At 65.2% G+C, this 55,180-nt stretch carries 53 protein-coding genes and 1 tRNA gene; 37 read left to right on the top strand and 17 right to left on the bottom strand.

Going from position 1 to position 55,180, the window contains the following annotated elements:
* Positions 1–536 precede the first annotated feature (536 nt).
* From rimP to typA, 6 genes are all read left to right on the top strand, one after another.
* The gene (gene rimP, locus AC27VE_RS18965; protein WP_427958778.1) at positions 537–1,040 is read left to right on the top strand and encodes a ribosome maturation factor RimP; all 504 of its coding nucleotides are present in this window, start codon (positions 537–539) and stop codon (positions 1,038–1,040) included.
* The gene (gene nusA / locus AC27VE_RS18970) at positions 1,037–2,515 is read left to right on the top strand and encodes a transcription termination factor NusA (protein ID WP_006225085.1); all 1,479 of its coding nucleotides are present in this window, start codon (positions 1,037–1,039) and stop codon (positions 2,513–2,515) included. Before rimP ends, nusA begins: the two co-directional genes overlap by 4 nt.
* Positions 2,516–2,610: 95 nt before the next feature.
* The gene (gene infB / locus AC27VE_RS18975; RefSeq protein WP_488704695.1) at positions 2,611–5,679 is read left to right on the top strand and encodes a translation initiation factor IF-2; all 3,069 of its coding nucleotides are present in this window, start codon (positions 2,611–2,613) and stop codon (positions 5,677–5,679) included.
* A gap of 24 nt (positions 5,680–5,703) precedes the next feature.
* Positions 5,704–6,105, top strand: a complete 402-nt coding sequence (gene rbfA / locus AC27VE_RS18980) for a 30S ribosome-binding factor RbfA (RefSeq protein WP_006225083.1) — start codon at positions 5,704–5,706, stop codon at positions 6,103–6,105.
* A gap of 38 nt (positions 6,106–6,143) precedes the next feature.
* Complete coding sequence (gene truB / locus AC27VE_RS18985; RefSeq protein WP_035213208.1) at positions 6,144–6,896, top strand: tRNA pseudouridine(55) synthase TruB; 753 nt, start codon at positions 6,144–6,146, stop codon at positions 6,894–6,896.
* Positions 6,893–8,716: a translational GTPase TypA gene (gene typA / locus AC27VE_RS18990; protein ID WP_006225081.1), complete on the top strand. Its 1,824-nt coding sequence runs from the start codon at positions 6,893–6,895 to the stop codon at positions 8,714–8,716. The genes truB and typA overlap by 4 nt, the downstream gene beginning before the upstream one ends.
* 92 nt (positions 8,717–8,808) lie before the next feature.
* On the opposite strand, the gene AC27VE_RS18995 is transcribed toward typA, so the two are convergent.
* Complete coding sequence (locus AC27VE_RS18995) at positions 8,809–9,207, bottom strand: tautomerase family protein (RefSeq protein WP_488704696.1); 399 nt, start codon at positions 9,205–9,207, stop codon at positions 8,809–8,811.
* Positions 9,208–9,313: 106 nt separating this feature from the next.
* On the opposite strand from AC27VE_RS18995, the gene AC27VE_RS19000 reads away from it, so the two are divergent.
* Positions 9,314–10,177 (top strand): LysR substrate-binding domain-containing protein, encoded by an 864-nt coding sequence (locus tag AC27VE_RS19000; protein ID WP_315135125.1) that lies wholly within the window; start codon positions 9,314–9,316, stop codon positions 10,175–10,177.
* Positions 10,178–10,185: 8 nt separating this feature from the next.
* Here AC27VE_RS19000 and AC27VE_RS19005 read toward each other — a convergent pair whose 3' ends face one another.
* Positions 10,186–11,109 carry a LysR family transcriptional regulator gene (locus tag AC27VE_RS19005; RefSeq protein WP_488704697.1) on the bottom strand — a complete coding sequence of 308 codons (924 nt, stop codon included), beginning with the start codon at positions 11,107–11,109 and terminating at the stop codon, positions 10,186–10,188.
* Between the two features lie 122 nt (positions 11,110–11,231).
* On the opposite strand from AC27VE_RS19005, the gene AC27VE_RS19010 reads away from it, so the two are divergent.
* Entirely contained in the window at positions 11,232–12,215 is a 984-nt protein-coding gene (locus AC27VE_RS19010) for a Bug family tripartite tricarboxylate transporter substrate binding protein (protein ID WP_488704698.1), read from the top strand.
* A 47-nt stretch (positions 12,216–12,262) separates the two neighbouring features.
* A complete protein-coding gene (locus AC27VE_RS19015; RefSeq protein ID WP_315135123.1) occupies positions 12,263–13,687 on the top strand; it encodes a M20 family metallopeptidase in 1,425 nt (474 codons plus the stop codon).
* A gap of 46 nt (positions 13,688–13,733) precedes the next feature.
* On the opposite strand, the gene AC27VE_RS19020 is transcribed toward AC27VE_RS19015, so the two are convergent.
* The gene (locus tag AC27VE_RS19020) at positions 13,734–14,426 is read right to left on the bottom strand and encodes an LOG family protein (RefSeq protein WP_446678354.1); all 693 of its coding nucleotides are present in this window, start codon (positions 14,424–14,426) and stop codon (positions 13,734–13,736) included.
* Here AC27VE_RS19020 and polA point away from each other — a divergent pair.
* The 3 genes from polA to AC27VE_RS19035 all read left to right on the top strand — a co-directional run bounded on the left by polA (position 14,425) and on the right by AC27VE_RS19035 (position 18,938).
* Positions 14,425–17,142 (top strand): DNA polymerase I, encoded by a 2,718-nt coding sequence (gene polA, locus AC27VE_RS19025; protein ID WP_088590216.1) that lies wholly within the window; start codon positions 14,425–14,427, stop codon positions 17,140–17,142. The two genes, AC27VE_RS19020 and polA, sit on opposite strands and share 2 nt — an antisense overlap.
* Before the next feature lie 114 nt (positions 17,143–17,256).
* Entirely contained in the window at positions 17,257–18,093 is an 837-nt protein-coding gene (locus tag AC27VE_RS19030) for a ZIP family metal transporter (RefSeq protein WP_035213206.1), read from the top strand.
* 56 nt (positions 18,094–18,149) lie between these two features.
* A complete protein-coding gene (locus tag AC27VE_RS19035; RefSeq protein WP_006225072.1) occupies positions 18,150–18,938 on the top strand; it encodes a dienelactone hydrolase family protein in 789 nt (262 codons plus the stop codon).
* A gap of 224 nt (positions 18,939–19,162) precedes the next feature.
* Here AC27VE_RS19035 and AC27VE_RS19040 read toward each other — a convergent pair whose 3' ends face one another.
* Positions 19,163–20,824, bottom strand: coding sequence for a Na/Pi cotransporter family protein (locus AC27VE_RS19040; protein ID WP_006225071.1), 1,662 nt, complete (start codon positions 20,822–20,824; stop codon positions 19,163–19,165).
* A 175-nt stretch (positions 20,825–20,999) separates the two neighbouring features.
* On the opposite strand from AC27VE_RS19040, the gene AC27VE_RS19045 reads away from it, so the two are divergent.
* Complete coding sequence (locus AC27VE_RS19045) at positions 21,000–22,391, top strand: L-serine ammonia-lyase (protein WP_088590219.1); 1,392 nt, start codon at positions 21,000–21,002, stop codon at positions 22,389–22,391.
* Between the two features lie 81 nt (positions 22,392–22,472).
* On the opposite strand, the gene htpX is transcribed toward AC27VE_RS19045, so the two are convergent.
* The gene (htpX, locus tag AC27VE_RS19050) at positions 22,473–23,354 is read right to left on the bottom strand and encodes a protease HtpX (protein ID WP_006225069.1); all 882 of its coding nucleotides are present in this window, start codon (positions 23,352–23,354) and stop codon (positions 22,473–22,475) included.
* Positions 23,355–23,507: 153 nt separating this feature from the next.
* Here htpX and AC27VE_RS19055 point away from each other — a divergent pair, with 153 nt between their 5' ends.
* Entirely contained in the window at positions 23,508–24,362 is an 855-nt protein-coding gene (locus tag AC27VE_RS19055; RefSeq protein WP_035213204.1) for a DMT family transporter, read from the top strand.
* A gap of 31 nt (positions 24,363–24,393) precedes the next feature.
* Positions 24,394–25,245 (top strand): sulfurtransferase, encoded by an 852-nt coding sequence (locus tag AC27VE_RS19060; RefSeq protein ID WP_488704699.1) that lies wholly within the window; start codon positions 24,394–24,396, stop codon positions 25,243–25,245.
* Between the two features lie 97 nt (positions 25,246–25,342).
* Here AC27VE_RS19060 and AC27VE_RS19065 read toward each other — a convergent pair whose 3' ends face one another.
* Both AC27VE_RS19065 and AC27VE_RS19070 read right to left on the bottom strand, forming a co-directional pair.
* Positions 25,343–25,912 (bottom strand): phosphonate degradation HD-domain oxygenase, encoded by a 570-nt coding sequence (locus AC27VE_RS19065; protein ID WP_054423586.1) that lies wholly within the window; start codon positions 25,910–25,912, stop codon positions 25,343–25,345.
* Positions 25,913–25,964: 52 nt separating this feature from the next.
* Complete coding sequence (locus AC27VE_RS19070) at positions 25,965–26,828, bottom strand: LysR family transcriptional regulator (RefSeq protein ID WP_315135248.1); 864 nt, start codon at positions 26,826–26,828, stop codon at positions 25,965–25,967.
* A gap of 270 nt (positions 26,829–27,098) precedes the next feature.
* Between AC27VE_RS19070 and AC27VE_RS19075 the strand changes: the two genes are divergently transcribed.
* The 5 genes from AC27VE_RS19075 (at position 27,099) to AC27VE_RS19095 (ending at position 33,141) form a co-directional block, all read left to right on the top strand.
* Positions 27,099–28,130, top strand: a complete 1,032-nt coding sequence (locus AC27VE_RS19075; protein ID WP_088590221.1) for a putative 2-aminoethylphosphonate ABC transporter ATP-binding protein — start codon at positions 27,099–27,101, stop codon at positions 28,128–28,130.
* Positions 28,131–28,137: 7 nt separating this feature from the next.
* A complete protein-coding gene (locus AC27VE_RS19080; RefSeq protein ID WP_427960523.1) occupies positions 28,138–29,910 on the top strand; it encodes a putative 2-aminoethylphosphonate ABC transporter permease subunit in 1,773 nt (590 codons plus the stop codon).
* A 15-nt stretch (positions 29,911–29,925) separates the two neighbouring features.
* Positions 29,926–30,759 carry a phosphonoacetaldehyde hydrolase gene (gene phnX, locus AC27VE_RS19085; RefSeq protein WP_488704700.1) on the top strand — a complete coding sequence of 278 codons (834 nt, stop codon included), beginning with the start codon at positions 29,926–29,928 and terminating at the stop codon, positions 30,757–30,759.
* Between the two features lie 127 nt (positions 30,760–30,886).
* A complete protein-coding gene (locus tag AC27VE_RS19090; RefSeq protein WP_088590223.1) occupies positions 30,887–31,909 on the top strand; it encodes a putative 2-aminoethylphosphonate ABC transporter substrate-binding protein in 1,023 nt (340 codons plus the stop codon).
* Positions 31,910–32,013: 104 nt separating this feature from the next.
* On the top strand, positions 32,014–33,141 hold the full coding sequence (locus tag AC27VE_RS19095) for a TIGR03364 family FAD-dependent oxidoreductase (protein ID WP_424625708.1): 1,128 nt from the start codon (positions 32,014–32,016) through the stop codon (positions 33,139–33,141).
* Between the two features lie 93 nt (positions 33,142–33,234).
* Here the strand turns inward: AC27VE_RS19095 and AC27VE_RS19100 are convergent, their stop codons facing one another.
* From AC27VE_RS19100 to AC27VE_RS19110, 3 genes are all read right to left on the bottom strand, one after another.
* On the bottom strand, positions 33,235–34,380 hold the full coding sequence (locus AC27VE_RS19100; RefSeq protein WP_488704701.1) for an aromatic ring-hydroxylating oxygenase subunit alpha: 1,146 nt from the start codon (positions 34,378–34,380) through the stop codon (positions 33,235–33,237).
* 294 nt (positions 34,381–34,674) lie between these two features.
* Positions 34,675–35,685, bottom strand: a complete 1,011-nt coding sequence (locus tag AC27VE_RS19105; RefSeq protein ID WP_280025331.1) for an acyltransferase — start codon at positions 35,683–35,685, stop codon at positions 34,675–34,677.
* A 212-nt stretch (positions 35,686–35,897) separates the two neighbouring features.
* On the bottom strand, positions 35,898–36,866 hold the full coding sequence (locus AC27VE_RS19110) for a Bug family tripartite tricarboxylate transporter substrate binding protein (RefSeq protein ID WP_424625710.1): 969 nt from the start codon (positions 36,864–36,866) through the stop codon (positions 35,898–35,900).
* 171 nt (positions 36,867–37,037) lie between these two features.
* Between AC27VE_RS19110 and AC27VE_RS19115 the strand changes: the two genes are divergently transcribed.
* The 12 genes from AC27VE_RS19115 to AC27VE_RS19170 all read left to right on the top strand — a co-directional run bounded on the left by AC27VE_RS19115 (position 37,038) and on the right by AC27VE_RS19170 (position 47,166).
* Positions 37,038–37,892 (top strand): IclR family transcriptional regulator, encoded by an 855-nt coding sequence (locus AC27VE_RS19115; protein ID WP_315135114.1) that lies wholly within the window; start codon positions 37,038–37,040, stop codon positions 37,890–37,892.
* A gap of 82 nt (positions 37,893–37,974) precedes the next feature.
* Positions 37,975–38,241, top strand: coding sequence for an exodeoxyribonuclease VII small subunit (locus AC27VE_RS19120; RefSeq protein ID WP_006225055.1), 267 nt, complete (start codon positions 37,975–37,977; stop codon positions 38,239–38,241).
* Positions 38,242–38,248: 7 nt separating this feature from the next.
* Positions 38,249–39,160 carry a polyprenyl synthetase family protein gene (locus AC27VE_RS19125; protein ID WP_006225054.1) on the top strand — a complete coding sequence of 304 codons (912 nt, stop codon included), beginning with the start codon at positions 38,249–38,251 and terminating at the stop codon, positions 39,158–39,160.
* A 53-nt stretch (positions 39,161–39,213) separates the two neighbouring features.
* Positions 39,214–41,076, top strand: coding sequence for a 1-deoxy-D-xylulose-5-phosphate synthase (dxs, locus tag AC27VE_RS19130; protein ID WP_488704702.1), 1,863 nt, complete (start codon positions 39,214–39,216; stop codon positions 41,074–41,076).
* A gap of 187 nt (positions 41,077–41,263) precedes the next feature.
* A complete protein-coding gene (gene folE2, locus AC27VE_RS19135) occupies positions 41,264–42,061 on the top strand; it encodes a GTP cyclohydrolase FolE2 (RefSeq protein ID WP_006225052.1) in 798 nt (265 codons plus the stop codon).
* Between the two features lie 7 nt (positions 42,062–42,068).
* Complete coding sequence (locus AC27VE_RS19140; protein ID WP_427960511.1) at positions 42,069–42,992, top strand: DUF817 domain-containing protein; 924 nt, start codon at positions 42,069–42,071, stop codon at positions 42,990–42,992.
* A gap of 226 nt (positions 42,993–43,218) precedes the next feature.
* The gene (gene rpsF / locus AC27VE_RS19145; RefSeq protein ID WP_006225050.1) at positions 43,219–43,593 is read left to right on the top strand and encodes a 30S ribosomal protein S6; all 375 of its coding nucleotides are present in this window, start codon (positions 43,219–43,221) and stop codon (positions 43,591–43,593) included.
* Between the two features lie 50 nt (positions 43,594–43,643).
* Positions 43,644–43,967 carry a primosomal replication protein N gene (gene priB / locus AC27VE_RS19150; RefSeq protein ID WP_006225049.1) on the top strand — a complete coding sequence of 108 codons (324 nt, stop codon included), beginning with the start codon at positions 43,644–43,646 and terminating at the stop codon, positions 43,965–43,967.
* Between the two features lie 110 nt (positions 43,968–44,077).
* Positions 44,078–44,350, top strand: a complete 273-nt coding sequence (gene rpsR / locus AC27VE_RS19155; RefSeq protein WP_006218308.1) for a 30S ribosomal protein S18 — start codon at positions 44,078–44,080, stop codon at positions 44,348–44,350.
* 14 nt (positions 44,351–44,364) lie between these two features.
* Positions 44,365–44,820, top strand: coding sequence for a 50S ribosomal protein L9 (rplI, locus tag AC27VE_RS19160; RefSeq protein WP_427960508.1), 456 nt, complete (start codon positions 44,365–44,367; stop codon positions 44,818–44,820).
* Between the two features lie 127 nt (positions 44,821–44,947).
* Positions 44,948–45,787, top strand: coding sequence for a BUD32 family EKC/KEOPS complex subunit (locus tag AC27VE_RS19165; RefSeq protein WP_006225047.1), 840 nt, complete (start codon positions 44,948–44,950; stop codon positions 45,785–45,787).
* Positions 45,784–47,166 (top strand): replicative DNA helicase, encoded by a 1,383-nt coding sequence (locus tag AC27VE_RS19170; protein WP_006218311.1) that lies wholly within the window; start codon positions 45,784–45,786, stop codon positions 47,164–47,166. Before AC27VE_RS19165 ends, AC27VE_RS19170 begins: the two co-directional genes overlap by 4 nt.
* 64 nt (positions 47,167–47,230) lie before the next feature.
* Here AC27VE_RS19170 and AC27VE_RS19175 read toward each other — a convergent pair whose 3' ends face one another.
* From AC27VE_RS19175 to AC27VE_RS19195, 5 genes are all read right to left on the bottom strand, one after another.
* Entirely contained in the window at positions 47,231–48,208 is a 978-nt protein-coding gene (locus tag AC27VE_RS19175; RefSeq protein WP_006225046.1) for a bile acid:sodium symporter family protein, read from the bottom strand.
* Between the two features lie 115 nt (positions 48,209–48,323).
* Positions 48,324–49,316 (bottom strand): 4-hydroxythreonine-4-phosphate dehydrogenase PdxA, encoded by a 993-nt coding sequence (gene pdxA, locus AC27VE_RS19180; protein ID WP_488704703.1) that lies wholly within the window; start codon positions 49,314–49,316, stop codon positions 48,324–48,326.
* A complete protein-coding gene (locus AC27VE_RS19185) occupies positions 49,313–49,621 on the bottom strand; it encodes a hypothetical protein (RefSeq protein ID WP_006225044.1) in 309 nt (102 codons plus the stop codon). Before AC27VE_RS19185 ends, pdxA begins: the two co-directional genes overlap by 4 nt.
* A gap of 81 nt (positions 49,622–49,702) precedes the next feature.
* Entirely contained in the window at positions 49,703–50,161 is a 459-nt protein-coding gene (locus AC27VE_RS19190; protein ID WP_006225043.1) for an Lrp/AsnC family transcriptional regulator, read from the bottom strand.
* A 97-nt stretch (positions 50,162–50,258) separates the two neighbouring features.
* Complete coding sequence (locus AC27VE_RS19195; protein WP_488704704.1) at positions 50,259–50,864, bottom strand: hypothetical protein; 606 nt, start codon at positions 50,862–50,864, stop codon at positions 50,259–50,261.
* Between the two features lie 171 nt (positions 50,865–51,035).
* On the opposite strand from AC27VE_RS19195, the gene AC27VE_RS19200 reads away from it, so the two are divergent.
* On the top strand, positions 51,036–51,281 hold the full coding sequence (locus AC27VE_RS19200) for a hypothetical protein (protein ID WP_054423536.1): 246 nt from the start codon (positions 51,036–51,038) through the stop codon (positions 51,279–51,281).
* 228 nt (positions 51,282–51,509) lie between these two features.
* On the top strand, positions 51,510–51,743 hold the full coding sequence (locus AC27VE_RS19205; RefSeq protein WP_006225040.1) for a hypothetical protein: 234 nt from the start codon (positions 51,510–51,512) through the stop codon (positions 51,741–51,743).
* 7 nt (positions 51,744–51,750) lie between these two features.
* Here AC27VE_RS19205 and AC27VE_RS19210 read toward each other — a convergent pair whose 3' ends face one another.
* Both AC27VE_RS19210 and AC27VE_RS19215 read right to left on the bottom strand, forming a co-directional pair.
* Positions 51,751–52,314, bottom strand: a complete 564-nt coding sequence (locus AC27VE_RS19210) for a DedA family protein (protein WP_488704705.1) — start codon at positions 52,312–52,314, stop codon at positions 51,751–51,753.
* Positions 52,311–53,750 (bottom strand): aminotransferase-like domain-containing protein, encoded by a 1,440-nt coding sequence (locus AC27VE_RS19215; protein WP_488704706.1) that lies wholly within the window; start codon positions 53,748–53,750, stop codon positions 52,311–52,313. Before AC27VE_RS19215 ends, AC27VE_RS19210 begins: the two co-directional genes overlap by 4 nt.
* Positions 53,751–53,919: 169 nt before the next feature.
* Between AC27VE_RS19215 and AC27VE_RS19220 the strand changes: the two genes are divergently transcribed.
* The 3 genes from AC27VE_RS19220 (at position 53,920) to AC27VE_RS19230 (ending at position 54,926) form a co-directional block, all read left to right on the top strand.
* Positions 53,920–54,300: a hypothetical protein gene (locus tag AC27VE_RS19220; RefSeq protein ID WP_488704707.1), complete on the top strand. Its 381-nt coding sequence runs from the start codon at positions 53,920–53,922 to the stop codon at positions 54,298–54,300.
* A gap of 20 nt (positions 54,301–54,320) precedes the next feature.
* Positions 54,321–54,397 (top strand) — tRNA-Met (locus AC27VE_RS19225).
* 184 nt (positions 54,398–54,581) lie between these two features.
* Positions 54,582–54,926, top strand: coding sequence for a hypothetical protein (locus AC27VE_RS19230; RefSeq protein ID WP_006225036.1), 345 nt, complete (start codon positions 54,582–54,584; stop codon positions 54,924–54,926).
* Positions 54,927–55,180 lie beyond the last annotated feature (254 nt).

Raw genomic sequence — 55,180 nt, forward strand, 5'->3', positions numbered from 1 at the left:
GGGGGGGGGGTTGGGGGGGTATGGGGTGTGGGGGGGGGCGGGGGGGGCCCGCCCCCGGGTCCGATGTGTCCCATATAAACGTAAGCCCGTGACGAATCAGGCGTTTTTCCGGTTTATCTGGTAAAATCAATGGTTTTCATGGCTTCGCGTCATTGCTTTTTGTGTGGCAATGGCGTTTGGCGTGGCTGCAAGCAGGCTATAGAGCAAGCGATGTAGTCAGGCAGCAGCCAGCGTTGTGCCGCAATGAGTGTGCGCTGTAAGAGTGTGCGCTTTAAGTCAGGTGCCGATATAGGGCCGATAGGCTGGGCGCAGTAGGCGGTAGGCAAGAGCAGTTGGCATCGGCGTTGCGCCAAGTGCCGTCGGGCCCGGATTGACGGGTTGAGGCGGGACTGTGTGGGGGAAACCCATGGCGCAATCCACAAATTAGGTCGCAATATAGGGCGCTGCCCAGCATTGCTCCTTACGTGCAGTAGGGAAGCGGCTGGGCTCTGCGCAATATCGGTGGGCTGGGCGTGCAGCCCATTTTTTTTGAGTATATGGCTGATTTATTCGCATTGACCGAAGAGGCTTTGGCCGGCATGGACGTCGAACTCGTGGACGTCGAGCGTGCCGCCCTGGGCCTTTTGCGCGTGACGATCGATCGGGTCGGCGGTGTGCGCATCGAAGACTGTGAGCAGGTGTCTCGCCAATTGTCGCGGGTGTTTGAAGTCGAGAACATCGACTACAAGCGGCTGGAAGTCGGCTCGCCGGGCATTGACCGCCCGTTGCGCAACGAGAACGAGTTCCGCCGTTTCGCTGGCGAGCGCATCGAAATCAAGCTGCGCGAGGCATTAGACGGACGTAAGGTCTTCTCCGGCACGTTGACCGTGCCCGAAGACGACGCCGCCGCCTCCGACGCCGCTGCTGGCATGCACAAGACCGTGTTCGGTCTCGAATTTGAGGCAAAAAAGAACGATGTCCAGGTTTTGAATTTCACGGTCGATGACATCGAACGTGCAAAACTGGATCCCGTTCTGGATTTCAAGGGCAAAAAGCGATGAGTCGCGAAATTCTTCTGTTGGTCGATGCCTTGGCGCGTGAAAAGAACGTCACGCGCGACGTCGTGTTCGGTGCACTGGAAAGTGCGCTGGCCTCGGCCATGAAAAAGCGCTTCAAGGATGATGCGGACATTCGTGTCGCCATCGATAGGGAAACCGGCGATCACGAAGGCTTCCGCCGTTGGCTGGTGGTGCCGGACGAAGCCGGGCTGCAAGAACCCGACAAGCAGGAAATGCTGTCGGATGCAGTGGAAATCGTCCCTGGCATCCAGGAAGGCGAATACATCGAAGAGCCGCTCGAGCCCATCGAATTCGGCCGTATCGGCGCGCAGGCGGCCAAGCAGGCCATTCTGCAAAAGATCCGTGACGCCGAACGCGAACAGGTGCTGAACGACTTCCTGGACCGTGGCGAAACCATCGTGTCCGGTACGATCAAGCGCATGGACAAGGGCGACGCCATTGTCGAAACGGGCAAGATCGAAGCGCGCCTGCCGCGTTCCGAAATGATCCCGAAGGAAAACCTCCGGGTTGCCGACCGCGTCCGCGCTTTCGTGTTGCGTGTTGACCACGCCGCGCGTGGCCAGCAAGTGATCCTGTCACGCACCTCGCCCGAGTTCATCCGCCAGCTGTTCGAGAACGAAGTTCCGGAAATCGAACAGGGCCTGCTGGAGATCAAGGCAGCTGCCCGCGATGCCGGCGTGCGTGCGAAGATCGCCGTGGTGGCTTACGATAAGCGTATCGACCCCATCGGCACGTGTGTGGGCATGCGCGGTTCGCGTGTGACCGCGGTTCGCAACGAGCTGGGCGGCGAGCAGGTCGATATCGTGCTGTGGTCGGAAGACCCCGCGCAGTTTGTCATTGGCGCTCTGGCGCCGGCCAACGTCGAATCGATCGTCGTTGATGAAGACAAGCATGCGATGGACGTTGTCGTCGACGAAGAAAACCTGCCCAAGGCCATCGGCGCCAAGGGTCAGAACGTGCGCCTGGCGTCCGAACTGACTGGCTGGCAGATCAACATCATGACGCCGGAAGAAAGCCTGAACCGCCAGGAAGTCGAGCGGTCGGGTCTGCGCGCCACGTTCATGAGCAAGCTGGACGTCGACGAAGAAGTTGCCGACATCCTGATCGACGAAGGTTTCACCGGTATCGAGGAAATCGCTTACGTGCCCATGCAGGAACTGCTGGAAATCGAAGCGTTTGACGAAGACACCATCAATGAATTGCGCGCCCGTGCCCGCAATGCGCTGCTGACTGAGGCAATTGCCCAGGAAGAGCGTCTTGAGACCGCACAGGATTTGCTTGAACTTGAAGGCATGACGCAAGAACTGGCTGGCAAGCTGGCCGAGCGTCAAGTGCATACGCGTGATGATCTGGCCGAACTGGCAACGGACGAACTGGCGGAAATCGCCGGCTTGACCGAGCAGGAAGCCAGCGACCTCATCATGCGTGCCCGCGCCCATTGGTTCGACGAAGAATAACCAAAAGGACACGGGTCTGCGGTGGGTAGTGCTGGTTTCATCCACCGCAAGTTCACGTTGTTTGTAATAGCTGCATATAGGGAAGAGAGAGCCTAATGTCGAGTAACACCGTCGCCCAGTTCGCTACCGAGCTGAAAATGCCTGCCAATGTGCTGCTGGATCAGCTGCGCTCGGCTGGCGTTGACCTCAAATCGGTTGACGATTCCGTCACCGACAGCGACAAGGCGAAATTGCTCGAATCGCTGCGTCGCGCCCATGGCGCGACCGAAGGCAAGAAGATCACCCTGACGCGCCGCCAAACGTCCGAAATCCGGCAGGCTGACGCCACCGGCCGTTCGCGCACGATTCAGGTCGAAGTGCGCAAGAAGCGCGTGTTCGTCAAGCGTGATCCCTCCGAAATCGCCCTGGAACAGGCCGCGTCCGCGCGTGCCGAAGATGAAGCCTCCGTCGAAGACGAGCAGCAGGTGTCCGCGCCGGCTGCACCCGAGGCTCCTGCCGTGGTCGAGCCCCGCGAGGCCACTCCCGTCCAGGCGGAGGCTCCGGCCCCCGTCCAGGCGGAAGAGCCCGTTGCTGTAGAAGCGCCCGCGCCGGTTGAAGCGCCCGCGCCTGTTGAATCCGTCGCGGCCGAAGTGCCCGCCCCCGTCGAGGCGCAAGCCCCCGAGGTCCAGGCCCAGCCTGAACCCGAACCGACGCCGGCGCCTGCTCCTGCCGAGCCCGTGGCCGAAGAGGCCAAGCCCGAAGTTAAGACTGAATCCACCGAGCCCCTGGCTGAAGAAGCCAAGCCGGAACCCGTTGTGCTAGCTAATAAGTCAGAAACATCTTCCTCCCAGGCCAACGCGCCTGTCGCCCAGGCTCAGCCTGCTGCGAAGTCCGAACCCGTCAAATCCGCCGCGCCCGCGCCGGCCGCGCCTACGCCCGCAGCTCCTGCTGCCCGGGTAGGCAACCGTGCCGACAACCGCCGCGCCGGCCCGCCGCTTGCTGCCTCCGCCACGTCGGCAGGCCGCGATGAGGCCCGCCGTGCCGCCGAGGCTGAAGCCGCCGCGCTGCGTGAAATGCTGAACCGTCCCCGCAAGGTGCTGCGCGCTCCCGAACCGGAAGCGCCTGCCGCCCCCGCGGCTGCGCCGATTTCGGGCACGCTGCACAAGCCGGCCGGCAAGCCGGGCGCCACGCCTGGCGCCAAGAAGGACGCCAAGCCCGCCGCTCCCGGCGCGAAGAAGACCATCAAGACCGCCGAAGTCGCTTCGACCTGGTCGGATGACGCATCGCGCAAGAAGCCCGCCGACAAGCCGGCAGCCCCGGCCAGCCGTGATGGCTGGCGCGCAGGCGGCAAGGGTGGTGGCAAGGGCGGCGGCCGTGGTGGCCGCAACCAGCAGAACGACCGCCGCAACGAGCCGGCACCCGCAGAATTCATCGCACGTGAAGTCCACGTGCCGGAAACCATCAGCGTGGCCGACCTGGCCCACAAGATGTCCGTCAAGGCCGCTGAGGTCATCAAGCAATTGATGAAGCTGGGCCAGATGGTCACCATCAACCAGGTGCTGGACCAGGAAACGGCCATGATCGTGGTCGAGGAACTGGGCCACGTGGCGATCGCCGCCAAGCTGGATGACCCGGAAGCGTTCCTGGACGAAACCGCCACCGTTTCCGAAGCCGAGCAACTGCCGCGCGCACCGGTCGTGACCGTCATGGGCCACGTCGACCACGGCAAGACCTCGCTGCTGGACTACATCCGCCGCGCCAAGGTTGCCGCGGGCGAAGCCGGCGGCATTACGCAGCACATCGGCGCCTACCACGTTCAGACCGAGCGCGGCATGGTGACCTTCCTTGACACCCCGGGCCACGAGGCGTTCACCGCCATGCGTGCCCGCGGCGCCAAGGCGACCGACATCGTGATCCTGGTGGTCGCTTCCGACGACGGCGTGATGCCGCAAACGCGTGAAGCCATCCACCATGCCAAGGCTGCGGGCGTGCCCATGGTCGTGGCCGTGACCAAGATCGACAAGCCGTCGGCCAACCCGGAACGCGTCAAGCAGGAACTGGTTGCCGAACAGGTCGTGCCGGAAGAATACGGTGGCGACGTGCCGTTCGTGGGCGTGTCCGCCAAGACCGGCGAAGGCATCGACGATCTGCTCGAAAACGTGCTGCTGCAAGCCGAAGTGCTGGAATTGAAGGCACCGGTCGAAGCACCCGCCAAGGGCCTGGTCATCGAAGCCCGTCTGGACAAGGGCCGTGGCCCGGTCGCGACGATCCTGGTGCAGAGCGGAACGCTCAAGCGCGGTGACGTGGTGCTGGCCGGCGCAAGCTTCGGCCGCGTCCGCGCCATGCTGGACGAGAACGGCAAGCCGATCCAATCGGCCGGCCCGTCGATCCCGGTGGAAATCCAGGGCCTGACCGAAGTGCCCGCCGCCGGCGACGAGCTGATGGCGCTGTCCGACGAGCGCAAGGCGCGCGAAATCGCGCTGTTCCGCCAAGGCAAGTTCCGCGACGTCAAGCTGGCCCGCCAACAGGCCGCCAAGCTGGAATCGATGTTCGACAACCTGGGCGAGGGCACGCAAACGCTCACGCTTATCGTCAAGACCGACGTGCAGGGTTCGCAGGAAGCGCTGGTGCAGTCGCTGGTCAAGCTGTCGACCGACGAAGTCCGTGTGCAAGTGGTGCACGCGGCCGTGGGCGGCATCTCGGAAACCGACATCAACCTGGCCATCGCCTCGAACGCGGTCGTTATCGGCTTCAACGTGCGTGCGGAAGCAAGCGCCAAGAAGCTGGCCGAGAACAACGGCATCGACGTGCGCTACTACAACATCATCTATGACGCCGTGGATGAAGTGAAGGCAGCCATGTCGGGCATGCTGGCGCCCGAGAAGAAAGAAGAAATCATCGGCCTGGTCGAGATCCGCGAGGTCTACAGCATCTCGCGTCTCGGCAACATCGCGGGTTGTATGGTGCTTGACGGCATCGTGCGTCGCGACTCCCAGGTACGCCTGCTGCGCAACAACGTGGTTCACTGGACGGGGCATCTGGAATCGCTGCGCCGCTTCAAGGACGACGTCAAGGAAGTCAAGTCGGGCTTCGATTGCGGTCTTACGCTGCGCGGCAACAACGACATCCAGGTGGGCGACCAGCTGGAAGTCTTTGAAATCAAGGAAATCGCGCGTACGCTGTAAAGCGTCCGCGAGGCATTATTGCTAATGAGCCGTCACAAGTCCAAAGCCATCCCCGGCCGCAATTTGCGGTTGGCCGACCAGATCCAGAAGGATCTGGCCGGGATCATCCAGCGCGAGATCGACATGACTCGCGCGGGACTGATCACGCTCTCTGGTGTGGAACTGTCGACCGACTACGCGCATGCCAAGGTGTGGTTCACGGTTTTGGGCGCCGAGCCCGAAGCCGCCACCGCCTTGCTGAACGAGAAAGCCGGTTGGCTGCACTCGCAGCTCTACAAGCTGCTGCACATTCACACTGTCCCCACTTTGCGTTTCTTCCACGACGAGCAGATTGCCCGTGGTATCGAAATGTCGATCCTGATCGACCGCGCAAACCGGCCCGGCCCGCACTCGGGCGTGCCCGACGAACCTGAAGACCAGTCCTGATCGGGCTGTCGTCACTGCTCTAAACACGGATTCCGACGATGGCTAAACGACGCGGGCTTGCGCTCGACGGTGTGCTGTTGCTCGACAAACCCGTAGGGTTGTCGAGCAACCACGCTTTACAACGCGCCAAGCGTGCCATGGACGCGGCGAAAGCCGGCCATACGGGCACGCTGGACCCCTTTGCCACCGGCTTGCTGGTGTGCTGCATGGGACGCGCGACCAAGATTTCCGGCGCGATGCTTAACGCCGACAAGGCATATCGCGCTACGCTGCAATTTGGCAGTGAAACCGATTCTGGCGACCTGACCGGCAATGTCGTGTCGACCGCCGAACCGGGGTTTGTCGTAGAGGAACAGGCACTGCGCGACGCGCTGTCACGTTTCTCGGGCACGATCGAGCAGATTCCGCCGATGTACTCCGCGCTCAAGCGCGACGGCAAGCCGTTGTACGAGTATGCGCGCGCCGGCATCGAGCTGGAACGCGCGCCGCGCCAGATCACGATTCACCGCATCGAGCTGCTGTCCCTGTCGGGGACGCAGGCAGAGATCGATGTGGCTTGCAGTAAAGGCACATACATCCGGACACTGGCCCAGGACATCGGGCGCGTGCTGGGCTGTTACGCCCACCTGACGGCGCTGCGGCGCACGCATGTCGGGCCATTTTCTCTGGAACGCGCCGTTGAGCTGGAAGCCTTGCAGGCCATGCCAGACCCCAAGCAGGCATTGCTTGCACTGAACGAATTGCCGGAGGGCTTGCTGCCCTCCACCCTGACCTTAAAGGACTCGCTATGACTCGCGCCTTGCGCAACGTCGCCATCATCGCCCACGTGGACCACGGTAAAACAACCCTGGTCGACCAGCTGCTGCGCCAATCCGGCACCTTCCGCGAAAACCAGGCGCTGACCGAACGGGTCATGGACTCGAACGATCTGGAAAAAGAACGCGGCATCACGATTCTGGCCAAGAACTGTGCCGTTGAATACGAAGGCACGCACATCAACATCGTCGACACCCCGGGACACGCGGACTTCGGTGGCGAAGTCGAACGCGTGCTGTCCATGGTTGACGGCGTGCTGCTGCTGGTGGACGCCGTTGAAGGCCCGATGCCGCAGACCATTTTCGTGACCCGCAAGGCGCTGGCCCTGGGCCTGAAGCCGATCGTCGTGGTCAACAAGGTGGACCGTCCGGGCGCCCGTACCGACTTCGTCATCAACGCCACGTTCGACCTGTTCGACAAGCTGGGCGCGACCGAAGAGCAGCTGGACTTCCCGGTGGTGTACGCCTCGGGTCTGTCGGGCTACGCCGGCCTGACGCCGGACGTGCGCGAAGGCAACATGCGTCCCCTGTTCGAAGCCATCCTGCAGCACGTGCCGCAGCGCGACGACGACCCCAACGGTCCGCTGCAGATGCAGATCATCTCGCTGGACTACAACAGCTACGTCGGCAAGATCGGCGTGGGCCGCATCAACCGTGGCCGTATGCGCCCCGGCATGGAAGTGGCTTACAAGTTCGGTCCGGAAGGCCAGGGCGGCCGCGGCCGCATCAACCAGGTGCTGAAGTTCCATGGCCTGGAACGCATCGTGGTGGATGAAGCCGAAGCCGGCGACATCGTGCTGATCAACGGTATCGAAGAACTGGGTATCGGCTGCACCGTCACCGACGCGGCCACGCAGGAAGCCCTGCCGATGCTGCGCATCGACGAACCGACGCTGACCATGAACTTCATGGTGAACACGTCGCCGCTGGCCGGCCGCGAAGGCAAGTTCGTGACCAGTCGCCAAGTGCGCGACCGCCTGGACCGCGAACTGAAGTCCAACGTGGCGCTGCGTGTGCGTGACACGGGCGACGATACGGTGTTCGAAGTGTCGGGCCGCGGTGAACTGCACCTGACGATTCTGCTGGAAACGATGCGCCGCGAAGGCTACGAGCTGGCCGTGTCGCGCCCGCGCGTGGTGTTCAAGGACATCGACGGCGTGAAGTGCGAGCCGTTCGAATCGCTGACGGTTGACGTCGAAGACGCCCACCAGGGCGGCGTGATGGAAGAACTGGGCCGCCGCAAGGGCGACCTGCAGGACATGCAGCCGGACGGCCGTGGCCGTACCCGCCTGGAATACCTGATCCCGGCCCGTGGCCTGATCGGCTTCCAGAACGAGTTCCTGACGCTGACGCGCGGCACGGGGTTGATGAGCCACATCTTCCATGAATACGCTCCGGTCAAGGAAGGTTCGATCGGTGAGCGCCGCAACGGCGTGCTGATCAGCCAGGACAACGGCGACGCCGTGGCCTACGCCCTGTGGAAGCTGCAGGATCGCGGCCGCATGTTCGTGAGCCCGGGCGATGCGCTGTACGAAGGCATGATCATCGGCATCCACAGCCGCGACAACGACCTGGTCGTGAACCCGATCAAGGGCAAGCAGCTGACCAACGTGCGCGCGTCGGGCACCGACGAAGCCGTGCGCCTGGTTCCGCCGATCCAGATGTCGCTGGAATACGCCGTGGAATTCATCGACGACGACGAACTCGTGGAAATCACGCCGAAGTCGATCCGTCTGCGCAAGCGCTACCTGCTGGAAAACGAACGCAAGCGCGCTGCGCGCGACGCAGCCGTCTAAGCGGAGCGGGGGGGGCAAGCCCCCTTCGCGTTTCGGTAGTACGCGAAAAAGCCGCACACCTTCGGGTGTGCGGCTTTTTCATTGCCGGCCGCCTAGACGCCGTTTTGCTGATGCCGGTATTCCTGTGTTGCGCCGCCGTAGCCGTAGGCCGCCGCCCGCGCATCGATTACGTGCACATAAGAGCATTCGTGCAGTTCGCCCAGGATCTCCTGGAACGACGCATAGATCTCCTTGATGAAGCGCGCCTTCTCGGCCTTGGTATTGGTCTCGTCGGTGACGCTGATGTCCAGGTGGAAGGCGTTCTTGCCCAGCTCGGACAACGGGCGGCCGCCGATGTACCACAGGTCATGCGGGATGTGCTGCAGCGTAATGGCGATCACGGGCAGCTTTTTGCCCAGTACGGACTGGGTCAGGCCGGCCACGGAATCCACGACGCGACGGTTCACGGCGGGATCGGATTGGCCGGAGAGATGGACGACGATGTGAGGCATGAGAGGCTCCTGATTGGGTAAGTGTGAAGCCAGTGTAGAAATCTTGTTGACATCGGAAAAGCGGGAATTTACGATTTTATCCATCGTGTATTCCGTTGGATGAGCCATGTCGGGATTTGATCTGGACCAGTTGCGCACGCTGGTCGCCGTGCTGGATTCCGGCAGCCTGACGGCGGCGGCGCCGAAGGTGTTCCTGTCCCAATCGTCCGTCAGTGAGCAGATGCGCAAGCTGGAAGACCGCGCGGGGCAGCCTTTGCTGGTGCGGGGCAAGGCGGGCGTGGCGGCGACGCCCGCCGGCGAACGCCTGTTGGCGCATGCGCGCGCCATCCTGGCGCTGAGCGACGAGGCCTATCGCGATTTGCGAGGCGTGGCGTTGCGGGGCGAATTGCGCCTGTGCATCACGGACTATTTCCGTCCCGGCGACGTGGCGCGGATGCTGCGACGCCTGAACGAGCAGTATCCGCAGGTGCGCCTGCACGTCACGATCATGAAAAGCGGCGCCATCGAGGCCGCCTATGAGCGGGGCGAGATCGACGTCGGCATATCGATGTCGATCCAGGAGCGCGGCGCGCCGCGGGCGCGGGCGCAGGGCGCCTTGCTGCGCCGCGAACCGTTGCTATGGATGGCTGCGGAAGGGGCGGGCCCACAAGCGGGCGAGTCCTTGCCGCTGCTGGTGTTGCCGGAGACGTGCGCCTTGCGCCAGTACGTTGAACGGCTGTTGTCGCGCCGGGGCGTGCCCTATGCGGTGGCGCATGTGGCCTCTGGCGTGGCGGGTTTGCAGTTGGCCATTTCGGCCGGCCTGGGTGTCGCCTGCCTGAACGAATCCGCGCTGGCGCCGGGCATTGCGCGCCTGCACGCTCCCGGACTGCCGGCCTTGCCGGCCGTGGAGTTTCGGCTGTTGCCCGCCCGGGCTGGTGAAAGCGAATTCATGGGACTGGCGCGCGAGGCCATCATCAAGACGATGAGCTGATTCCCGCGTCAGCGGCGCAGCCACTCCAGGAAATCGCGGCCCGGGCCTAGCGTGCGCACGATGGCGCCGATGGGCGCGAACGAGCCCGGCGATTCGATCGCCACGCGCTGAAAATGGCCGTGCTGCACATACCAGTTGGCCAGCGTCAGCGGCACCATCGCCAGCGCCTGCTGCGCGTGCATGACGGCGATCAGCAAGGGCATGGGCGGCGCGGCGCTGGCCAGCCGGCAACGGCGGGGGACGACTCCGGCACGCTCGAAGAACGCCGTGAACACGGCATGGATGGCCAGTTCGGGGCGGGGCTCGATCCATAGCTGCGCCGCGACCTGTTCCAACGTGGGAACGGATCCGGGCGACAGCAAAGGGTGCCCGGCCGTGGCGACGATCACCGCGGCATCCTGCTGCAGGGGCACGAAATCCAGTCCGGCCGGCACGGCATCCGGCCGCCGGCACAACAGCATGTCGAGGCTGCCGCTGGCGGCAAGCGGCAGCAGTTGTTCCCGGCTGCCTTCCACCACTTCCACATGTAGGTCAGGATGTGCCGTCATGAAGGCGGGCAGGCGCTCGGCCAGCAGGCCGCCGCTGGCAGCCGGAATCGCCCCCAGGCGCAGACTGCCAGCGGCCCCCTCGCGCAACGCGGCTACCGAGTCGGTGGAGGCGCGCAGGGTCGTCAGCATGCCTCGCGCACACTCCGCCATCAACTGACCGCTGCGGGTGGTGCGCATGCCGCGGGCGTGGCGTTCGAACAGGCGCACGCCCAGCAGGTCTTCGATGTCGGCCAGGGCATGGGTGGCGGCAGGCTGGCTCAAGCCGATGTGGTTGGCGGCCTGCTGGATGCTACCCAGGTCAGCGATGCTGGCCAGCAATTGCAGATGGCGCAGCCGGCCCTTGGCAAGCAGGCGGGAAAGCAGGGTGGCAGGCGCGACGTCCATGACTCGTTCAGATATTCAAAATGCGAATATATCAACGCATTAATGTATTTGAAATAAGGATATGCCCTGGCCACAATGCAGCGATTCCGTTCTTCGCTTGCGTCCCTAGGAGAGGCTGGTTCATGAAGTCCCATCTGCTGCATGCCGTAGTTTGCGCTGTTGCCCTCAGCGCGCCTGTCTTGGCCACCGCCCAGGGCGCGTATCCCTCGCAGCCGGTGCGGCTGATCGTGCCGTTCGCGCCCGGCGGATCCACGGACGTGCTGGCGCGTGCCGTGGCCGACGGCCTGCGCAAGGAATTGGGCCAGAGCGTGGTCGTGGAGAACCGCGCCGGGGCGGGCGGGTTGATCGGCACCGAGGCCGTGGCGCGCGCCGAACCGGACGGCTACACCCTGGGCATGGCGACGGTCAGCACCATGGCCGTCAACCCCTTGCTGTATGGCACGCAGCGGGTGGACCCCGCCCGACAACTGGCGCCCGTGGCCTCGGTGGCGACGGTGCCGGTGGTGTGGATGGTCAACCCGGCCTTTCCCGCCCAGGATTTTCCGCAGTTCCTGGCTGAGCTGCGTGCGCACCCCGGCAAGTATTCCTTCGGGTCGCCCGGCGTCGGTTCGCTGGGCCATCTGAATCTGGCCGCGATGAACGCGGACCTGAAGGTCGACGTGCTGCATGTGCCGTACCGCGGCATGGGGCCGGCGCTGACCGCCGCCGTCGGGGGCGAGGTGCAGGTGCAGCAGGACCAGTATGCGTCGGCGCAATCGCTGATCAAGGCGGGCAAGTTGCGCGCCATCGCGGTGTCGGCGCCTGGCCGGTTGGCGGGCATGCCGGAATTGCCGACGCTGGCGGAATTGGGCTACCCGCAGTTGAATGCGCTGGGCCAGACCTGGTTCGGCCTGGTCGCGCCCACCGGTACGCCGGACGCCGTGGTGCAGACGTTGAACCAGGCCGTGAGCCGTGCGCTGGCCGATCCCGCGCTGGTGCAACGGCTGGCGTCGCTGGGCGCGCAGCCGGACAGCGGCACGCCGGAAGCGTTCGCGCAGCGCATTTCGCAGACGCTGGCCGCGAACCGGAAAATCATTGAAACTGCCGGGATCAAGCTCGACGAATGACAGGCTTTTTTCAAAGAGACAGGATCAGCCCTTTCACTGGAGAAGCAATGGGTGCCATCGACAAACTTGCGCCGTTCATCGACGCGCGCAGCGACCGTTACGCCGACCTGAGCGACCGCATCTGGAGCCTGGCCGAACTGCGTTACGCCGAGCACAAATCGGCCGAGCTGCACATCGCGATGCTGGAGGAGGCGGGCTTTCGCATTACGCGGGACGCCGCCGGCATCCCAACCGCGTTCGTGGCCGAAGCGGGCCAGGGAGGCCCCGTCATCGGCATTCTGGGCGAGTACGACGCGCTGTCCGGCCTGAGCCAGGAAAGCGGCGCATTCGCCTGCCAGCCGTCGCCCGAGACGCCCAACGGCAACGGCCACGGTTGCGGCCATCACCTGCTGGGCACGGCCGCGCATTTCGCCGCGGTGGCGGTCAAGGAATTCCTGGAAGCCAACCAGTTGCCGGGCACGATCCGCTTCTATGGCTGTCCGGCCGAAGAGGGCGGATCGGGCAAGACCTTCATGGCGCGCGCGGGCCTGTTCGACGACGTCGATGCAGCCCTGACGTGGCACCCGGCCTCGCATACGGGGATCTTCCACCAGTCGTCGCTGGCCAATATCCAGGCCTATTTCCGTTTCCGCGGGATTGCCGCGCATGCCGCGAATTCGCCGCATCTGGGCCGTAGCGCGCTGGACGCGGTGGAACTGATGAATGTGGGCGTGAACTATCTGCGCGAACACATGGTGCCGGATGCGCGCGTGCATTACGCCGTGACCAATAGCGGCGGCATCTCGCCGAACGTGGTGCAGGCCCGCGCCGAAGTCCTGTACCTGGTGCGCGCGCCGGTCAATTCGCAAGCGTCCGAGCTGTATGAACGCGTTAAGAACGTGGCGCGTGGCGCGGCGTTGATGACGGGTTGCGAGCTGGACATCGTGTTCGACAAGGCATGTTCGAACTACATGCCGAACCGCGTGCTCAACGAGGTGATGTACGCCAACATGCAGGCGCTGCAGGGGCCGGCCTACACGCCGGGCGAAGAGCAGACCGCGCGCCGCATGTGGGATTCCATCACGGAAGACGACATCGACAACGCGGGCAAGAACCTGGGTGCGGTGCTGCGCAACCCCACACCGCTGTTCTCCGGCGTGGCGCCGTTTGATCCCGCCAAGACCGAGATCACCTACGGTTCCACGGACGTCGGCGATGTCAGCTGGGTGACGCCCACGGCGCAGTGCTGGGGCGCCTGCTATGCCTACGGCACGCCTTTCCATTCCTGGCAGATGGTGGCGCAGGGCAAGCTGTCCATGGCGCACAAGGGCATGGTGCACGCGGCCAAGATCATTGCGGCCACCGCCGCCGATCTGTACACGCAGCCCGAGGCGCTGGCCCGGGCCAAGGAAGAACTGCTGGACGCGCGCCGTGGCCAGCCTTACGTGTGTCCCATCCCGGCCGAGGTCGTGCCGGCGTTCATGCGGAAGTGAAAAATGCCCCCTCGGGGGCATTTTTCATGGGGGTGGCGAAGAACGTTCAGGCCGGCAGGGACGGTGCGTATTGCGCGTCCGAGTTGACCTTTTCGTGGAACTCGACCACCCGGCGCACCACCTTGACGGGATCGTCTTCGATGATGAAGAGGTCCAGGTCGTGTGCGCCGATCATGCCATTGGCCAGCACCTGGCCGCCCAGCCATTCGACCAGGCCCGACCAATATTCGCTGCCCACCAGGACGATGGGCGCGGGCGGGACCTTGCCCGTCTGGATCAGCGTCAACGCTTCGAAGAGCTCATCCAGGGTGCCGAAGCCGCCAGGCATCGCCACGTAGGCGAAGCTGTGCATGAAGAACGTGGCCTTGCGCGAAAAGAAATATTCGAACGACAGGCTGATGGTCTGGTATTCGTTGTTGTGCGCTTCGTGCGGCAGGCTGATGTTCAGCCCGATGCTGGTGCCGCCCGCCTCGAATGCACCTTTGTTGGCTGCCTCCATGATGCCGGGGCCGCCCCCGGCGATGACCGCGAACCCGGCGCCGGCGAGGGCGGCCGAGATGGCGACGGTGGTTTCATAGTGGGGGGAATTGCGACTGACTCGTGCACTGCCGAAGACGCTGACTGCGGGCCCGATGTTTGCGAGCTTGTCTGCCGCCGTCCGTATCTCTGACATAATCAGCGGAATTTGTTTGTTGGCGGGTGTTTCCGCAGTTATTGCCATATCTGCCTTTGTAACCATGAAAAAAACCTTATTACTGGTCGACGGTTCAAGTTACTTGTACCGCGCTTTCCACGCTATGCCTGATTTGCGCAATGCGCAAGGCGAACCTACGGGTGCGCTCTACGGCGTGGTGAACATGTTGCGCAAGCTTGTATCTGACCACAAGGCAGAGTATGCCGCATGTATTTTCGATGCACGCGGCAAGACCTTCCGGGACGATTTGTATCCCGAGTACAAGTCGCACCGTCCTCCCATGCCGGAGGACCTGGCCGCGCAGATCGAACCCATCCACCGCGCGGTGCGTGCGCTGGGTTGGCCGGTGCTGGCCATCGAGGGCGTGGAAGCGGACGACGTGATCGGCACGCTGGCCAAGCGCGCGGCCGAGCACGATGTGCACACCATCGTCTCCACCGGCGACAAGGACCTGGCGCAACTGGTCAACAGCCACGTCACGCTCGTCAACACCATGACCGGCGAAGTGCTGGACGAGCCCGGCGTGGTCAACAAGTTCGGCGTGCCGCCCGACCGCATCGTCGACTACCTGATGCTGGTGGGCGACACGGTGGACAACGTGCCGGGCGTGACCAAGGTCGGCCCCAAGACCGCGGTCAAGTGGCTGACGGAGTTCGGTTCCATCGACAAACTGGTCGAAGGCGCCGACGGGATCAAGGGCGTGGCCGGCAGCAACCTGCGCGAAGCCATCCCGAATTTCCCGTTGACGCGCCAGTTGCTGACCGTGAAGTACGACTGCGACCTGACCGGCCACGTCGAGAGCGTGGACGACCTGACGCCGCGTGAACGCGACGAGGCCACGCTGACCGAACTGTACGAACGCTACGGTTTCCGCACCTGGCTGCGCGACCTGACGGGCGACGCCGAGCGCGTGCCCACGGGTGATGCGCGCATTGCGGCGGAGGTGCCCGCGGCGCCCACCGAATTGGACTACCGCATCATCTCCGACTGGGCCGAATTCGACGCCTGGTTCGACAAGCTGCAGAACGCGTCCCTGGTGGCGCTGGACACCGAAACCACGTCGCTGGACCAGATGCAGGCCAAGCTTGTCGGCTTGTCCCTGGCGGTGGAGCCGGGCGTGGCCTGCTACATCCCCGTGGCGCATCGCGGCCCCGACGGCGCGACGCAATTGCCCAAGGCCGAGGTGCTGGCGCGCTTGAAGCCGTGGCTTGAAGACGCCTCGCGCGCCAAGCTGCTGCATCACGCCAAGTACGACGCGCATGTGTTCGCCAACGAAGGCATCAAGCTGGCAGGCATTGCCGAAGACACGATGCTCGAGGCGTATGTGCTGGAGTCCCATCGTGGCGTGGGCTTGAACGACCTGGCCCAGCGCTATCTGGGCCGCAGCGGCGTGTCCTACGAGGACCTCTGCGGCAAGGGCGCCAAGCAGATCGGCTTTGATGAAGTGGCCGTCGACAAGGCGGGCCACTACGCCGCCGAAGACGCGGATTTCACCTTGCAGCTGCATCAGGTGCTGCGCCCGATGGTGGCGGCCGACGAAGGGCTGAACCGCGTTTATCAGCTTGAGATCCAGGTGTCGGCGGTGCTGACCACGATCGAGCGCAACGGCGTGAAGGTGGACGCCGCCGAGCTTGGCCGCCAAAGCCACAAGCTGGGCCAGGAAATGCTGCGGCTGGAGCAAAAGGCCTATGAACTGGCCGGCCAGCCTTTCAACCTGAATTCCCCCAAGCAGTTGGGCGAGATCCTGTTCGACCGTATGCAGCTGCCGGTGGTGCGCAAGACCGCGGGCGGCGCGCCGTCCACGGACGAAGACGTGCTGACCAAGCTGGCGCAGGACTATCCGCTGCCGCAGGTGCTGCTGGAATACCGCGGCCTGTCCAAGCTGAAGTCGACCTACACCGACAAGCTGCCCCGCATGATCAACCCGGACACGGGGCGCGTGCATACGCGCTACGCGCAGGCCGCGGTGATCACGGGCCGCCTGGCGTCGTCCGATCCCAACCTGCAGAACATCCCGGTGCGCACCGAGGCCGGCCGCCGCGTGCGCGAAGCCTTCATTGCCGAGCAGGGCCTGCTGCTGTCGGCCGACTATTCGCAGATCGAGCTGCGCATCATGGCGCACGTCTCCGATGACGCCAACCTGCAGCGCGCCTTCGCCGCGGGCGAGGACATTCACCGCGCCACGGCGTCGGAAGTGTTCGGCGTGCCGCTGGCGGACGTGTCGAGCGAGCAGCGCCGCGCAGCCAAGGCCATCAACTTCGGCCTGATCTACGGCATGGGCGTGTTCGGCCTGGCGTCCAACCTGGGCATCACGCGCGATGCGGCGCAGGCGTATATCGACCGCTATTTCGCCCGCTATCCCGGCGTGGCGATGTACATGGAAAACACCCGCCGGCTGGCGCGCGAGCAAGGCTACGTGGAAACCGTGTTCGGGCGCCGCCTGCAACTGCCGGAAATCCGCGGAGCCTCGGGGCCGCGCCGCCAGGGGGCGGAACGGGCGGCCATCAATGCGCCCATGCAGGGCACCGCCGCCGACCTGATCAAGATGGCCATGGTGGCCGTGCAGGACTGGCTGGAAGCCGAAAAGCTGCAAACCCGCATGATCATGCAGGTACACGATGAACTGGTGCTGGAAGCGCCGGACGCCGAGATCGAGCTGGTCAAGGAAGCGCTGCCGCGCCTGATGTGCAGCGTGGCCGAGCTGCGCGTGCCGCTGGTTGCCGAGGTGGGCATGGGCAAGAACTGGGAACAGGCGCACTAAGCCCGCGCCTGGTCGCCCGTAGGACCGGTGGGCCGCCTTCGGGCGGCCCATTTCCGATTTTGGGATTGCAACAATATAATGTTGCGCTTCCCCCGCCTATATTGCGTCCCCCAAATGTTGCTGCTCTGGGTCCTGCTTGCCACCGTCACCGGTGGCCTTATCGCCGTCCTTGTCGCCAGCTGGCTGGCCTACAAGGTGTTTGCCCAATACCTGCATCACATGGTCAGCCTGTCGGTGGGCGTGCTGCTGTCGGTGGCGCTGTTGCACTTGCTGCCCGAAGCTTTTGAGGGGGCGGTGGGCGACGCCCATGCGCTGTTCGGCCTGATGCTGGCGTCGTTGATCGGCTTCTTCGTGCTGGAGAAGATCGCCTTGCTGCGCCATAGCCATCACCACGAGGGCGACGGCCACCATCACCACAAGGGCCACGACCACCACGAAGCGGGGCGTGGCGGGGTGCTGATCCTGATCGGCAGTTCGCTGCACAACCTGTGCGACGGCGTGCTGGTGGCGGCCGCGTTCCTGACCGATCCGCTGCTGGGCGTGCTGACGGCCGCCTCGATCATCGTGCACGAAGTGCCGCATAAGCTGAGCGACTTTGTCGTGCTTCTCAATGCAGGGCTGGCGCGCCGCCGTGCCTTTTCGCTGATCCTGTTCACCAGCTTGTGTTCAGCCGTGGGCGGCATAATAGGGTACTTCGTGCTTCAGCAGGCGCAGGGCTGGGTGCCCTATGTGCTGGTGATCGCCGCCAGCAGCTTCCTTTACATCTCGGTGGCCGACCTGATGCCGCAGATGCACGAACGGGTGTCCCTTTCGGACGCCGTCCCGCAATTGCTGCTGGTGGGCGTAGGCGTGGCGCTGATCTATAGCGTGACGACGCTGATGCACGGGCATGAGCATGGAACCGACGCCGCTCGCGGCGCGCCCCATGCGGAGCATTCCCACACACACTAGGGACGCGCACGGAAACGGGAGGCCCGGTGTCGTTGATCCCTACACAGGAGTACTCCATGAGTTTTTCCGCCGCCGCCGGCAACGTCGCTCCCACCGTCATCCATACGGACACCCAGGGCCTGGTTCACGGGGATTTCCAACTACCCGTGGCCGATGGCTCCATCGCCGCCTATTACGCCGCGCCTGAAGGCCGCCGCGACCTGCCCATCGTGCTGGTCGTGCAAGAGATCTTCGGCGTGCACGAGCACATCAAGGACATCTGCCGCCGGGTCGCCAAGGCCGGCTACCTGGCGGTGGCCGCCAATCTCTACGAGCGCCAGGGCGATGCCTCGGTCTATACCGACATCCCCAAGCTCATCGCCGAACTGGTCAGCAAGGTGCCGGACGAGCAGGTGTTCGCCGACCTGGATGCCAGCGTGGCCTGGGCCGCGCAGCACGGCGGTGACGCCCGCCGCGTGGCGGTGACCGGCTTTTGCTGGGGCGGGCGCCTGACGTGGATGTACGCCGCGCACAACCCCAACGTACGCGCCGCCGTCGCCTGGTACGGCAAGCTTAGCGTCGGCCACGGCCCGCTGATCAAGCGCTTCGCCTATGACGTGGTCAACGAGCTGCATGGCCCGGTGCTGGGGCTGTACGGCGCCAAGGACGCCAGCATCCCGGTGGCAGACATCGAGACCATGAAGACCAAGCTGGCCAACGGCAACGCCGCCGCCAAGCAGTCGGAATTCGTGGTGTACCCGGACGCCGACCACGCCTTCATGGCCGACTACCGCGCCAGCTACAAGCCCGACGCCGCCAAAGACGGCTGGAAGCGGATGGTGGAGTGGTTCCAGCGGTACCTGTAGGAGGGCGACGGTAGGATGGGTGGAGCGCGAGAGTTCTTAAGCAAGAACCCGATTATCCAGCGCGCGAAACCCATCAAGCTGCGGCGAATTCTTCGCCAGGTCAGCGACAACGCATCCGCTGCTCGATGGGTTGCGCGCGCTTGGCGGTGGTGCTTTTGCCCGCCGCCTCCCGCGCTCCACCCATCCTACGGCCTTCCGTCGTCAGGCGTGCCGCTGCCTCGTCATTAGTTCCCGGCTTCGCGTAGGCGGCTGGGAAGCAGTTCGCCGTGGCGGGCCAGCAGGGGATAGGCCGCGGCGCCCACCAGGTGGGAGTTGATCCCCTTCATGTCGCGCAGGATGTCCAGGTACAGCGCGCCGACTTCGGCGGCATCCACCTGGCCAGCCTTGATCTTCTGCAGGTGCGTGTCCGACGCCTGGGTTTCGATCGTGCGGAAGCGGGCTTTTTCACCGGCCAGCGCGCGGGCCTGGCGCAGGTCGTCGTTGACGAAGAGCGCGGCGGCCTGGCGTTCATTGGCGATCAACTGGCCCAGGGTGTCGTCCAGACTGGCGCGCTGCTCGGGCGAGAAGGTCCAGCCCTGCTTGCGCAACTTCGCCACGTGGCTGAGCAGGCCGTGGTGGGCGATGTCGCCCGCGTGGCCGATATTGCTGGTGAAGGCCAGGATGTCGTCCATGCGCTGCACGTCGTCGCGCGTCATGTTTTCCTGGTCCAGCGTGGCCAGATACGTCGTGATGGCGTTTTCCAGCTTGTCCAGCGCGGCGTCCAACTGGCGCGCCTGCACCATGCGGTGGCGGTTGTCGCGCTTGAAGCCGGCGCGGGCATAAAGCAGCAGCGTCTGCACCATGTCGGCCATGCGCAGGGCCTCGCGGGCCGCATTGCCCAGCGCCACGGCCGGCACGTCGTGCGCCCATTCATCAAGATATTGGGGACGGGAGGGATCGTTCGGGTCCGCCCGCTTGGGCAGCCAGCGGGTCAGCAGCGCGGCGTACGGGGTCAAGAGCGGCAGGAACACCAGGGCGATCACCGCGTTGAACAGCGTGTGGAAGTTGGCGACGGCGCGGGCCGGGTCGCTGGCCATTTCGCTCATCAGCGGCTGCAGCACGGGCAGCAAGAGCAGGCCGGCCAGTACGCCCAGCACCCGGGTCAGCAGGTTGCCCAGCGGCAGGCGGCGGGCGGCGGGGTCGTCGCCCGTCACGCCTTCGATCATCGGATTGATGGCGGTGCCCAGGTTGGCGCCCAGCACCAGCGCAAAGGCGACGTGGGGGGCGACCATGTGGTGGCTGGCAAGCGACATCACCAGCACGACTACGGCCACGCTGGAGTGCGCAGCCCAGGTGAAGGCGGCCGACAGCAGCACCGCGGCGACCGGCTGGGTGGCCAAGGCGTCCAGGATCATGCCCAGCATGGGGGCGGTCTGGAAGGGCTCGAACAGTTCAACCAGCTGATGCAGCGATAGCAGCAGCAGCCCCAGGCCGATGAACACCCGGCCCAGGTCGCGGGTGCGGCCGGGCGGATAGCGGCGGAACATCCACACGCCCGCCAGGATCAGGATCGGGGCGAGCGAGGTCAGGTCGAAGGACAGCAGCTGGACGATCAGCGTGGTGCCGACGTTGGCCCCCAGCATGGCGGCCAGGGCCGGCACCAGGCCGACGACCCCGCCGGCGGCAAAGCCGGTGATCATCAGGCCGGTGGCGGTGCTGCTTTGCAGGGCGGCCGTGATGCCCAGGCCGGCGGCGAAGGCGCGCAAGCGGGTGCCCAGCGCCTTGCCCAGCGCCGCGCCCAAGGCGGCCCCGAAGGCGCGCTGGACGCCGGTTTGGACCATGTGCACGCCCCAAAGCAGCAGTGCGACATATCCGGCGAAGTCAAGCAGGGTAATAAGTCCAGACATCCAGGGGTGTTCCCGTTCTTTTTATGACAAGAAATAATTCTGTAATGATCGCATGCCTGACCGGACGGGGAAACCCGTAGCCGTGATACAGCATACGCCCGGCGGGGCTTTGCTGCGCGCGGCTGTGGCTACGCGTATCATTGCCTGACTATTCTTTGATGTACTGGAGTGTTGCGTGGCCGTTTCCGTATTCGATCTGTTCAAGATAGGCATTGGCCCGTCTAGCTCCCATACGGTGGGCCCGATGCGGGCCGCCTTGCTGTTCGCGCAAGGCCTGGAACGCGACGGCCTGATGCCGCGCGTGGCCAATGTCCGTGCCGAACTCTACGGATCGCTGGGCGCCACGGGCAAGGGCCACGGCACCGACAAGGGCGTGCTGCTGGGCCTGATGGGCGAAGCCCCCGATACCGTCGACCCGGCCGCCATCGTCGGCATGGTCGCCTCGGTGCGCGCCAGCCGCCAATTGCCGCTGCTGGGCCGCTACCCGGTTCCCTTCGTGGAAAAAGAGCACATGGTGTTCTACCGCCGCGAAGCGATGGCCGAACACCCCAACGGCATGAAATTCCACGCGCTCGACGCCAATGGCGAGTCGCTGCGCGAGGCGCGCTACCTGTCGGTGGGCGGCGGCTTCGTGGTGACGGCGGGCGCTTCCAACAGCCAGGTCATCGCGGCCCACAACCAATTGCCTTACCCGTTCCGCTCGGGCCGCGAACTGCTGACCATGTGCCGCGAAAGCGGCCTGTCGGTGGCCCAGCTGATGATGCAGAACGAGCTGACCTGGCGCGAAGCCGCGGAAACCAGCAGCGGGCTGGACCGCATCTGGCAAGTCATGCAGGACTGCGTGTCGCGCGGTTGCGGCATCAACTATCCGGAAGCCGACGGCGAATTGCCCGGCCCGCTGCGGGTGCGCCGGCGCGCGCCCGAGCTCTACCGCAACCTGACGCAGCGTGCCGAGCGCACCTTGTCCGACCCCTTGTCGGTGATGGACTGGGTCAACTTGTACGCCATGGCGGTCAACGAAGAGAATGCCGCGGGTGGCCGTGTCGTGACGGCGCCGACCAACGGCGCGGCGGGCATCATCCCGGCCGTGCTGCACTATTACGACCGTTTCGTGCCGGGTTCCAACCGCGAGGGCGTGCGGGAATTCCTGCTGACCGCCGCCGCGGTGGGGCTGCTGTACAAGTACAACGCGTCGCTGTCGGGCGCCGAAGTCGGTTGTCAGGGCGAGGTGGGCGTGGCGTGTTCAATGGCAGCCGGCGGCTTGGCCGCCGCGCTGGGCGGCACGGTGGAGCAGGTTGAGAACGCCGCCGAGATCGGCATGGAACACAACCTGGGCCTGACGTGCGACCCGGTGGGCGGCCTGGTGCAGATTCCCTGTATCGAGCGCAACGCCATGGCCTCCATCAAGGCGGTGAACGCCGCTCGGATGGCGCTGCGCGGCGACGGGCAGCACTATGTGTCGCTGGATTCGGTGATCAAGACCATGCGCGAAACCGGCGCCGACATGAAGACGAAATACAAGGAAACGGCGCGCGGCGGTCTGGCGGTGAACATCGTCGAGTGCTGATGCGCGGCGGATGCCGCCCATGAAAAAAGCCCCTCCGAGGAGGGGCTTTTTTCATGGGCGGGGAAGCAGGCCAGGGCCGGCTTAGATGACCCGCGCGTTTTGCAGCGCCGCGATGCGGGCCGGGATCGGCGGGTGCGACGCGAACATGGCCGAGATGCCGCCGCGGCCGGTGATGCCCGAGGCCTCGAAGGACTTGGGCAGGTCGCCCGGTTCCAGGCCGCCCAGGCGGGCCAGGGCGCGGATCATGGGTTCGCGTGCGCCCATCAGGTGGGCCGAACCGGCGTCGGCGCGGTATTCGCGCTGACGCGAGAACCAGGCCACGATGATCGAGGCCAGCACGCCGAAAATGATCTCACAGACCAGCACGGTGATGTAGTAGCCCGGGCCGATGCCGCGTTCGTTCTTGAACACGACGCGGTCGATGAAGTAGCCGACCACGCGGGCCAGGAACACGACGAACGTGTTCACCACGCCCTGGATGAGCGTCAGCGTGACCATGTCGCCGTTGGCGATGTGGGCCACTTCGTGCGCCAGCACGGCCGCGACTTCCTCTTCGCTCATGCTTTCCAGAAGGCCCGTCGACACCGCGACCAGCGAGTCGTTCTTGAACGCGCCGGTGGCGAACGCGTTGGGGGCGCCGTCATAGATGGCGACTTCCGGGCGGCCGATGCCGGCGCGGTCGGCCAGCTGGTGCACGGTGTCGACCAGCCAGGCTTCGCGCTGGTTGCGCGGGGCGTTCGGATCCAGCACCTGCGCGCCGGTGCTCCATTTGGCCATCGGCTTGCTGATCAGCAGCGAGATGATCGCGCCCGTGAAGCCCACGACGACCGAGAAGATCAGGAGGGCGTTGAGGTTCAGGCCGTTGGCGGTGATGTAGCGGTCTACGCCCAGGATGCGCAGCGTGGCCGACAGCACGAGCATGACGGCCAGGTTGGTGATGACGAACAAGACAATGCGTTTCATGTTTTTTGTGTTCCTCTGCGAGCGGGAAATACCCGGGTTCGACATCGCGGCGGCCTGCCAGTTCCCCGACTCGCCGGCACCGCTCCCGGTGACGGAGAGTATAGTATCGCTTTCCCCTATTCCTCCCCACTTTTCCCTTAGCGCAGACCCCCAATGCAGGCTCTCTGGATGTTGCTGGCGTCCGCCATGTTCGCCATCATGGGGTCGTTCGTGAAGCTCGGTACCGAGCACGGCGCCTCCCTCCCGCAGATCGTGCTGTTCCGCGGGCTGCCTTCGGTGATCCTGCTGCTGCTGTGGGCGCGCGCCGGCCGGCAATCCATCATCCCGACCAGCTGGAAGCTGCACCTGTGGCGCAACTTGTCCGGCGTCACGTCGATGTGGCTGGGCTTTTTCGCCATCTCGCACCTGCCCCTGGCCACCGCCACCAGCCTGAACTACACCGCGCCGCTTTTCATCGCCTGTTGGATGCTGGGCTGGGGCGGCGCGCAGCGCGACCCCGTGCGCATCGTGGCGGTGGCGCTGGGCTTTCTGGGCGTGATCGCCGTGCTGCGGCCCAGTATCAACGACGACCAATGGGTGGCCGCGGTCATGGGCATGGGCGCCGGGGCCATGTCGGCGATCGCCATGATGCAGATCCGCCAACTGGGCCGGATCGGCGAACCCGAATGGCGCACCGTGCTGTTCTTTTCCGTGGCGGTCTGCGTGTCCAGCGTGGCCGGCCTGTGGTTCGAAGGCTGGGGACAGGCCGACTGGCAGGGCTACGCATCGCTCTTCGGCGTGGGCGTGGCCGGCATGTTCGGCCAGCTTGCCATGACCCGGGCCTTCGGCATGGGGTCCGCGCTGCTGACCGCCGCGCTGCAATACAGCACCATCATCTTCGCGGCCTTGCTGGGCATGGGCTTCTGGGGCGACCACCTGGACGGCGTGGCCTGGGCCGGCATGGGCTTGATCATTTCCGCGGGGCTGCTGTCGGTGTGGCGCACGATGCGCGACCCCAAGCCGGCCTGACCCGCGCCCCCTCAGACCAGGAGCACACCGAATGACGATGACACTGATTTCCGCCGCCGATCTGGCCGCGCGCCTCGATACGCCCGATGTGCGGGTCTTCGATGTGCGCCATGACCTGACCAACCACGCGGCCGGCCGCCAGGCCTATGACGCCGGCCATATCCCCGGTGCCCGTCACCTGGACCACGAGACCGAACTGGCCGCGCCGCGCACCGGCAAGAACGGCCGTCATCCCTTGCCTTCGCGCGCGGAATTGGGCGCGCTGATGGCCGCGCACGGCGTGACGCCGCAGACGCTGGTCGTCGCCTACGACGCCAGCGGCGGCATGTACGGCGCGCACCTGTGGTGGATGCTGCGCTGGTTGGGCCATGACCGTGTGGCCGTGCTGGACGGCGGCTGGCAGGCCTGGGTAGCCGCCGGACTGCCCACGTCGACCGAGGCCGCAGCGCCCGTGCAGGCCGGAAAACCCGTGGAGCCGGGCGCGTCGCTGGCGGGTGCCGTGGACGCCAATGCCGTGCTGGCCAACATTGCCCAACCCTCCTTCACCGTGATCGACGCGCGCGCCGCCAACCGCTACTGCGGCGAGGTCGAACCAATGGACCCGGTGGCTGGGCACATCCCGGGCGCGTTGAACCGCCCCAACGGCGAAAACCTGCAAGCCGACGGCCGCTTCAAGAGCGCCGACCAACTGCGCGCCGAATTCGCAAGCTTGCTGGATGGCCGCGACCCGGCATCCATCGTGCACCAATGCGGCTCGGGCATCACCGCCTGCCACAACCTGCTGTCGATGGAGATCGCGGGCCTGGCGGGATCGCGCCTGTATCCGGGCTCGTGGAGCGAGTGGTGCAGCGACCCGTCGCGTCCGGTAGCCAAGGGCGCCTGAGGCGGCCCCCATCCGTAACCCCGTCCGTAACCACATCCGTAAGCCAGGGCGATTGCCCTGGCTTTTTGCTTTGGCGCGCGTGTTTTGCCGGCAGCAGCTACCAGATCGCGGCCAGCTTCACCCGTCCCGAGACGCTTTCGGCGATTTCCAGGAAGTGGTCCAGGGGCGGCGTGGCCAGCCCGGGGACCTTGGCCATGTCGTCCCACCGCCTTAGACGAATCGCATCCGGCGCGCCCGGCATGCTGGCGAAATCCACCGCCTGGCCCGCATCGAAGCTGCCCCCCTGCAATGCCAGGCTGCGCTTGGAGTCTTCCGAGAGCGACGCTTCATATTGCGGCTCCACGTAGCAGAGGTAGCGTTTGGCTTCCACATGGAGCCGGATGGGATCCAGCACGGCCGAACTGAACAGCCCGCGCAGGAACGGCAGCACGAAATACTGGTGCTTGTCATCGATGCCGCGCAGCGTGGGTGTGCCGGGCCGGTCGGCGATCAGGTGGCCCAAGTCGTGCAGCAGGCAGGCGGTGATCAGTTGCGCGTTGGCGCCGTTGCGCTCGGCGAGCGACGCCGTCTGCAGCGCATGCCGCAAATGGCTGACGGACTCGCCATGATAGGAGCGGTGTCCGCGCTCCAGGAAAATCTGCTCGATGTCTTGCAAGGTCAAGGCCATGGTTGTCTCCTGAGTGGCCGCAAGGGGGAGAGGCGGGCAGTGACCTTCGCGGTCAGCCGGCTGCCGGCGCCATCTCCAGAAAGCGCGCGATCAATTGCACCGGTTGGCGCTCGCGCAGGCAGTACAGGTATTCGTTCATCACGATGTCGGCGCCTTCGATGTCCAGCGCCGCCAGATCGGGATGCGAGGGGATTTCACGCGACGGGATGAGGCTGATGCCCAGATCGCACAGGATGGCTTGTCGGATCGACTCCCGGCTGCCGATCTCCAGCGTGCGCCGCACGGTGACGCCGGCCGCCGCCAGGGCGTCCTCGGTCAGTTGGCGCGTCATGGAGCCGGGTTCGCGCAACAGCACCGCATGGTCAGCCAGATCGGCCAGCCGGACGCGGGTCAGGCGCGCCAGCGGGTGGTCGCGGTGCGTCACCACGCGGATCGGGTCGGCGGCGATCATCCGCCGGTACAGGTGCTTGTCATCCATCAGAAAAGATGACGTGGCAATCTCGATGCGGTAGTCGTGCAATGCCTGCAGCATCGACTGCGAATTGCCGATCGTGACGGTCAGGTCGATGCCGGGGTAGCGCTGGTTGTACCGGCGCACCGTATCCATGATGTAGAAGGGGCCGGTCGCGCCGATGCGCAGATTGCCCTCGCGCAGGTCGCTGGCGTCGCGCAGCCGGAAATCGATCTCGGTTTCCTGCTGCACCAACTTTTCCACCATCGGCATCAGGCTGTGGCCCGCGTCCGACAGGCGCATGCCGCGGCCCTGCCGGTGAAAGAGCTCGACGCCGTAACGCGACTCCAGCTGGCGCAGTTGCCCCGTCACCGTGGGTTGGCTGACACCCAGCTGGGCGGCGGCCTTGGTGACGGTGCCGCAGCGAGCCACGGCGTAGAAGGATTTGAGTTCGGCGACAAGCACGATGGTGGGGGCGGGAAAGGGACGCAATGCGCAAGACCGCCAGTACACCAAAATAATTTGATGTTTTTATTACTGCATTTGCGCGAAGTGTCATAAACACTCAATACGCGGCTTCCATACTGCCTTCGTTCCCAGACCGGAGGCACCATGCCCCAACCCAATAACGACCTTTTCCCCGCCGGGCCGCCCCAAGGGGAAAAAGCCCCCCCGGGGGGCAGAGAGCCCCAGCATGGGGCGAAGCGTGGGGGCTTTCTCACTGTCCGAAATCTCGTGAAACGGTTCGGCAGCCATACGGCGCTGGCCGATGTTTCGCTGGATATCCGGGCAGGCGAGCTGGTGTGCCTGCTGGGCCCGTCCGGTTGCGGCAAGACGACCCTGCTGCGGGCCATTGCCGGCCTGGAACGCCAGGACAGCGGCACCATCGTGCTGTCGGGCCGGGATATTTCGCATGCCGAGCCGCAAGAGCGCGACTACGGCATCCTGTTCCAGTCCTATGCGCTGTTTCCCAACCTGACCGTGGCCCAGAACGTGGCGTACGGCCTGAGCGGCAAGCGCGCCCACCGCAAGCACGTCGCCAACCGGGTCGAGGAAATGTTGACCCTGGTGGGCTTGGCCGGTGCCGCGGAAAAATATCCGGGACAGATCTCCGGCGGCCAGCAGCAGCGCGTGGCCCTGGCGCGCGCGCTGGCGCCGTCGCCGTCGCTGCTGCTGCTGGACGAACCCATGTCCGCCCTGGACGCTCGGGTGCGCGAGCACCTGCGCATCGAGCTGCGCGCCTTGCAGAAGCGCCTGTCCATCACGACTTTGATGGTGACGCATGACCAGGAAGAGGCCATGGTGATGGCCGACCGCATCGCCGTCATGAACGGCGGGGTCATCGAACAGTACGGGACGCCGCGCGAACTCTACCGCCAGCCGGAATCGGCCTTCATCGCCGACTTCGTGGGCGAGGCGAACTGGCTGCCGTTCGAACGCATCGATGCCCACCGTGCCCGCGTTGGCCGCCAGGAATTGGCTGTGGACGCGGCGCTGGACGGGCAGTCGGGCAAGCTCTTCGTGCGCCCCGAAGCGGTGCGCGTCAGCATGGCGCGCCCGGAAGAACCCAATTCGATGCTGGCTGACGTGCTGGACGGCGTGTTCCTGGGCCGCGGCTATCGCCTGGCGCTGCGTCTGGAAGGCGTGCCCGGTTCCACCGTGCATTCCATCGTGTCCCCCGAAATCGGAGACGCCCTGCTGGGCCCTCACGCTGCCAGCCGCTGCTGGGTGGAGCTGCCGCGCCATGCGATTCGCGCCTACGCTTGATTCCGCCATGACCGGATCTACCGCCGCCGAAACGGCCGCCTCCGCCCCCGTGCCTGCGGCCCCGGCCGCACCCGCGGTCGTCCTGGGCCGCCGCCCCTTGCCCGCCTGGATCGGCGCGCTGGGGCTGACGGCGGGGCAGGGCGCGCTGGTGTTGTTTCTGGTGCTGTTCCTGGCGTTGCCGCTGGCCGCGATCCTGCTCAAATCCGTCACCGATAGTGACGGCGCCTGGGCCGGCCTGTCGGTCGTGACCGGCATCATCGGCGCGGACGGATTTCTTTCCATGGTCGGGCGCAGCCTGATGGTCGGCATCGTCACGATGCTGCTGGTGGTGCCTTGCGCCTATGGATTCGCCTATGGGCTGACCCGCACGCGCCTGCCGGGCAAGGGCTTGCTGCGCACCATCGCGCTGCTGCCGCTGCTGGCCCCGTCGCTGCTGCCCGGCATTGCGCTCGTCTATCTGCTGGGCAACCAGGGCCTGCTCAAGAGCCTGACGGGGGGCGCCACCATCTACGGCTTCTGGGGCATCGTGGTGGGCGAGGCCTTCTACACCTTCCCGCATGCGCTGATGATCCTGCTGACCGGCCTGACGCTGGCCGATGGCCGCCTGTATGACGCTGCGCGAGCGATGGGCGCCGGTGCATGGCGCACGTTCCTGACCGTGACCCTGCCCGGCACGCGCTATGCCGTGTTCTCGGCCTGCTGCGTGGTGTTCACGCTGACCGTGACCGATTTCGGCGTGCCCAAGGTGGTGGGCGGGGACTACAACGTGCTGGCCATGGAGGCCTATAAGGCCGTGGTCGGCCAGCAGAATTTCCCCAAGGGCGCGGCCATCGGCATCCTGCTGCTGCTGCCCGCCTTGCTGACCTTCGTGCTGGACCGCCGGCTGCGCGCCCGTCAAGGCGCCCAGATGAGCGGCCGGGCTCAGCCTTATGTCTCGGGCGTGAACGTCCGGCGCGATGCCGCCTTCCTGGCGCTTGCCGGCGTAATGGCCGCCTTCCTGCTGGCGATCATCGGCGTGGCGGTCTGGGCGTCGTTCGTGAAGATGTGGCCGTACAACCTGTCCATGTCGCTGCGTTCCTACGATTTCGACAATATGGACGGTGGCGGCTGGCTGGCTTGGCGCAACAGCTTGCAACTGGCGTTCTGCACGGCCGTGATCGGTACGGCGGTCGTGTTCGTCGGCGCCTGGATGATGGAGAAGGTACCGGCGCGCGGCGGCGTGGCGCGCGGCCTGCGCGGCGCGGTGAGCATGTTGGCGTTGATGCCGATGGCGGTGCCGGGACTGGTGTTGGGCCTGGGCTACATCTTCTTCTTCAACAGCCTGATGAATCCGCTGAACGTGTTGTACGGCACGATGCCGCTGCTGATCCTGTGCACGGTCGTCCACTTCTACACCAGCGCGCACCTGACGGCGGCGACCGCGCTCAATGCGCTGGATCCGGAATTCGAAGCCGCGTCGGCGTCGCTGAAAGTGCCGCGCATGACGACGTTCCTGCGGGTGACCTTGCCGATGTGCCTGCCGGCGGCGCTGGACGTTGCCCGCTATCTGTTCGTTTCCGCCATGACGACCGTGTCGGCCGTGGTGTTCCTGTACAGCCCCTCCACGGTGCTGGCGGCCGTCGCCGTGCTGAACATGGACGACGCCGGCTTCATCGGTCCGGCCGCCGCCATGTGCACCGTGATCATGGCCAGTTCCGCCGTCGCGGCCCTGGTGCTGCACCTGGCCAGCCGTGCGTTGGTGGCGCGCAGCCAGGCCTGGCGCCGCCCCGTGGCCTCTTGAACGCTTATTTCTAGGATGACCCTCATGACTGCTGTTTCCCCTTTGCCCGTCCAACTGGAAGCCGTGATCTTCGACTGGGCCGGCACGCTGGTCGACTTCGGATCCTTCGCGCCCACCAAGGTGTTCGTGGATGCGTTCTCGCAATTCGGCATGGACGTGTCGTTGAAAGAGGCCCGCGGCCCGATGGGCATGGGCAAGTGGGATCACATCCGCGCCCTGTGCGACCAGCCCGCCATCGCCAGCCAGTACCAGGCCCAGTTCGGCCGGCTGCCGACCGATGACGACGTGACCGCCATCTATGAACGCTTTTTGCCGATGCAGCTGGAAAAGGTCGCGCAGTATTCGGCGGCTATTCCCGGCGCGGCCGAACTGCTGCGCGCGCTGCGCCAGCACGGCCTGAAGATCGGATCCTGCTCCGGCTATCCGAACAGCGTCATGCGCCGCGTCGTCGAGCGCGCTGCCTCCGAAGGTCTGGAGCCCGATTGCATCGTGGCCAGCGACGACGTGCCGCGCGCACGTCCGGCGCCGGCGATGGCGCTGAAGAACGTTGTGGAGCTGGGCCTGTCGGACGTCGCCGGCTGCATCAAGGTTGACGACACCTCACCCGGCATTGAAGAAGGCCGCCGCGCCGGCATGTGGACGGTGGGGCTGCTGTTGTCCGGCAACGCCGCCGGCTTGACGCTGGACGAATACCTGAGCCTGGACGAAGCGGGGCGCGACAAGGCGCGCGCCGAGGCGACCCGCGAACTCTCGACCGTCGCGCCGCACTACCTGATCGATACGGTGGCCGACCTGCCGGCCGTCGTGACCGATATCGAAGCCCGTCTGGCACGAGGCGAACGGCCCTGAACTAGATCCTGACCGGCCGGCGCCGCCGGCCACATTCCTCTCTTTCACACCGCGTACCGCAGCCGGCAACCGCCGGCAGCGGGGGCGACTCTCACCCTTTTTTTTCCGCTCATCCACGGAGTTCCTCATGAATCGCTACAAGCTGCTTGCACTGGCCGCCGCCCTGACGGGCGTGATGGGCGCCGCCTCCGCCGAGACCACGCTGACGGTCTACACCGCGCTCGAAGCCGACCAGATCAAGGTCTACCAGGCCGCGTTCGAGCGCGCGAATCCCGACATCAAGATCCAGTGGGTCCGTGACTCCACCGGCATCATCGCCGCCAAGCTGCTGGCCGAAAAGAGCAACCCCAAGGCCGACGTCATCTGGGGCCTGGCTGGCACGGCGCTGGGCCTGATGGACAAGGAAGGCATGCTGCAACCCTATGCGCCCAAGGGCCTGGACCAGATCGCCGCCAACATGCGCGACGCCAAGGCCGAGCCGTCGTGGGTCGGCATGGACGGCTACGCCGCCGCCATCTGCTTCAACACCATCGAAGCCGAAAAGCAGAAGCTGCCCAAGCCCACGTCGTGGGAAGACCTGACCAAGCCGGTCTATGCCGGCAAGATCGTCATGCCGAACCCGGCTTCCTCGGGCACGGGCTTCCTGGACGTCAGCGCGTGGCTGCAGATCTTCGGTGAAGAGAAGGGCTGGGCCTACATGGACGCCCTGCACAAGAACATCGGTTCGTACACGCACTCCGGTTCGAAGCCGTGCAACATGGCGGCCGCGGGCGAGTTCCCGATCGGCGTGTCGTTCGACTACCGCGCCGCCAAGCTGAAGGCCGACGGCGCGCCGGTCGAAGCCGTGTTCCCGTCGGAAGGCCTGGGCTGGGAAGTCGAAGCCACCGCCATCATGAAGGGCACGAAGAACCTGGAAGCCGCCCGCAAGCTGGCCGACTTCTCGGCCAGCCGCGAAGCCAACGAGCTGTACAAGGCCAACTTCGCGGTGCTGGCGATCCCGTCCATCGCCACGGTGAACCCCAACCTGCCGGCCGACCTGACCAAGCGCATGATCAAGAACGATTTCGTGTGGGCCGCCACGAACCGCGAACGCATCATCGCCGAATGGACCAAGCGCTACGACGGCAAGTCCGAGCCGAAGAAGAAGTAAGCGTCCGTCAACGCGGCAGCGCGGCTTGCCCCGCGCCGCCGCCCGTCGGGGAAGCGCCGCAGCGCGGAGGCTTCCCCCGCTATTCCTCCAGCAATGTTCCCAAGATGAAAACTTACGACGTAATCGTGGTGGGCGCAGGGATGCTCGGCATCGCGCACGCCTGGGCAGCCGCCAAGCGCGGCTTGTCGGTGGCCGTGATCGAACGCAGCCGCCAGGCGCACGGCGCCACGATCCGCAATTTCGGCCAGGTCATCGTGACCGGCCAGCCGCCCGGCATGATGCTGTCGCATGCGCAGCAGGCCCGGGAGCTGTGGCTGGATCTGGCCGCCAAGGCCGGCTTCCATGTGCGCGCCAATGGCGCCCTGGTGCTGGCCCGCAATGCCGATGAGGCCACCGTGCTCGAGGAGTTTGCGGACACCCGCCTGAAGCAGGAAGGCTATCGCGCCGACCTCCTGTCGGCCCGCGACGTGGCCGGCCTGTACGACGGCCAATTGGCGCACCACTGCATGGGGCTGCGCGGCCATGACGACTTGCAGATCTACTCCCGCGAGGCCTTGCCGGCGATCACGCGCTATCTGGCGGAAGCCCTGGGCGTGACCTTCATCACCGGCACGCTCGCGCGCGCCGTGGAAAACGGCCTGGTCGGCACGACCGCCGGCGATTTCCAGGGCAAGCACGTGTTCGTGTGCCCCGGCCACGACTACCTGACCCTGTTGCCCGAACGCTTCGCGCCGCTGAACCTGGAAATCACCCGGCTGCAGATGCTGCGCGCGGCGTTCGAGACGAACCCCGTTGCGCTGGACCGTCCGTTGCTGACGGGCTTGTCCTGCGTGCACTACGGCGCTTTTTCGGATTTGCCGTCGGCGCAAGTCCTGCGCGACGTGATCCAGGCGCGCACGCCGATGCTGTTGGAAAACGGCATCCACCTGCTGATCAGCCCCACGCCTTATGGCGAACTGATCATCGGGGATTCGCACCGCTATGGCCAGGATGCGTTCCCGTTCAATGACGAGGCGGTCGACAACGCCATGCTGGACCTGGCGTCGCAGGCCCTGGGCGCGCGCTTGCGCGTAGTGGAGCGCTGGCAGGGCGTGTATGGCGCCCACGGTCCGGCGCCGTTCTCGGTGATGCCGGTGGACGCGGCCACGACCGTGGCGGTCATGCACTCCGGCGTCGGCATGACGGTGGGGCTGGCGATCGGCGAACGCACGGTGGCAGGCGCGATCGGGTAGGGGGCGCTTGCGCCGCGCGCAATGAAAAGGGCCTCGCGATCTGCGAGGCCCTTGTTCCGGCTGCGGCAAGCCCTGCGTAGACAGAACCTGCGCTTACACGTCCTGCATGATGCGTCGGTACCACTCGTGGAAGTGCTGCATGCCGTCTTCCATCGGCGACTGGTAGGGGCCGGCCTCGTTCACGCCGCGTAGCATCAGGGCCTTGCGGCCCGCATCCATGCGTTCGGCGATTTCGTCGTCTTCGATGGCCGTTTCCATGTAGGCGGCGCGCTGCGCCTCGACGAATTCGCGCTCGAACGCCGAGATTTCCTCGGGGTAGTAGAACTCGACGACGTTGATTGTTTCCTGCGGGCTCTTCGGATACAGCGTGGACAGCACCAGCACGTGCGGATAGAGCTCGATCATGTGGGTCGGGAAATACGTGACCCACACTGCGCCGAAATCCGGCGCGTCGCCGTCGCGGAACGACAGCAGGCGGTCGTGCCACTGCTTGTAGATGTCCGAACCGGGTTGCGCCAGCGCATTGTGCACGCCGACCTTCTGCAGGCTGTACCAGTCGTTGAATTCCCAGGTCAGGTCGTCGCAGGTGACGAAGCGGCCCAAGCCGGGGTGGAACGGACCGACGTGGTAATCCTCAAGATAGACCTCGATGAAGGTCTTCCAGTTGTAGTTGCACTGATGCACCTCGACATGGTCGAGCACGTAGTCGCCGAAGTTGAACTCGGGACGCGAGAACAGCGGAGCCATGTCGGAGGCCGGATCGCGCGGGCCTTCGAACAGCAGGCCGTGGCAATCGCGCAGCCGGAACTTCTGCAAGTTCATGCAGGGCGTGGTCTCGAACTGCGGCGCGCCCAACAACTCGCCCTGGTTGTTGTACGTCCAGCGGTGCAATGGACAAACGATGTTGCCGCCAGTGGCTTTCAGATTGCCCTGGGAATTGCAGTTGCCGGCCACATTGCCGGCCTCGCCGCCCAGCATCAACGCCTGGCGGTGACGGCAGACATTTGAGATGAGTTCAACGCCTTGCTGGTTGCGAACCAGCACGCGTCCTGCGTTTTCCTGAACCAACGTACGCCAATCCCCGATCTCGGGCACCAATTTCTGATGGCCGACGTATTGCGAGGATTGCTTGAAAATGAGTTCTTGCTCGCGGGCAAAGAGGGCTTCGTCAAAATAAGCACTGACGGGTAGCTGGGTGCGAGCTGGCACGACATGTGCCATCCGACCGATGTCGGTCATGATTCCCTCCGCTCGGATAAAAAAGCCAGGACGGTTTGAGCTCTGCCAAGCGCTTTTGTTTCAAGCCCAGCGATTTTGCGAACTGCTTGTGCAAACGCTTGAGCTCAACAGTCGAGCTTGGCTAAATCCGTGCTGGCGCGAAGAAAAATCGGTGTCTGGCCGATCAAATAAGCCGTGAATTGTACCCCAAGGGATTCCCCTACGCCCGTGAAGATCCGTGAAGCTTGGTGAAGTTATGGAGGGGGATGTTTGGCCAGGTGCGAAACCCGATTAACCCTTCACGGCGTAGGTCTTTCAGACGAGCCGGCGGGTCGCCGGATGGCGCCTGAGCAGCCAGCTGCTGGCTGCCGACAGGCCGAAGACGGCAAGCGTCAGCAGCGGCACCGTCCAGGCATCGCGATCGCCGCCCGTGAATGCGCCGGCGCGGCGCGCCACGTCCAGGAACACCGGGTGGATCAGATACACGCCGAACGTCAGCGGTGCCAGCGCGGCCAGCCGCGGCAACCGGGGCGAGGACACGATCCACTGGAATGCGGCCAGCGACATGAACGGCACGGTCAGGCTGAAGTAGTCGTAGAAGTAGGTGTCCAGCGTGTGGCCGTTGGACATGGCCGTCACGCCCAGCGCGGTGGCGGCGACGCTGGCCGCCAGCATCAGGCCCGGCCGGGGGATGCGCATTTCGCCGTCGAAGATCAGGCGGCCGGCCACGAAGTAGCCCAGATAGGGCAGGAACCAGGTCAGGAAGAAACCGTGCGGCGCGCCCAGCGCACGGCGATACAGCGCGTCCAGGATCGCCACGCCCAGGATGCCCACCACCCAGAGCGACCGGCCGCGGGGCGTGCTGCGGGCATACAGCATGCGGGCCAGCGGGGCGAAGAGGTACAGCCCCACGATCATGTACAGGTACCAGAGGTGGTAATACGGTTCGCCCTGGACGACTTTGCGCGGCCAGAAGGAAAAGTCGACGCGCCCGTCGTCCCACCAGTCCAGCCCCGTGCGCCACGTCAGGTAGAACAGGGTCCAGAACACCAGCGGCGCGCAGATGCGCGCCATGCGACGGCTGTAGAACTTGAGGGCGTCCTGGGGCTTGCCGGGATCCAGCAGCAATGCGCCGCTGACCATGACAAAGACAGGCACGCACCAGCGCGCCGCGGAGTCATACAAGTTGGCGGCCAGCCACGCGCCGCCGCCATAGGCGGCCGGGTCGCTGACGATCAGCGCCGCGCTGTGCAGCAGGACGACTGCCACGGCCGCCAGCCAGCGGGCGGCGTCCAGGCGGGCGTATCGGTCTTCGGTATCAGGCATCCGGGCTCCCGCTGGTGAATCTTCTTCACCTTAGCAGCGGCATGCGCCCGGTTTCTGTATCCAGCGGTTAGGCAAGGCGTAAAAAACCGACAGGACCCGGGTGGGCGCTGTCGGGGGAAAGGGCGACGGGCCGAGTGGCCTGCCGCCGTTTCGCGGGCCGGCAAGACCGCGAACGATTTGTCACTAAACCGTTGGCGCGGAGCCGTGCGCGCTTATTGCAGGACGATGTTGGCCTGCTTGATCAGTTGCGACACGATGGGCTGTTCGGTCTTGATCTGCTTGTCCAATTCGGCCGCCGTGCCTGAACGCGGGTCGATGCCCATGTCCAGCATGCGCTTCTTCACGGCCTCGTCCTGCAGGGTTTCGGTCAGCGCGGCCTGCAACTTCGCCAGGACCGGAGCCGGGGTGCCCTTGGGCGCCACGAAGCTGAACCAGGCGGTCATGTCGAAGGCGGGGTAGCCCTCTTCGGCCAGCGTCTGCAGTTTCGGCAGCGTCGCCAGCCGCGACGGGCTGGTGATGGCGAAGACCTTGACCTTGCCTGCGTCTGCCTGCGGCATGCCGGTGGCGACCATGTCGAAGAACAGGTCGACGTCGCCGCTGATCAGGGCGGGCAGGGCCTGGGTCGCGCCCTTGAAGGGCACGTGCAGGATGTCGATGCCGGCGCGTTCCTTGAACAGTTCGCCGGCCAGGTGCGACGACGTGCCGGGCCCGAAGGTCGCGAACGTCAGCTTGCCCGGGTTCTGCTTGGCGTAGGCCACGACGTCCTGCGTACTGTTGAAAGGCCGCTTGGGGCTGGACAGCAGCACCAGCGGGCCGACGCCCACCATGCCGATTGGCGAGAAACTGTCCGGGTCGTAAGGCAGTTCCTTGTACAGATAGCGGTTCGTCACCAGCGTGGAGTTCGTGGCCATCAGGATGGTGTAGCCGTCGGGCTGTTCCCGCGAGACGAACGCCGCCCCGATGGACGTGCCGGCGCCCGCCTTGTTCTCCACGATCATGGGCTGGCCCAGCGTCTTGGCCATGCGTTCGGCCAGGATGCGGGTCAGCACATCGGTGGCGCCGCCGGCCGGGAAGGGCGAGACGACTTTAATCGGCCGGGCCGGATACGTGTCGGCCTGCGCGCCCAGTGCGGCGGCGCTAAGCAATACGGTGGCCAACAGTTTGATGCTCGTGCGAATCATGTTTTCCCCTTGGAATCGCGTGCGTGAGTGGATCGCCGGGCTTGGCTTGACCGGGCCGCGCTGCGGGAAGCATCGCGGGGGCTTGCCAAGTCTCCTTGGATCATTTAAATTCCGTTATATGGAATTTAGTTTTGTTATTCGAAATAAACTATAAAAACGAAGCGAATAGAAATGCAATCTTTTTCTGACACCAAGCGCGTCATCCACGCCGCCACCAAGCCCGACGAGACGCTGGAACTCAGCCAGCCGGCGCGGCGCAAACGCACGGCCGGCGTGGGCGAGGGGGCCAATTCGCCCGACTTCATCACCGCGCTGGCGCGGGGGCTGGACGTGCTGCGGTGTTTTCGCCACGGCGTGACCGCGTTGGGCAATCTGGACCTGGCGCGCCTGACCGGCCTGCCCAAGCCCACCATCAGCCGCATCACCTACACGCTGACCGAGCTGGGCTACCTGCGCTATCACCCCGATACCGGCAAGTATTCGCCCGGCTATGGCGTGCTGGCGCTGGGCTTTGGCCTGCTGGCAGGCCTGGAGGTACGCGAACTGGCCAAGGCCTCGATGACCGAATTGGCTCGGGACACCGGCGGCGCGGTTGCGCTCGGCGCTTTTGATGGCGATGCGATGACCTATGTCGAGGCCATCCACGGGTCCTCCGCGCTGTACTTGCGGCTGCCCGTCGGCTATCGCGCCAGCCTGGACAGCGCGATGGGTCGGGCGTATCTGGCCAGCCTGCCTGCCAGCGCGTGCGACGAGGTGATGGCGCGCCTGGGGGCCGCCGCACCCCCTGTCGACGCCATTGCCCGCGCCCGCCAGGAACTGCAGGAATCGGGCTGCTGCTTCGCCATTGGCGAGTGGCAGTCGGGCATCAATGCCGTCGCCGTGCCGTTCACGTCCATCACGGGTGAAGGCGTCTTCGTGATGAGCTGCGGCGGCCCCGCCAGCCTGTTGCCGGAACCGGACTTGCGCACGCGCGTGGGGCCCGCGCTGCGCGCGGCGATCGCGGGTCTTGCGGGGGCGTCGGCCTGATCGTCCGGGCGCAGGCGGGCCCGGCGTGGCTATCTCGTACAATTCAGAGATTGATCCACCCCTAGCGCCCTCGGAGACCCGTTTGGCCAAACCCACACCAGCCGATCCGCAGATCGACGACCGTCCCTTGCCCCAGGATTTCGAAACGGCCCTGGCCGAATTGGAGTCATTGGTTGCGGCCATGGAAGACGGCTCGTTGCCGCTTGAGCAATCGCTGGCCGCCTACCGGCGCGGCGTTGCGCTCACCCGGGTCTGCCAGGACCGCTTGGCGCAGGCCGAACAGCAGGTCAAAGTCCTGGAAGGCGACTTGCTGCGTCCGCTGGACCCGGCGGCGCTGGATGACGAATAAGAACCCGATGAAGCAAACTCAACTCGCTTTCCCGGAGTGGCTGCAGGGCCGTGTGCGGCACGTCGAAGACGTCCTCGACGACCTGATGCCCCCCGCGGATGTGCTGCCTGTCCGTCTCCACGAAGCCATGCGCTACGCCGTCCTGGGCGGCGGCAAGCGCGTGCGCGCCGCGATGGTCTACGCCGCCGGGCAAGCGTGCCCGGTCAGCGGCAGTGTGCTGGCCATCGAAGCGTCGCTGGACCGCGCCGCCGCGGCGGTGGAATTGATCCACGCGTATTCGCTGGTGCATGACGACCTGCCTTGCATGGACGACGATACGCTGCGCCGCGGCCAGCCCACGACGCACGTGAAGTTCGACGAAGCCACCGCCATGCTGGCGGGCGACGCCTTGCAGCCGCTGGCCTTCGATCTGCTGGCCTCGATGCCGATCGCGCCTGCGCTGATCGTGCAGGCCACGCAATCGCTGGCGCGCGCCGCCGGCAGCCAGGGCATGGCGGGCGGCCAGGCCATCGACCTGCTCAGCGTTGGCCGTTCGCTGTCGCGCGACGACCTCCAGACCATGCACAGCATGAAGACCGGCGCCATGCTGGCCTGCAGCGTTGCGCTGGGCGGCATCGTCGCGGGCGCCAGCTCGGCGTCGCGCCAGGCGCTGGATGCCTACGCGCAAGCAATGGGACTGGCGTTCCAGGTCGTGGACGATATCCTTGACGTGACCGCCGACACGGCCAGCCTGGGCAAGACCCCCGGCAAGGACGCGGCGGAGAACAAGCCGACGTACGTGTCGCTCCTGGGCCTGTCCGAGGCGCGCGCGTTCGCCGACGAATTGCGTGAAGCCGCGCTGGCGGCGCTGGCGCCTCTGGGCGATGCTGGCGGACGCTTGGCGCAACTGGCCGACTTCATCGTCCTTCGAGACCGCTGATCCGTGACTAGCCCGGCTTGAATCCATGCCGGGTCAACGAACCCCATAAAAGCATGACGACTGATTTGTTGGACCGCATTCAATCCCCGGCAGACCTCAAGCGCCTGGATCGTCGCGAGCTGAAGAAGCTTGCGGACGAACTGCGCGGCTTCGTGCTGGAGTCGGTATCCAAAACGGGCGGGCACTTGTCGTCCAACCTGGGCACGGTCGAGCTCACGCTGGCGCTGCATCAGGTGTTCGACACCCCGCATGACCGCATCGTCTGGGACGTGGGCCACCAGTCCTACCCGCACAAGATCCTGACGGGCCGCCGCGCCGGCATGGCACGGCTGCGCCAGGAAGGCGGGATTTCGGGCTTTCCCAAGCGCAGCGAATCCGAATACGACGCCTTCGGCACCGCGCATTCGTCGACCTCCATCTCGGCCGCGCTGGGCATGGCGGTGGCCTCGCGTAACGCCGGCGTACAGCGCCAGCATATCGCCGTCATTGGTGACGGCGCCATGTCGGCCGGCATGGCGTTCGAGGCCATGAACAATGCGGGCGTCACGCCCAACATCAACCTGCTGGTGATCCTGAACGACAACGACATGTCGATCTCGCCGCCGGTGGGGGCGCTGAACCGCTACCTGGCGCGCCTGATGTCGGGCCGCTTCTACGCTGCGGCCAAGAATGTGGGCCGCGCCGTCCTGCAGCACGTGCCGCCGGTGCTTGAGCTGGCACGTCGTTTCGAAGAACACGCCAAGGGCATGGTCACGCCGGCCACGCTGTTCGAGGAGTTCGGCTTCAACTACGTCGGCCCCATCGACGGCCACGACCTGGACGCCCTGGTGCCCACCCTGCAGAACTTGAAGGCCCTGCAAGGCCTGCAGTTCCTGCATGTGGTGACCAAGAAGGGGCAGGGCTACAAGCTGGCCGAGGCCGATCCGGTGCTCTATCACGGCCCGGGCAAGTTCGACCCCGCCGTGGGCATCCAGCAATCCAAGGCGCCGGGCAAGCGCACCTTCACGCAGGTGTTCGGTCATTGGCTGTGCGACATGGCCGAGCAGGATTCGCGCCTGGTCGCGGTCACCCCCGCCATGCGCGAAGGCAGCGGGCTGGTGGAGTTCGAAAAGCGCTTCCCGCTGCGGTATTTCGACGTGGGCATCGCCGAACAGCATGCCGTGACGTTCGCCGCCGGCATCGCCTGCGAAGGGCAAAAGCCCGTCGTCGCCATCTATTCGACCTTCATGCAGCGCGGCTACGACCAGTTCATTCATGACGTGGCCCTGCAGAACCTGGACGTGACCTTCGCGCTGGACCGTGCAGGCATCGTGGGCGCCGACGGCGCCACCCATGCCGGCAATTACGACACCGCCTTCCTGCGCTGCGTGCCGAACATGGTGGTGGCCACGCCGTCCGACGAAAGCGAAACTCGCCTGTTGCTGTCCACCTGTTATCAGTACCCGGGCCCGGCATCCGTGCGCTATCCGCGCGGCGCGGGTTGCGGCGCCGCGGAAGGTGCTGGCCTGGATACCGTCGACGTGGGCCGCGGCGTGGTCCGCCGCGAAGGCAAGAAGATCGCCATCCTGGGGTTCGGCACCCTGGTGCCGGCCGCGCTGGCCGCCGCCGACAAGCTGGACGCCACCGTGGCTGACATGCGCTTCGTCAAGCCGATCGACCGTGAACTGATCCTGGATCTGGCGGCCCGGCACGATGCGCTGGTCACGCTGGAAGACGCGTCCATCATGGGTGGCGCAGGCAGCGCCGTGCTGGAAACGCTGAGCGCCGCCGGGGTGCAGATTCCCGTGCTGCAGCTGGGGCTGCCGGACGCCTTCATCGACCATGGCGACCAGTCGGCATTGTTGGCCGGCATCGGCCTGGATGCCGCCGGCATCGAGCGGTCGATCCGCGCCCGCTACGCCGATCTGCTCGCTTGATTGGTTGCGGGGTGCCGGGCGAAGGCGCCGCTTTTGCCCGGAATATGAAACACACTGTTCTGGCCCCGCTAACCTACGGATAGAAGGGTTTTCCCTGGCGGTTGCCAGGGTTTGGGCGATAATGGCCCTCTCTCAAAGTTTCCTAGGCCGTGCGCGAGCGACTGATTGCCTAGACAGGTAAGCTGAAATGAATTCTCCGATCGACCCCGCCATCGTGATGCCCGACGTCCAGAGTTCGGCGGATACCCGGCACATCCCGATTCAACGCGTGGGCATCCGTGGCGTGCGCCACCCCATGCTGATTGAAAGCGGTGATGGCTCGGCCCAAGGCACCGTCGCCAACTGGACGCTGACCGTGGCGCTGCCGCCCGAAGAAAAGGGGACGCACATGTCCCGCTTCGTGGCGCTGCTGGAAAAGTACCGCAGCACCCCCATGACGCCGACGCTGTTTCGCGCCATGGCTGCCGACATGCTGCCGCTGCTGCATGCCGAACGCGGCGACATTACCGCCGCGTTCCCGTACTTCATCAACAAGTCGGCCCCGATTTCCGGCGTGCAAAGTCTGCTGGACTACGAAGTCCAGTGGATTGCCCGCGCCCAGGGCGACGGCGTGGAATTCGAACTGGTCGTGCAGGTGCCCGTCACCAGCCTCTGTCCGTGTTCGAAGGCCATCTCGGAATACGGCGCGCACAACCAGCGCTCGCATGTCACCGTTTCGGCCATCCTGAGCGACGACATCAGCATGGACGGCGTCATCCGCCTGATCGAAGAAGAAGGCTCGTGCGAACTCTGGGGCCTGCTCAAGCGCCCGGACGAAAAGTACGTGACCGAACGCGCCTACGACAACCCGAAGTTCGTCGAAGACCTGGTGCGCGACGTGGCTGCCCGCTTGAATGCGCACCCCGGTATCGCGCGCTATCGCGTCGAAGCCGAAAACTTCGAATCGATCCACAACCACTCGGCCTACGCCGTCGTGGAAGGTTGAACGTTCCGTGAGCCATCCGGCGGCCAGCGACTGGCCGCTTATCGCGGGGCTGCAAGAGTGGGAATCGCGGCTGGCCAATCATCTGGCCGGCCGCGGCCGTTTTGGCGTCGCGCTCTACGAGTTCTTCCGCTTTGGCGTGAAACAGGCCTGGGCGTGCCTGTTCGGCGGCTTGATGTGCGCACTGCTGCTGGGCACGCACTGGTGGTATCCCAAGGATGCCGCTCTGGCCCGCTACGATTTCCTGACCTTGGCCGCGCTGGGCATCCAGGCCCTGCTGCTGGCGCTGCGCATGGAAACCTGGAGCGAGGCCCGCGTGATCCTGATGTTCCACGTGGTGGGCACCGGCATGGAGCTCTTCAAGACGGCGGCGGGATCCTGGATCTACCCCGAGGCCAGCGTGCTGCGCATCGGCGGCGTGCCGCTATTCACGGGCTTCATGTATGCGGCGGTCGGCAGCTACCTGGCCCGGGTGTGGCGCCTGTTCGATTTCCGTTTCCGCGCCCATCCCCCGTTGGCGGCCACCGTGGCGCTGTCGGTGCTGATCTACGTGAATTTCTTCGCGCACCACTTCATCTTCGATTTCCGATGGGCGCTGTTCGCGGGCACCGCGATATTGTTCGCGCGGACCTGGGTGTATTTCCGGATCTGGCGGGTCTATCGCCGCATGCCGCTGCTGCTGGGTTTCGTGCTGGTGGCCTTGTTCATCTGGTTCGCCGAAAACATCGGCACCTTCGCCAACGCCTGGCGCTACCCGAACCAGTCGCACGTCTGGCAATGGGTGTCGATCGCCAAGCTGGGCTCGTGGTTCCTGTTGATGATCATCAGCTATGTGATGGTCAGTGTCGTCAACCGGCCGCAGGAAATCGGTGTTGCCGATCTGCCGCAACCGGCAGGCAAGGGTGCCGAAAATAGCCCGTCCCTTATTTCCTGATCTTGCTCTGGCTTGCGTCAGGCAGCCCGATCGGTGATAATCGAGGGCTTTCTTGCTCGACCGCCCATGGTTTTTGGGTAGCGGGCTGCCCCTTGCGGGCCGACGTCTTAACGTGCTGAAACCCTGAAACGGAGCGATCCGTAGCGGTGGTACGGCGCGACACCCATGATGGAAAGCGCGGGTGCGGGACGGTTGGCCAGCGAGACATCCTCAAGGAGTTTTACTCATGCGTCACTACGAAGTAGTGTTTATCGTTCACCCCGACCAAAGCGAGCAAGTGCCCGCCATGGTCGAACGTTACCAAGCGCTGGTCACGGGCCAAGGCGGCTCGGTTCACCGCCTGGAAGACTGGGGTCGCCGTCAACTGGCCTACCCGATCCAGAAGCTCGTCAAGGCTCACTACGTTTGCCTGAACATCGAGTGCGGCCAAGCCACGCTGGATGAGCTGGAACACTCGTTCCGCTACAACGACGCCGTTCTGCGCCACCTGGTCATCAAGACCAAGAAGGCTCAGTCCACGCCCTCGATCATGATGAAGTCGGTTGAGCGCGAAGAAGCCCGTAAGGCTTCGGCTGAAGCAGCGCCGGCTCAGGCCGAGTAAGCAGGGCTCACGCAGAGCTCACTCGTGAAGTCCCCTCGGTGCCTGGCAGGATGAATAAGCTGGAACTCAGCGCCCGCGTTCTTGAATGCGAGCCTTTGCGCCACACTCCCGCCGGACTGCCAGCGCTGGAAATGCTGCTGGCACACGAATCGGAAGTCATTGAAGCCGGCCTTCCGCGCCGCGTTGAATTGACGATTACCGCCGTGGCACTGGGCGATCTGGCGTTGCTGTTGAAGAACACCGCGTTAGGGTCCGAATTGCTGGTGCAGGGGTTTTTGGCTCCCGCCCGCAAGGACTCGGTGAAGATCAAGCTGCATTTGCAGCAGGCACGCAAGATCAGCGGCAGCGCAGGACGCGATCCGCAGGTGGCTTGAAGGGATTGAGCAAAAGGTGCGAGAGCGCCTTCTGAATACGGATAGGTTATGGGAAGTTTGGCCCGGTTATCGATAACCACCAAGCCCCCTCAAACATAGAGGCACATATCATGGCTTTCTTCGGAAAACGCAAAGAAAAACGCAAATTCACGCAGCAGAACCCGCTCTTCAAGCGTCGTAAGTTCTGCCGCTTCACCGCAGCCGGCGTCGAAGAGATCGACTACAAGGATCTGGACACCCTGCGCGACTTCGTGCAAGAAAACGGCAAGATCATCCCGGCTCGTCTGACCGGCACCAAGGCAATCTACCAGCGTCAGCTGGACACCGCCATCAAGCGCGCGCGCTTCCTGGCCCTGTTGCCTTACACCGACAACCACAACTAATCCGGGGCACTGAAATGCAAGTTATTCTGCTCGAAAAAGTCGTCAACCTGGGTAACCTGGGTGAAGTCGTTCGCGTGCGTGATGGTTACGCCCGCAACTTCCTGATTCCCCAGCGCAAGGCTCGTCGTGCAACCGACGCCGCGCTGAAGGAATTCGAAGCTCGCCGCGCCGAGCTGGAAAAGGTCCAGGCTGAAAAGCTGGCCGCTGCCCAAGCTCTGGGCGAGCGCGTCTCCGGCTTCCAGCTGAAGATCGCTCAGAAGGCTGGTGTTGACGGCCGTCTGTTCGGCTCGGTCACCAACGCCGACATCGCTGAAGCGCTGAAGAAGGCCGGTTTCGAAGGCATTGAAAAGGCGCAAGTGCGTCTGCCCAATGGCCAGCTGAAGTCGATCGGCGAGTTCCCGATCCAGGTCGCCCTGCACGCCGACGTTCTCGTCGACGTCACGGTTCTGGTTGAAGGCGAACTGTCCTAAGCCGGTACCCGCAGTACAAAGAAGCCGGCCCGCGCGCCGGCTTTTTTTCTTTTTGCCCCGCCGTCATTGCGTGTAGCCTTTCGGGCATTGCGCAAGAAGCGCGCCATTGTTTTGTACCGAGGACCCCTTGACTCAGCCGCCCGTTCATCACAACGCGCCGCCCGGCCTGCGCGCCTGGCTCGACAGCGTGGATGCCTCGCGTGAACCCTCCGTGCGGGACGTGACGATCGATGGCGTACGCTGCATCATCAAGCGCCGCCGCCCGAGCTTTGGCCGCGGCGTCGCCTATGCGCTGCGCTACGTCCGGGCCTTTCTGCTGGGCGTAGGCTGCAAGCTGTTCCTGGGCGAATTTCCGCGCCCCGGCGTGCTGCTGCGCAACGGCCTGACACACGAGGCCCAGCGCCTGGCGATGCTGTTGCAGGCCGGTTGCCGGGTGCCCGAAGTGTGGTGGCAAGAGCAAGGCCTGCTGGTCCTGGAGTACGTGGGCGAAGACCTGGCCGACCTGATCCGCAACGAGGATTCCACCTCGCAGCTGTGGCTTACCCGCGCGGCTGCCACCGACCTGGCGGCGTTCCACGCCCGCGGCATGTGGCATGGCGGCGCGCAGATCCGCAACGTCACGCTGCGCGACGGCGAATTGTGGCGCATTGATTTCGAAGAGAACATCGGGTCCACGTTGTCGCGGCCGCTGGCCCAGGCGTACGATCTGTTCCAGATGCTGGCCTCGCTGGTGTCTTTGCGTAAGTTGCCCGACGATGTGGCCCTGGCCCTGGGTAAACTGGCGCTTGACGTCTACCTCGAGAGCAACCCCGACCCCGAGGTCAAAGCCCGCCTGACGCGCCTGGCGCGCGTCCTGTGCGGCGTCGCGACGCCCTTGCGGCCCCTGTTGCGCCGTTTACCGTCGCGCGACATCCAAGGCTTTTTCCGCGCTGCCGATATCTTGCAGCCGTTACTATTGAAGTTATGAACACACCTGCCGATCCCCAGCTTGAATACCTGCGCGTTCCTCCCCATTCCATTGAGGCGGAGCAGTCGGTTCTGGGCGGCCTGCTGCTGGACAACACCGCGTGGGACCGCATCGCCGACGTGCTGGTCGAAGAAGACTTCTACCGCCACGACCACCGGCTGATCTGGCACCACATTGCCAGGCTCATCGGGCTGGCGCGTCCCGCCGACGTCATCACGGTCAATGAATCGTTGATCAGCGCCGGCAAGGCCGAAGATTCCGGCGGCCTGGCGTATTTGAACGCGCTGGCGCACAACACGCCGTCGGCCGCGAACATCCGCCGCTACGCGGAAATCGTGCGCGAGCGCGCCATGTTGCGCAAGCTGGTGTCGATCGCCGACGAGATCTCTTCGGCAGCGTTGAATCCGCAGGGCAAGGAAGCGCGCCAACTGCTGGACGAAGCGGAATCCAAGGTGTTCAAGATCGCCCAGGAAGGCTCGCGCGGCGCCGCGGGCTTCCAGGAGATCCAACCGCTGTTGACGCAGGTCGTCGAGCGCATCGACGAGCTCTACCACCGCGAAGGCAGTTCGGACGTCACCGGCGTGCCCACGGGCTTCACCGACCTCGACAAGATGACCTCCGGCATGCAGGGCGGCGACCTCATCATCGTGGCCGGCCGCCCGTCCATGGGCAAGACCTCGTTCTCGATGAACATCGGCGAACACGTGGCCATCGAGCAAGGCCTGCCTGTTGCCGTGTTCTCGATGGAAATGGGCGCGGTGCAGCTGGCGATGCGTATGCTGGGTTCGGTCGGCCTGCTGGACCAGCACCGCATGCGTACCGGCAAGCTCATCGCCGACGACTGGCCCCGCGTGACGCACGCGGTGCAGCTCATGCAGGACGCGCAGGTCTACATCGACGAGACGCCGGCGTTGAGCCCGATGGAAGTGCGCGCGCGCACGCGCCGCCTGGCCCGCCAATGCGGCCAGCTGGGCCTGATCATCATCGACTACCTGCAACTGATGTCGGGCAACGGCTCCGGTGAAAACCGGGCGACCGAAGTGTCGGAAATCAGCCGCTCGCTCAAGGGCCTGGCCAAGGAACTGAACTGCCCGCTGATCGCGTTGTCGCAGTTGAACCGAAGCCTGGAACAGCGCCCCAACAAGCGCCCCGTGATGAGCGATCTGCGCGAATCCGGCGCTATCGAACAGGACGCGGACGTGATCCTGTTCATCTACCGCGACGAGGTCTACAACCCCGATTCGCCGGACAAGGGCACGGCCGAGATCATCATCGGCAAGCAGCGTAACGGGCCGATCGGCACGGTGCGACTGACCTTCCAGGGCTCCAGCACGCGCTTCCTGAACTTCTCGGGCGCGCAGCCTCGCGACATGTACTGACGCGCCGACGGCGCCCCAAAAAAAACCGCGCTACGGCGCGGTTTTTTTATGCTGCGGCAAGGCTTCAGCCGTCGGCTTCCGGACGTTTGCCGTAGCGGGCGGCCAGGACGCCGCACACCATCAACTGGATCTGGTGGAACAGCATCAGGGGCAGCACGATGGCGCCGACCGCATGGCCGGCGAACAGTACCTGCGCCATCGGGATGCCGCTGGCCAGGCTCTTTTTCGACCCGCAGAAGAGCAGGGTGATGCGGTCTTCCACATTGAAGCCCAGCAGCTTGCCGGCCACTGCCGACAGGCCCAGCGCCAGCGCCAGGATCACGGCGCAGCACACCACCAGGCCGACGAGCGCGGGGATGGGCGTGGTGCTCCACAGGCCTTCATTGATGGCCTCGGAGAACGCCGTGTAGACGACCAGCAGGATCGAGCCCTGGTCGACGAACTTCAGCATCGCCTTGCGCTTGTGCACCCAGGCGCCGATCCAGCGGCGGGCGAACTGGCCCAGCACGAAGGGCAGCAGCAGTTGCAGCATGATCTTGCCGACCGCGTCGAACGAGATCGGCGCGCTGCCGGCGTTGGCCACGACCGTGCCCACCAGCAGCGGGGTCAGGAAGATGCCCAGCAGGCTGGAGGCCGACGCGCTGCACACGGCGGCGGGCACGTTGCCGCGCGCCATGGACGTGAACGCGATGGCGGACTGCACCGTGGCCGGCAGGCAGCACAGGAACAGGATGCCCAGGTACAGCTCGGGCGTCACCAGCGGTTCCAGCACCGGCTTGAGGGCCAGCCCCAACAGGGGAAACATCAGGAACGTGGCCGAGAAGATCGTCAGGTGCAGCTTCCAGTGCGTCAGGCCGGCGATGATGGCCTCGCGGGACAGGCGCGCCCCGTGCAGGAAGAACAGGAGGCCGACGGCGATGTTGGTGATCCAGCCGAATATCACGACGCCTTGACCGTGCGCGGGCACGATGCTGGCGATGATGACGGTGCAGATCAGGTAGAGGGTGAAGCGGTCGGGCAGAAGGCGGGCAAGGCGTGACATGGAGGGGTAAAGGGCAAGTCGGAAAAGCGGCGGCGCGCGAAGGGGCGCCGGAAACGGGGCGTATTGTAGTCCCGTGTCCGCTCAGGCCCTAGGGCCGCTTGCCATTGAACGGTGCCTAGCCCGGGTCCTGGGGCGTCATGGCCAGCGCCAGATCGAAAGCGGCGACCAGCGAAGCCTGGTCGGCCACGCCGCGGCCGGCGATGTCGAAAGCGGTGCCGTGGTCGACGCTGGTGCGCACGAAAGGCAGGCCCACCGTGACGTTCACGCCATGGTCCAGCCCCAGGTACTTGACCGGGATCAGGCCTTGGTCGTGGTATTGCGCCACGACGATGTCGAATTCGCCGCGGCGGGCGCGCATGAAGATGGTGTCGCCGGGCCACGGGCCGCTGGCGTCGATGCCTTCGGCGCGCGCGCGGGCGATGGCGGGTTCGATGATGTCGATGTCTTCACGGCCGAACTTGCCGCCTTCGCCGGCATGCGGGTTCAGGCCTGCCACCGCCACCCGGGGCTTTTCGATACCCATCTGCCGGCAGGCGCGGTCGGCCAGCCGCATGGCGGTCAGTTCAGCTTCCGGCGTAATGCGGGCGATGACGTCCGCCAGCGCCACGTGGATGGTGACCAGCAGCACGCGCAGTTCGTCGTTGGCCAACATCATGGCGAAGTCCTGCGTGGCCGAACGCTCGGCCAGGATCTCGGTATGGCCGGGGTAGTCGATGCCCGCCTCGTGCATGGACTTCTTGTTCAGCGGCGCCGTGACGATCGCCCGGATACGGCCGGCCTGCGCGTCGTCGATGGCGGCGCACACGTAGTCATAGGCGCCCCGTCCGGCGGCGGCGCTGATCTGCCCGACAGGCAGGTCGGCGGGCAGCGCCGGGCTACAGGCGATGACGTTGATGCGGCCCGCATCCAACTGGGCCTCGCCCACGTCGGGCACTTCAACGATGTCCAGGCGTGCGCCCAGTTGGGCTGCGGCGCGGCGCAACGCACCGGTGTCGCCATACACGACGCAAGGCGCGTTCAGGCCTTGCGCATAGGCTTTGACGACGATTTCGGGGCCGATGCCGGCGGCATCGCCCATGGTGATTCCCACGGGCAGGAGAGCGTTCACGATGCTTTGTCTTTAGGAGGATCGATGACGCCGCATTCGAACGTGACCGTCGCACGCTTGGAGCCCAGGCCCGTCGCATGGTTGGACGTCACCTTCGGCTTCTGCAGCTTGCGGCCGATGGATTGGCAATACTGGTCGGCGCGTTGCAGCGTCTGGTTCTTCAGTTCAACCCAGGTCAGCAGCTGCGTGCCCGAACTGTACGTGACGCTGTACGTGTTCTTGTCGACGGACGTGACCTCGCTCATGCTGGAGCAGGCAGCAAGCAAGGTTAGCAGGGCGGCGGCGGGGGCAAGGCGTGCAAGCATGGGTCGTCCAGGAATCTCGTTATCCGCCATTACAACACCATGTCGGGCCGCGAGAAAAGGCGGGGGCACGAGGCCGGCGGTTCAGGGCGCGGCGACGGCGCTGCGGCGGTCCACTTTACGGCTCAGGACGATCGACGTCTGGGTCTGTTTGACGCCATCGATCAGGCCGATGCGGTCCAGCAGTTCGTCCAGCTGCTCGTGGGTTTCGCAACGCAGGAAGATCAGATAGTCGTACGGGCCGCTGACGGAAGACACTTCCTCCACTTCCGGCATGCGCTCCAGTTCACGGATGACGGCGGCGGGCGTCTTGGGCAACACGCTGATGAAACAGTACGCGCGCACGGCCGCTTCTTCCAGCAGGCGGCCCAGGCGCACGCCATAGCCCGAGACGATGTGCTCGCGTTCCAGCCGGGCGATGCGGGCCACTACCGTGGTGCGGGCCAGCCCCAGCTTGCGCGCCAGGATGGCCGCGGGTTCGCGCGCGTTGGCGGAAAGCAGGCTGAGCAGTTGCCGGTCGATGGCGTCGAGTCGTTCGTTCATGCGGTGGGCGCGGGGCGGGAAGGAGAGTGCCGACGGTACAGGCGGCGGCCTGCCCGCGTCAATGCGCGTGGACAGGCGCCAGGGCGGGGCGTGCGGCCTAGCCGTCGGATTCCGGCGGTATCCCGCCATGATAGATGCGGCCGTCGAACTCGAAGCGGGTGATCGTTTTATGCGCGGCGTCGAAGATGCGGTCGCGGCTGGCGGCGTCCAGCCCGTCGTGATCGGCAAAGCGGAAGCGGCACAGGTCGATGTCGCTGTCGTAGAACACGGTGTGCACGAAGCGGCTGACGTCGGACTCGTGGGCGAAATGCGCGAACTCGCGCAGCTGTTCCATTTCGTGGAAGGCGCCGTTGCGGCTGACGAGCAGCATGCCGAATTTGCGCTCCTCGTCGGGCTCGGGGTCCGGTGCGGGCGGCGCCTCGCCGGCCAGCGGGTCTTCGTAGTCGAAATGGGCGCCGGCCTCGCGCATGGCGGCCAGCACCTTCTGCCATTCCCGCTCGTCCAGGGTTAGGCGGGCCATCATATAGAACAGACGCTGCCGGCCCAGTTGGCGGGGCTCGGGGCCGCCGGCGTAGCTGGGCCACGGGGTGGCCGCGTCCAGTCCGGCTAGTTCCGCCATGCGTGCGTCGCTGTAGCCCAGGCGGTCCTGCAGTCGTTGCAGGGACTGGGCGTCCGGGGGGGCGTAATGCTGGATCGTCTTCATGAGCGCGCTCCGGTGGCCCGGGGCGCCGTGGATAGGGCCGGGGGCGTGCGCCGCGATGCCCTTGCGGCTACGCTTGATGCTAGCGCGGTGCGTGGCGCTTGCCTAGCGCCGGCTGGCCGGCGGGCGCCATGCTAGGATTTGCGCCGATTATCAATGCCAGGAGGCTTACACATGGACATTCAGGAACAAATCGCCGTCATCGTGCACACCATTTCGCATCAGGGCGGCCGCATCGATGCGCTGAATTCGACCTTGCTGTCGATGCTGCATCTGGTCAAGGCGTCGCCGGGCCTGCGCGAAGCGATCGAGGCGCAGCTGGAGCAGAACTATTCCAGCCTGCTGGCCCGCTCCGAGAATCCGCAGTACGTGGCGGGTTTCGAAAGCGTGCGCGACATGATCACCACCGCATTGAAGTAGGGCGGCGCAGGCACGAAGTTACCCACAGCTTCTGTGGACAAGCCTTGGGATAGTGCGGGCATAGATCTGTAATTTCCTTTAATTACAAGGGCTTGGCAGGGGCGGTCAAAGGTGGCTCCTTTTGCGCTTTCCGGGCGCTTGTTTCAATGTCCTACGCGGGACGCCGCAAGCCGGGTAATATGCGGCCCCATGCGGAATCAGTATCGATTGGAACACCGGGGTCCGGCCATGTTGGCCCGTGTCTCGGAAGCGGCAAAGCTGGCGGCGTTCGACCCCGGCAAACTTACTCCCGAAGCGCGCCAGAGCTGGGAGCGCATGGGGCATGGCTTCAAGGCCTGGCACGACTTCGACCAGCGCCATCCCATCCTGCGCCGCCTGGCGCTGTTGCCGCTGATTGGCGGCTGGTACCGCAAGGCACGGCGGCGGCACGTGCTGCATGCCAGCGGCCGCGTCGTCTGTTGACGGCGGTTTAGCGTCGTCGCCTGGCGATCAGGTGATACGCCAGCCAGATCACCGCGCCGATCACGGCGGCCACCGCCAACTTGGTTTCCACGCCGTGCAGGCGTCCCAGCAGGGATTCGATGGTTTGCCCGAAGGCGTAGCCCAGCAGGCTGAAACACACCGCCCAGATCGCCGCCGCAATCGCGTTCAGTACAAAAAAGCGCAGCGGCGGCACGCGCGACATGCCCAATGCCACCGGGCCCACGGTACGCAGGCCATACAGGAACCGCAGGCTCAGGATGAAGCCATGCGGGTAGCGGTCGACCAGGGCCAGGGCGCGTTCGAAGGCGGGCTTTTCGCGAATGCGCCGCACCAGCCGGTGGTCGCGATAACGTCGGCCCAGAAAGAACAGCAACTGGTCGGCCACGAAGGAACCGGCGAAGGCGCACAGCATCACGTAGGGCAGATGCAGCAGATGCTGGTGCGCCAGGAAACCGGCGAACACCACCACGCTTTCGCCTTCCAGGAACGTGCCGCCCAGCACGGCCCATAGGCCGTAGTCGACGATGAACTGGTGCAGTGCCGGATTCATCCCGCGCGCTCGCCGACGATGCGTGCCAAGGTCTGCAACGCGCGGGAGATTTCGGGTGTGGTGCGCTGGCCGCAGCTGATCCGCAGAAAGTGGTTGTAGCGCGTGCCGTTCGAGAACATCGCGCCGGGCGCGACTCGGATCCCCTCTTGCAGCGCGGCCTCGAAGACCTCCATGCCAGAGCGGCCGCCGGGCATCTCCACCCACAGCAGCATGCCGCCTTGCGGCACGCTCAGGCGGGTGCCGCGGGGAAAGTGGGCGGCGATGGCTTCGGCCGTCTGGTCGCGCTGGACCTTCAATTGCCGGCGCAGCCGCGCCAAGTGCCGGTCATAGGCGCGCGACCCCATGAATTCGGCCACGGCGATCTGCGCCAAGGGTTCGTTGGGGCGGCTTTGCGCAAACTTCAGCATGGCGATGCGGGCCTTCCACCGACCGCCCAGCAACCAGCCCAGGCGCATGCCCGGTGCCAAGGTCTTGTGCATGGAAGAGCAATAGATGACGTTGCCGGTCGCGTCCCAGGATTTGGCCGCGGCCAGCGGCGTGTCGTCGTCGGTCAGCGCGCCATAGGTGTCGTCTTCAATCAGCGGCACTTGCTGGCGTTCGCACAGCGCCACCAGCCGGGCCTTTTCGGAATCGGGCATCACGCAGCCCAGCGGGTTCTGGAAATTGGGTACCACCACGACCGCGCGGATGTTTCCGTGCGTCTGGAACGCCAGGTCCAGCGCCTCGATGGACAGGCCGTTCTGCGGACTGGTGGGTATCTCAAGCGCCCGCATGCCAAGGCTTTCCAGGATCTGCAGCAGGCCAAAGTAGGTCGGCGATTCGACGGCGATGGTGTCGCCGGGCCGGGCGACCGCGCGCAGCGCCAGGTTCAGGGCTTCGATGCAGCCGTGCGTGACGATGACGTCGTCGGGCGTGGCATTGATGCCGTTGGCCAGCGCCCGGCGCGCCAGTACCGTGCGCAGCTCCGGGTGGCCCTGTGGCGGAACGGGGCTGACGAGCACTTGCGGCGTCATGCGCAGGGCGCGCGTCATCGCCTGCTTGAGCTCTTCCATCGGATAGGCCTCTGGCACCGCCGCGGCCAGCGCGAAATTGGCGCTGACGGGGTGGGCCTCGCACTTGGCGATGAAGTCCGAGACGCGGTCGTGGATGCCCACGTATTGCGCCGCGCCCAGCGTCTGGCGGATGTCGGGCTCGTTGACCGGGGGAATGCTGTTGCGCCGAGGGTGCAGCACGAAGTAACCCGAGCGGGGCCGGGCTTCGATCAGCCCGTCGTCTTCCAGCTGGCGGCAGGCTTGCAGTGCGGTCGACAGGCTGACGTGGTGGGTCCGCACCAGCGTGCGTACCGAGGGCATGCGCTGGGCCGGAGCCAGTACGCCCGTCTGGATGGCGCGCCGGTAGTGGTTCGCCAGGCGTAGGTACAGCGGTTGTGGGTCCATGCGCCGATCATGCTCCCCGAGGTTGGAATGAGGGTAGGCACAGATTGATGAAAAGTACACCATAACAGCGCCAAAATCGAGCATCTGCATCGGTACAGAAAGGTCCGGAGTGTGGCTGTTGCGCAAAGCAGGGCACGCGTAGCCTGTGATGGTCCGACTGGAGATCATCATGAATGCCGAACCTTATGCCCAACCCCTGGCCCGCCGCCTGGAAATCGCCGCCGGCGCGTGCCGGCAACTGACGCTGCGAGCCGGCGCCACGCTGGTATGCGTGGCCGGGAGCGTGCACGTGCAAGAGACCTCGGCTGGCGCCCAAGCCGCGGGTGGCCTGGGTTTGCCGGTGTCCGCGCGGGTCAACGCGGGCGAGGCGCATGGGGTGGGCTATGGCGGGGTGGTGCAGGTGACGGCAATTCGCTCGGCCGAAGTGATTTGTCTGGACGTTCCCGGGCCCTTGGACCGGTTTTTCCACCTGGCGGCGAATATTTTTCGCATGAATGGGGCAAAAAACACGAATAATCGCCTGGGTGCGCTGCACAAGATTTCAAAATGAGGTATGATTCACACATCAGACGCGGGGTGGAGCAGTCTGGCAGCTCGTCGGGCTCATAACCCGAAGGTCGTAGGTTCAAATCCTGCCCCCGCAACCAGTTTCAAGAGAACAAGCCGCGATTTCCATCGCGGCTTTTTTTCGTCCTTTTTTTGTCTGGGACTTGCCCTGGGTCAATCCTTTGTTCCAGCCCGGAGTTTCCCGGGTGTTGCCAGCCGCACAGCGCGGCGACCCTGAGCTACCATGGGTCACGCGCGCTAGTTCGCCGCACTCGAGGAGGGTCCATGGGTACCGCAAAATACGATCATCCTGGTTACGTCGCCGACACCGGCGCTGAAGGCAAGTACCACGTGGGCATCTGGTGCCCGCACGGTTATCCCGCCCATATCCATATCGGCCGGCCTGCGGAACGCGGTGATCCCCAGGCGCTCTTGCGCCTGCGCATTCCCGATGGCGTCTTCCAATCGCTGCCGGACGATCCCGAAACCCTGTGCCGCCGCGCCTTGGGCCAGGCCATGGACGCCGGCTTGCTGCGCTCCGTCGCCGTGGATGGCGAGTATCAGGAGCTGCGTTTCCAGCTGGACGCGGAACCGTGGTCGGGTCCGATGCAGGCGGCGGGTAACGCCTGACGCGGGAAGTTACCCACAGCGACTGTGGACAAGCCTTGGGATAGCCTTTGCGCATGTCCGAATTGTCCAGTCATAACAAGGGCTTGGCGCCTGCGGTCAATAAGTGGCCGGCGCCGGGCCTTTTTATTGTCGGGCCTGCCCCAAAGCGGGCAAGTCCGAAGGCGGCCGGGGCGTCATGCGACAATCCTCCCCCTCGCGGCCCGCGCCGCGTATCCCCGTGTTGACCCCTTCGATATTGCCTCCATGCCGAGTCC

The sequence above is a fragment of the Achromobacter sp. 18P8.1.1 genome (assembly GCF_057799415.1).

What these genes read in the sequence shown, in the direction of transcription:
- rimP (WP_427958778.1), top strand. Translation starts at nt 537, where the DNA reads ATGGCTGATTTATTCGCATTGACCGAAGAGGCTTTGGCCGGCATGGAC.
- nusA (WP_006225085.1), top strand. Translation starts at nt 1,037, where the DNA reads ATGAGTCGCGAAATTCTTCTGTTGGTCGATGCCTTGGCGCGTGAAAAG.
- infB (WP_488704695.1), top strand. Translation starts at nt 2,611, where the DNA reads ATGTCGAGTAACACCGTCGCCCAGTTCGCTACCGAGCTGAAAATGCCT.
- rbfA (WP_006225083.1), top strand. Translation starts at nt 5,704, where the DNA reads ATGAGCCGTCACAAGTCCAAAGCCATCCCCGGCCGCAATTTGCGGTTG.
- truB (WP_035213208.1), top strand. Translation starts at nt 6,144, where the DNA reads ATGGCTAAACGACGCGGGCTTGCGCTCGACGGTGTGCTGTTGCTCGAC.
- typA (WP_006225081.1), top strand. Translation starts at nt 6,893, where the DNA reads ATGACTCGCGCCTTGCGCAACGTCGCCATCATCGCCCACGTGGACCAC.
- AC27VE_RS18995 (WP_488704696.1), bottom strand. Translation starts at nt 9,207, where the DNA reads ATGCCTCACATCGTCGTCCATCTCTCCGGCCAATCCGATCCCGCCGTG.
- AC27VE_RS19000 (WP_315135125.1), top strand. Translation starts at nt 9,314, where the DNA reads ATGTCGGGATTTGATCTGGACCAGTTGCGCACGCTGGTCGCCGTGCTG.
- AC27VE_RS19005 (WP_488704697.1), bottom strand. Translation starts at nt 11,109, where the DNA reads ATGGACGTCGCGCCTGCCACCCTGCTTTCCCGCCTGCTTGCCAAGGGC.
- AC27VE_RS19010 (WP_488704698.1), top strand. Translation starts at nt 11,232, where the DNA reads ATGAAGTCCCATCTGCTGCATGCCGTAGTTTGCGCTGTTGCCCTCAGC.
- AC27VE_RS19015 (WP_315135123.1), top strand. Translation starts at nt 12,263, where the DNA reads ATGGGTGCCATCGACAAACTTGCGCCGTTCATCGACGCGCGCAGCGAC.
- polA (WP_088590216.1), top strand. Translation starts at nt 14,425, where the DNA reads ATGAAAAAAACCTTATTACTGGTCGACGGTTCAAGTTACTTGTACCGC.
- AC27VE_RS19020 (WP_446678354.1), bottom strand. Translation starts at nt 14,426, where the DNA reads ATGGTTACAAAGGCAGATATGGCAATAACTGCGGAAACACCCGCCAAC.
- AC27VE_RS19030 (WP_035213206.1), top strand. Translation starts at nt 17,257, where the DNA reads ATGTTGCTGCTCTGGGTCCTGCTTGCCACCGTCACCGGTGGCCTTATC.
- AC27VE_RS19035 (WP_006225072.1), top strand. Translation starts at nt 18,150, where the DNA reads ATGAGTTTTTCCGCCGCCGCCGGCAACGTCGCTCCCACCGTCATCCAT.
- AC27VE_RS19040 (WP_006225071.1), bottom strand. Translation starts at nt 20,824, where the DNA reads ATGTCTGGACTTATTACCCTGCTTGACTTCGCCGGATATGTCGCACTG.
- htpX (WP_006225069.1), bottom strand. Translation starts at nt 23,354, where the DNA reads ATGAAACGCATTGTCTTGTTCGTCATCACCAACCTGGCCGTCATGCTC.
- AC27VE_RS19055 (WP_035213204.1), top strand. Translation starts at nt 23,508, where the DNA reads ATGCAGGCTCTCTGGATGTTGCTGGCGTCCGCCATGTTCGCCATCATG.
- AC27VE_RS19060 (WP_488704699.1), top strand. Translation starts at nt 24,394, where the DNA reads ATGACGATGACACTGATTTCCGCCGCCGATCTGGCCGCGCGCCTCGAT.
- AC27VE_RS19065 (WP_054423586.1), bottom strand. Translation starts at nt 25,912, where the DNA reads ATGGCCTTGACCTTGCAAGACATCGAGCAGATTTTCCTGGAGCGCGGA.
- AC27VE_RS19080 (WP_427960523.1), top strand. Translation starts at nt 28,138, where the DNA reads ATGACCGGATCTACCGCCGCCGAAACGGCCGCCTCCGCCCCCGTGCCT.
- phnX (WP_488704700.1), top strand. Translation starts at nt 29,926, where the DNA reads ATGACCCTCATGACTGCTGTTTCCCCTTTGCCCGTCCAACTGGAAGCC.
- AC27VE_RS19090 (WP_088590223.1), top strand. Translation starts at nt 30,887, where the DNA reads ATGAATCGCTACAAGCTGCTTGCACTGGCCGCCGCCCTGACGGGCGTG.
- AC27VE_RS19095 (WP_424625708.1), top strand. Translation starts at nt 32,014, where the DNA reads ATGAAAACTTACGACGTAATCGTGGTGGGCGCAGGGATGCTCGGCATC.
- AC27VE_RS19100 (WP_488704701.1), bottom strand. Translation starts at nt 34,380, where the DNA reads ATGACCGACATCGGTCGGATGGCACATGTCGTGCCAGCTCGCACCCAG.
- AC27VE_RS19105 (WP_280025331.1), bottom strand. Translation starts at nt 35,685, where the DNA reads ATGCCTGATACCGAAGACCGATACGCCCGCCTGGACGCCGCCCGCTGG.
- AC27VE_RS19110 (WP_424625710.1), bottom strand. Translation starts at nt 36,866, where the DNA reads ATGATTCGCACGAGCATCAAACTGTTGGCCACCGTATTGCTTAGCGCC.
- AC27VE_RS19115 (WP_315135114.1), top strand. Translation starts at nt 37,038, where the DNA reads ATGCAATCTTTTTCTGACACCAAGCGCGTCATCCACGCCGCCACCAAG.
- AC27VE_RS19125 (WP_006225054.1), top strand. Translation starts at nt 38,249, where the DNA reads ATGAAGCAAACTCAACTCGCTTTCCCGGAGTGGCTGCAGGGCCGTGTG.
- dxs (WP_488704702.1), top strand. Translation starts at nt 39,214, where the DNA reads ATGACGACTGATTTGTTGGACCGCATTCAATCCCCGGCAGACCTCAAG.
- folE2 (WP_006225052.1), top strand. Translation starts at nt 41,264, where the DNA reads ATGAATTCTCCGATCGACCCCGCCATCGTGATGCCCGACGTCCAGAGT.
- rpsF (WP_006225050.1), top strand. Translation starts at nt 43,219, where the DNA reads ATGCGTCACTACGAAGTAGTGTTTATCGTTCACCCCGACCAAAGCGAG.
- priB (WP_006225049.1), top strand. Translation starts at nt 43,644, where the DNA reads ATGAATAAGCTGGAACTCAGCGCCCGCGTTCTTGAATGCGAGCCTTTG.
- rpsR (WP_006218308.1), top strand. Translation starts at nt 44,078, where the DNA reads ATGGCTTTCTTCGGAAAACGCAAAGAAAAACGCAAATTCACGCAGCAG.
- rplI (WP_427960508.1), top strand. Translation starts at nt 44,365, where the DNA reads ATGCAAGTTATTCTGCTCGAAAAAGTCGTCAACCTGGGTAACCTGGGT.
- AC27VE_RS19170 (WP_006218311.1), top strand. Translation starts at nt 45,784, where the DNA reads ATGAACACACCTGCCGATCCCCAGCTTGAATACCTGCGCGTTCCTCCC.
- AC27VE_RS19175 (WP_006225046.1), bottom strand. Translation starts at nt 48,208, where the DNA reads ATGTCACGCCTTGCCCGCCTTCTGCCCGACCGCTTCACCCTCTACCTG.
- AC27VE_RS19185 (WP_006225044.1), bottom strand. Translation starts at nt 49,621, where the DNA reads ATGCTTGCACGCCTTGCCCCCGCCGCCGCCCTGCTAACCTTGCTTGCT.
- AC27VE_RS19190 (WP_006225043.1), bottom strand. Translation starts at nt 50,161, where the DNA reads ATGAACGAACGACTCGACGCCATCGACCGGCAACTGCTCAGCCTGCTT.
- AC27VE_RS19195 (WP_488704704.1), bottom strand. Translation starts at nt 50,864, where the DNA reads ATGAAGACGATCCAGCATTACGCCCCCCCGGACGCCCAGTCCCTGCAA.
- AC27VE_RS19200 (WP_054423536.1), top strand. Translation starts at nt 51,036, where the DNA reads ATGGACATTCAGGAACAAATCGCCGTCATCGTGCACACCATTTCGCAT.
- AC27VE_RS19205 (WP_006225040.1), top strand. Translation starts at nt 51,510, where the DNA reads ATGTTGGCCCGTGTCTCGGAAGCGGCAAAGCTGGCGGCGTTCGACCCC.
- AC27VE_RS19210 (WP_488704705.1), bottom strand. Translation starts at nt 52,314, where the DNA reads ATGAATCCGGCACTGCACCAGTTCATCGTCGACTACGGCCTATGGGCC.
- AC27VE_RS19215 (WP_488704706.1), bottom strand. Translation starts at nt 53,750, where the DNA reads ATGGACCCACAACCGCTGTACCTACGCCTGGCGAACCACTACCGGCGC.
- AC27VE_RS19220 (WP_488704707.1), top strand. Translation starts at nt 53,920, where the DNA reads ATGAATGCCGAACCTTATGCCCAACCCCTGGCCCGCCGCCTGGAAATC.
- AC27VE_RS19230 (WP_006225036.1), top strand. Translation starts at nt 54,582, where the DNA reads ATGGGTACCGCAAAATACGATCATCCTGGTTACGTCGCCGACACCGGC.